Below are 57,671 nucleotides of genomic sequence, written 5' to 3' on the forward strand. Positions count from 1 at the left end.
GATCCTCCTCTGGCCACACTTCAGTCACGATGACCGCAATACAAGTACCGGTCGCCGACTCAAGAAAACGAAGCAAGGCATTCATATAGGGTGTAATATGAGGATCAATCACAGTCGAAACCATCATAATTGCAATAGTGATACAGGCTAAACGCGCATAATTCGGAACCCCGAAGCCTCCACAGACCAGAACGGATGCCACGATAGTGGCACACATGCCAAGCGGATGAAAAGGCAGAAAGGTAAGGTACACCGCGGCGAAAGTCGCCCCGATAAAAGTACCGACCATGCGGAGTAGTGCAGTTTGCCAAGCATCTTTTCGATTAGGCTGGAGAACAATCAAAGTGGAGATCAAAGCCCACAAGCCTCCCACATGAGACACCTCCCCCATTAATGGAATACTCAGATAATAACCACCGTAGTATGCAGGTAAGCAGGTAATAAATCTACGAATCGCAAAACGTAGGGTGCGGTGCTTGTATTGATAGCGAATCACGATGCGGCTCTAATGTCTTAAATCTAAATTTGCGGATTTGAAGCGCATTAGAATTCCCCAGCAAAAACAACGCTAAAGTGCTCCAGGGCAACAAAAGGGCCCTCGAAACTCTACCAGAAAGTGAGCGGCTAAGGCTATGCTGCCCCGGCAATAAAATTGATCCACAAAAGGCTTCACCAGAGTCCCCGGAATTAGTAAGATCGTCATCTGTGATCGTAAAAAATCCGCGGAAGAATCAAGTAATTTGACGGAATAGAAAGACGAACTCGAACTCTCATGTAAATGCTAAACCGATTCAAAGCCAAGTTCCTCACTCTCCTACTCTGCATCAGCGGCCCTACATTTGCCCCCGCGACACCAAGTGATCCGAGCGAGGTCAATCCCCTTGAAGTAGGCAATCGACTACCAGAAGTCGATTTAACAGACACAGCAGGACAGCAACGCTCCCTCAGTCAAATTACAGCAGGCGGAAAGAACATCCTCATTTTTTACCGTGGCAGTTGGTGTCCTTATTGCACACGACACTTAGCTGCGATAGGACAGCATGAGCAGGCCCTACTCGACAGAGGATATCGAATCATCGCGATCTCTCCCGACCAAGCTGAAACTGCACAGGAATATGCCGCAGAATCTGAATTCAACTATAGTATTTACTCAGATCCAGAACTATCAGCGATAAAAGCTTTCGGCTTGGCTTTTAAATGGCAGAACCCGAAAACTGGCCACACTCAAATTCGCCCAGTACCGGCCATCTTCATCACAGACACAGAAGGCCGCATCACTTTCCGGCACTTCGACGCAAATTACAAAGAGCGCCTTAGCCCGGAAGCGCTATTTGAGGCACTTGAGTAATTGAAGACATACCTGTAAAGGATTGCCTGATTGAACTCAGATCACTGATATCGATTCGACCAAAGCCCCGACGTAAATTAGCGAAGAAAACTCGCGCGCCGTAGCAATTCTGTCTTTTATATGCAGATCGATTCTTCACCAAATTCAGCAAACTCCTTTCTATCTGATTCGCGCCACGATTACCAGTGCATCGAAAGCGCTATTGCATACTTGTGTGCCAATCCGTCCAAACGCCTGAGTACTGCAGAGTTATCGGAGATCGTTCATTTAAGTGAACCCCAATTCGAGCGCTTGTTGGCACGATGGTCCGGCATCAGGTCTGAGTGCTTTTTACAATTATTACGCCCAGAATATACGAGCTCGCTGTTGGCACGCTTAACCGAGCAATTCGCAGCGAACCACGACACCAAGCTTTCCGAATCAGCAGCCCAGCATGGTCCATTGGTGAATATTCAGGCACTCACTCGAAATGAGTTTAAGTCAAAAATAAAATCGTTCACAATTCGCTACGGACAACACCCGACGCCTTTTGGGGACTGCTTAGTCGGGATCACAAAGCACGGAATTTGCTCACTGGAATTCATCCCTATGGATGGGGTCGCCCCTCTGCTCAAACAATTAGCGCAGCGATGGCCTGACGCGACTCTACTCGAAGATCGTGATGCTACGGCTCAAGCAGCACAAATAGCCTTCAGTCGTACACAAGCTACAAACGCGCCACTCAATGTATTTGTTCAGGGCACCCACTTTCAGATTCAAGTTTGGAGGGCGCTACTACAGATCCCTTCGGGCCATGTGTGCAGTTATACAAGTATTGCGCAACAGATCGGCCGCCCCCAAGCCGTGCGTGCAGTGGGCTCTGCTATAGCTGCCAATCCGATCGCGTGGCTGATTCCCTGTCATCGGGTATTGCGCAGCGATGGGCGCCTGAGCGGGTATCATTGGGGCGAGACACGCAAGCAAGCCTGCCTAGCCTGGGAGGCCGCAACGATGGCCGGCACCGTATAATTTCAAAACTCGTAACCGTAGCGGCATGGATCTTCCCTCCCAGGGAGAACTACAACTCTTTCTTCTTACTATATTTCTCGCTTTTAGATTTAAGCTCCCGACGGTTGCGACGTCCGATCGTAATCTGATGCTTCTTCTTGCGTTGCTTTAACCGCTCCAGTTCGTAGTCCAATTTCAGGTAGTTAATAAAACGATCTCGACTCAAGCGACCATCGGAAATGGCGGCTTGAACGGCGCAGCCCTTATCCGCTCCATGCTTACAATCGTTGAATTTACACTGCGCCGCAATCGCGTCGAAATCAGCAAAGCTGGCCTTTAAGCTCTTGGCATCGGTCCACATGTGGACCTCACGAATGCCTGGATTGTCAATCAACATGCCACCACGCTGCAGGCAAAGCAGCTCGCGCGCCGTCGTCGTGTGCGTGCCCTTGCCCGTGACCGCATTGACATCTCCAGTCCACAACCAGTCTTGGCCGATTAGCTGATTAATCAAAGACGATTTCCCGACACCACTGGAGCCAATCAAGGCAATCGTGACACCAGCTTGTAAGTAATGTTCAATCGCAGCGACACCGGAACGATCCACCGCAGAGGTGATCACCACCTCAACATCCGGATTCAACGCACGCAAGGCCGCAGCCGCCTTTTGATTCAACTCATCGGGGTGTAAATCTGCCTTATTAATTAAGGCAACCGAACGCGCGCCACTACGCTGCATCACTTCAAAATAACGCTCCATGCGACGCTCATTAAAATCCTGGCCCGCATCAGTCACCACGAAGACCACATCTACATTCGCTGCGATCACTTGCTCCTCCGTGCCCTTGCCAGGCGCTTTACGCGAAAGGCATGTTTGGCGTTCCAGGCGTGCACGGATCACTGCATCATATTCGTTCTCATCCGCGCCCATTTCCAATGCCACCCAATCGCCCACCGAGGGGAGCGCCGCATCTGTTTCGGCAGCATGATATACACTGCCCCCCAACGAAACCTCCAGCTCATCACCGCCTTCAATCACAGCGCCATAAGAGATCTTATTATCGCGAATCAAGCGCGCAGGCACCCAGCCTTTCTGCAAGCAGTCAGCAAATTCCGCCGCGAAGCGATCGTTCCATCCTAGGTCTTCAAGTGTCATTGAGGCAGCATGCTAAGCGCTTCCGTGGGTAGCACAAACTTTCAATTGATAGATCACGCAAGGGAATTTTAATTCAAGCACACGGGGTAAATCAAACTCCCTGCCACCTAGCCTTGAGCCAACACATCCAGTAAAGCGCGCAACTTCATCTCCGTCTCACGCATTTCCTTGTCCGGATCGGACCCCTTCACGATACCTGCACCCGCATAAAGGCGTGCAAGCTTCCCTTCGATAAGAGCCGAGCGGATACCGACGATCATTTCCCCCTCATTGAGGTGATTGAACCAGCCGACCACGCCCGCATAGAGCCCACGCTCCATCTGCTCCAACTCGGCAATACACGGCACTGCCTGCTCACGCGGCGAACCACCCACCGCGGGTGTGGGATGCATCTCCGGTAACATATCCAGCAAATGCACCGACTCGCCCACCTCCGCCTGTATGCGAGTACGCAAGTGCTGCACATTAGCCAATAAAAGTAGCTGCGGATGCGGCTCCGCATGCCCTTGAACCCCCACACGCTCTAAACGCCGCAAAATGGAATCGCGCACACAAACATGCTCATGCAAATCCTTCTCACTTTCCAGCAGTGCTCGCGCATATTTTGCATCTTCGCCCGCAGTCTGCCCACGCGGGGCCGAACCTGCAATCGCCTCCGTCAACAAATGTCCATTGCGAATCTGTAATAAACGCTCTGGCGTAGCGCCGATAAAGCTGCGCGCCTCTCCACCCGCAAACGAAAAGGTAAAACAGCCCGCGAAGCGCTCTCGTAAACGATTTAATGTGTCCAGAGGTTGCCAAGGACGATCCGCTTCCAGCTCGATACCGCGCGCCAGCACGATTTTCTCATAGGCACCCGCCTCGATCGCTTCGAGCGCCCGACACACAGCCGCTGGATAGACGCCGGGCGCCAGCTCTCGCCGCGACTCAACCTTGGGTGACGCGGCCACATCCTCCAAAGCCGCCTCTGGTAAATAATCAAAGGCCCCAAACTTGCGATAGGCGCCCCAGACTCGCATTACCAGGCTATCAATATCGGTATCCGCCTCGACCTTCAAATTCGCCACTGCGCCATACTTTCCATTCGAGCGAGAGACTTGCCAGCGTGGCAAAAACACCGTCGCCGCCGGAAATGCAGCCCCCTCGCTGACCGTATCATCGAAGCTGAAAGCAGTAAAAAAATGCGGCCCGGTAAAAGCCTCACTCAAATCGCCCACCGCAATAGTATGCTCCAATATCTCCTGGGCAAAGGCCTTCACCGAGGCAAATCGATCAGAACCATCAAAGCGCGCTTGCACCACTGCCTCCGCTGCGGCCACCGCCTCATCGTCGCTGGCGCGCTCGATATAGCAGTGTAATTCGTCGGGCTCATAGATGGACTGCAAGACCGCCAGCGGCGCAATGTGCTTCACTGCCAAAGAGATACTCGCTATCTGGAAATGCCCCTTGGCGCGAGCCGCATCACGGCAGCCCTGTAAAAATTGACGCAGTGCACCCTCATCACGCTCGGGCAACATACTGGAGGGAATAATCTGCATTCGAGCGAGAAAAACCAAGATGCCCGAAACCGCAACCAACAAAGCGGAGGCTTTTACTTCGGAACCGATCCCTTAAATTTGAATGCCAATAAATGTGGAGCCACACCCAGCCAGTATTGCAAAATGAAGCGATCATTAGCCTTCAAACATTGCCAATTGCAAATCGGATGTGGCTGATGCATGCCGCACTAAAAGCAGTAAAAGCCCATGCAACTGAACATAAAGCAGTTACAAAGCACCTCTGCATTTAACTCATGTGCTTGGCATAGCCCGTGCACATTCTGTGCGGTCCGCTCACGCCACGCGCGTGATTATATAACCTCAAAGAGTCAGCCACTATGAAGTTAAACCAAAAACCAAATCGCCCCAACCCGCTGTATATCGGAGCACGTCCTCCTTTTGATGGTAAATCAGCTGCTGGAGCAGGCGACGCAAGCGACGAACTAAATCCTCCAGCAGATCATGGAGAACAAAGCTATAAAGGCCACCAGCAATTATCAGGCTGCGTCGCACTAGTCATAGGAGGTGACAGTGGAATCGGCAGAGCCATCGCACTTGCCAATGCACGCGAAGGAGCTGATGTCGCATTCACATACCACAAAAACCAAAGCGATGCAGAGAGCACGCAACAACTCTTACAACAAGAGGCTGGCGTGCGAACCTGCGCCTATCAACTCGACCAAAGTAAAGCCGAACACTGCAAGCAACTGCTACAACAAGTAAACAGTGAATTCGGAAGACTGGACATTCTAGTCAACAACGCAGCGACGCAAACAACCTATCAAACTGCTGATGCAATCGATATAGAAGAATTCGAGAATACCTTTAAAATCAATGCATTCGGAACATTCTATCTGTGCAAATATGCCTTAGATATAATTCGGGAAAGTGGCTGTATTATTAACACAGCATCCATACAAAGCTTTGATCCCTCAGCCTATTTGCTCCCTTACGCAGCTACTAAGGCGGCAATCGCGAGTATGACAAAATCGTTCGCATCATTTGCGATCCATAAAGGGATACGTGTCAACGCCGTGGCACCTGGCCCGGTATGGACACCTCTCATTCCAAATACCATGCCGGAGGATAAAATAGAAAACTTTGGCTCAAACACCCTGCTTGGAAGACCCGCGCAGCCTTCAGAACTAGCGCACGCCTATGTATTTCTAGCGTCGCCGCAGGCCAGTTATATCACAGGAGAAATTTATCCTGTAACCGGGGGCCGCCAACAAATCTAGCGCAGCTGCAACTTGTGCACCTAAATGAGCCCGTCGGCATTGCCGACGGGCTCATTTTCTGTACATTATTTTCCATTTGCGCTGGGCGGGCCCCACTTCACACTTGCCGCTCACACTTCACACTTTCCATGCAAGCACCACTCCCTCCCATCGATTTCAAAGCTGAACTAAACGACGAACAATATGCCGCCGTTACCTCTGAGCCAGGCCCGGCCTTGGTGCTCGCTGGCGCAGGCTCAGGAAAGACCCGCACCCTCACCTATCGAGTGGCTTACTTGCTGCACCAAGGCGTGCAACCCTACGAAATCCTACTGCTCACATTTACCAACAAAGCCTCACGCGAAATGCTGGAACGGGTGGAAGAGCTCACGGGCATCAATGGTCGCCAGCTCTGGGGCGGCACCTTCCACAGCATCGCACAACGCATCCTGCGCGTACACGGTGATCTGGTCGGCCTCCAGCGTAACTATACGATACTTGATCAAGGCGAAGCGGAAGCGATCCTTAAAAACGTCATTCAGACCATCGACTCCAAGTTCATCAAAACCAAGAACAACCCCAAGCCCAAAGTGGTCGCGGACATGATCAGTTACGCGCGCAACACCTGCCGCGAACCACGCGAAGAGGCTGATGAGCGCTACCCCTTCCTCGACGGCATGGCCGACAAGGTCGATAAATTCTACAAGGCCTATAAGCAGGCCAAACTGGATCAACAAGTGGTCGATTACGACGACCTCTTGGAATACTTCCTCAAACTACTGCGCGAGCAAGCCGAGATTCGCGAACAGTATCAAGCGCGCTTTAAACACATCCTGGTCGACGAATTCCAAGACACCAATCGCCTACAGTCTGACATCGTGGATCAACTCGCAGGCCATCACCAAGTAATGGCCGTCGGCGACGACGCACAGTGCATCTACACCTGGCGCGGCGCCGATTTCGATAACATCATGCAGTTCGAAGTACGCCACCCCGGAGCCGAGGTACACAAAATCGAAACCAACTACCGCAGCTCGCCCGAGATCTTGGGCTTTGCCAATGCCGTACTGGCATCACAACCGAGCGGCCTCGGATTCTCCAAAGAGCTGCGCGCCATCAAACCCTCACGCGAACGCCCCTACTTTGTGCCCGTCATGGACACACGCGGTCAGGCTAAATTTATTATCGAACGCATTGAGGGACTGGTCGATGAAGGACGCAACCTCTCCGATATCGCCATCCTCTACCGCGCCCACTTTCAGGCAATGGACCTGCAAATGGAGCTCACACGTCTAAAAATCGATTACCAGATCACAAGTGGCGTGCGCTTCTTCGAACAAGCCCACATCAAAGACTTCACCGCGCAGCTGCGCTTCGCCTCCAACCCGGCCGACGTATCCGCCTTTGCTCGCTTCACCTGCCTACTGCCCAAGGTCGGCCCCAAGACCGCGGAGCGTATCCATAAATTCACTCGCGAGCGCGCAGCCAAACTAGAAAAGAACTTTTGCGATGTACTGGTCTCGCCTGAAGTGCTCAAAAAAGTGCCCGCCGACGCCAAGGAAGAATGGCCCTCACTCGCCGAGACGATTCGCGAAGTATCTGCCGCCCTCACTGAACGCGCACCGGAAGAAATCATTCAACTCGCGCTCGACGGTTGGTATAGCAGCTACATCCGTGAGATCTATCCCAACTGGACTGACCGCGCCGATGACTTGCAGAGCTTGGTCAGTTTCGCCAACCGCTTTGAGACGATGGAGGAATTGCTTGCTCAACTAGTATTACTCGCCTCCGAAAGTAATGAACGCAGCCCGGAAGAACAACAGAACTGCTTGCGATTGACCACGATCCACCAAGCCAAAGGCCTTGAATTTCCCGTGGTTTTTGTGATCGGGCTGGCCGATGGCACCTTCCCACTCAAACGCACCATTGATGCGGGCGACTTGGAAGAAGAGCGTCGCCTCTTCTATGTGGCCGTCACTCGCGCGGAAGAAGAACTCTATATGAGCTACCCCATGCTCAACAATCAAGGCAATCAAGTCATGCGCCTCAACCCCAGTCGCTTCATTCAGGAAATCGATCCCAGCCGCTACGAGACACTTAGAGTCGCCCCCACGCGGCGCTATTAATCCGCCACGCCACGATTATTCGCGCTCTGGTGCTCGCCCCATCACGCTATAAAAAAAGTAGCTGACCATGTTAATAGAATAATTCCAGTCAGAGCCTCTAAGGCTGTCACAAATTTAAGCGCTCCCGTAGGCTCTTCGCTGATACCGAGCGTCGAGTATGTCACGGCTGAATGATAGAAAAAGAGCTGCCACACACATACTTGCAAGCTGCAATAGAACTTTCAAAAACAGCTGCGTTTTGCATGAGACAAAGGGCCTGCATTCTCGTGCCAGATCTCTTTAAATAAAAATCCTCCCAAAAAAAGAGAGAAGGATATCACTGCATAGACAGCTGAAAAACAAGAAGTTATGCAGCATACAAAATCCTCAAAGAGACGAAACCGTGCTCAGGCATCCAGGTAATTCAAGCATGTTGGCATGCTGCCTGTTTAAAGACTATTGATCGCGACACCCACTGGTTCGCGGCCTAAACATAAAAACGAAGGAAATAGACTACTATGAAAAAGACAGTAATCACATACGCTTCCATTCTTGCTATCAGCGCAACTGGCTTCGCCAAATCTCCAGATCTTGGTGAGAATTATAAACTCATCCAAAACGATCGAATCGAAACTAAGGTAACCGTCGAAGATCTCACCGGCACTCCAGTATACGACAAGTATGGCGTCGAAATTGGCAGCGTTAATGACATCCAGGTAAATGCCAAAGACGGCACACTCACCACTGCTTATCTCTCAGTCGGTGGCACATGGGGCTTAGGCGAGAGTCACGTATCTTTGCCCTACGATCAACTGACTCATAATGAAGCCGAAAATCGCTTCACAGTGGACACCACAGAAAGCGAGATTAAGGCCTACATCGACCATCAACGCCAGTCGATGAAGCGCGGCACCGCCCACCAGCAACAGTGGGATCAAGCTGAGAACAAACTCGGCAAGATGTGGCACGATGTAAAATCCAGCCTCAGCGTCGAAGACAATGACCTCGCTGAGGTCGAAGCTGAAATCGAAGACAACACAGTCTACCTCGAAGGCGAAGTTGAAAGCCAAGCACTCAAAAACCAAATCGAAAAAGCCTTCGCAGCCACGACGGATCTACGAATCGTCAACAAAATCCAAGTTGAAATGTAAATCGCCTGCTTGAATTACATTTAAAAAAGAAGGCCGGGTGTTCTATCACCCGGCCTTTTTCTTGTAAGTCCTTTCTCACTAAACCCATGGCGGTAAAAAATAATGCCTCCAATGCCCCAAGCAAGTAACGTCATAATAATACTCCGAAAAGAAAAGAATAGCAGGCACTTTGCGATAGAAGTGAGGAACTCAACCATTCGAACTAATGCCAAGTCTCAGAAAAAATATACATAAGCAGTGCACCCGGAAAAGATCTCGCAAATACATTCTATTTTGGAGTGCGCTCGTTAGCTTCCATATTATTGGTTTCTTTATGTCGCTGAATGCGCTCATGAGTGCCCGTACGCCACAGGGCACCACAGCCTGGGTCTTGGCGCTAAACACCGTACCTTTCATATCCGTGCCGACATACTTGGTTTTCGGAGAAGTCGACTTCGAGGAGTACATTGAAGAAAAGCAAATTTACGCATCACAGATCGAGCCGACAATTCAACGACTGCATGAGACCTTAGAGCAACAAAACTTAATTGCAGAGACGTTCAAAGGCTCCGCAGCGCTCAGAGACACTTTACTCCCATTACCAGCCACTCGAGGCAATGCCGCAGAATTGCTCCCCGATGGCCCCAAAGCCTTTGAATCTATATTTGAGGGAATCTCACAAGCTCAAGATTATGTGCTGATTCAATTTTTCACGATTGCAGATGATGAAGTAGGCTCCGAATTGGCCAGGCGACTCATCGAGCGTTCCCAAGCCGGTGTTGCCTGCTACGTGATCTATGACGACATTGGCACAAAAGTGAGTGACGACTACTTAGCACCCATGCATCAAGCGGGCGTGCAGTCAGTCAGTTTCAATGTCGTGCCTCAGTGGAACAAACTCTTCCGTCTCAATTTCAGAAACCATCGTAAACTAATTGTCGTGGATGGACACTCGGCGTGGATTGGAGGAATGAATGTAAAGGCCGACTACATGAACTGGCGTGATACAATGGCTCGCTTTGATGGCCCGGTCGTACAAACCTTGCAAGTAAGCTTTCTACAGGATTGGGCCTGGTCACGTGATGAAGTGCTCGAAGATTTAAACTGGCAGCCAAAATCGCACAGTGAACAAGGGCAAGATGTAGCGGTGGCCAGCCTGCCCTCTAGCCCAACCGATGGCTTCGAGCGCTATACCCTCTTTTTACTCGATGTCATTCACCACGCGGAAGAGCGACTTTGGATCGCGAGTCCTTACTTCGTACCCGACGACGTGATCGTGCGCGCTCTACAAGCTGCTGCATTAAGAGGGGTTGAAGTCAAAATACTGATCCCCGATGAGACCGACACCCTCATCGCACGATTAGCCCAATTCGCAGCATGGAGCTATATACGTGAGCTAGAAGCTGCCGGGGCAGAAATGTTTCAATATACCAGCCCCTTCATGCATCAAAAAATCATTCTGTCTGATCATGATTATTGCATCATCGGATCGGCAAATTTCGATAATCGCTCATTTAGACTCAACTTCGAATTGAGTGCGGTCGTGAGTGATAGAGCATTCAATCGGCAGGTCACTGAAATGCTGCAGCAAGACTTCAATAATGCGACAGCAATTAAACAAAGTGATCTCGATGGACAAGGCTTCTGGGAACGAGTAAGGGTGCGCGCTTCGCGTCTAGCAGCGCCAGTATTGTAAGCAATCCAGCAAAGATACCGATCAATATCACATTTACCATAGACCGCTTCATCCTCGGCGACAACGGCACTCTCCACACGGCCCATGGCGGCTGCGATCGCACATTCTGCAATACCTGCGATTTCCTCACCATGCCCCACAGCTTCCTCAATATGGTTTAGTTTAGCAGTGGTTGCCTGCTCTAACTCAGGCTGCAGAAGCTCCAATGATTCACTTCCAAGCCGGGTGACATCCCAATGACTGGTATCTCGATCTGCATAGATGTAAATACGCTGACTCGAAGCATTCACCTGTTTGAAATGACCGATGTTACCCGCGACCCCAAAGATAATGAGAGGGTCCTTCTTATCGACTAAGAAGGATTCAATCGCTTGTGCGACTTGTTGAAAAAAGCGCCTCTTGAGATCTTCTTTATAAGTATCGGGCATACCATGTCCGTGAAAACCGGATACAGGCGTAGACCCCGTAGTGTTTGCACGGGAAGTGCGAGTTGCAGAGTGATTCTGTAAAGTCTTCTCTGGATCGTCAAACTCGGTCAAGTCTCCGATTGCCTGAGGCATCGCCTCCACCTCGACAGCTTGCAGCTCGCTGCCGATTCCACGATAGACCCGCACCTCGCCCTGATTCAAAGACAATACTGTATAGACAGGATTTGATTGCAGGATTGGGAGCAGGGGCTTCACAGCAAAACGATCACTCACACAGCACATCGGTGAAACCGCATAGTTCAAATGAATGCGGCGCAAAGAGCAGGCATCCAATAATAGTGCCACTCCCGGTGACGCTTGGCGCAATTGCTCTGGATGCTCGATCAAATCCATGAGCGGTGCTAAGAAACGATCCACCTGACTTTCTTCCATGCCTGCGTGCTGAAGGCCCGAACGAGCCTCATCGACTAAGTCCTTTAAGCGGATCGCGTTCTGGCGAATTTCGACGCCCTGATTGTAAATAGGGAGGAAAACCGATAGCCGAACACCACCGGATTCCTTAATAATGGGATCGATCAATTCAAGCTTCGATTCGATGTCTAGGATGGGTATTTTTTTATCTATCATAATATTTCTGGTTTTAGGTTAACGGTTGCAATTAAGAGTTTTTGAGAGCGAAAGATCACAAAAGCCGAACTAAACGATCAGTAGCGCCAACTAGCCCATCAAACTTGACTCAATCCAACGCCCGAGTCCGTATACGCTGGCTAGCAAAACCAAGGCGACAGCCGAAGCCTTCAGCTTATTTTCGTCCCACATGTTCAATGCGCGCTCTCCATATACTTGCACCAACAAGGCGAGGCCGAAATAGCGAATACCACGAGCCAGTGCAGCGGCCAAAATGAAAGGAAGAAAGGGGTATTCCACAGCGCCCGCTCCCAACATCGCAATTTGAAAAGGTATCGGCGAGATGCCCGCGGCTAGTATCAACCAAAAGCCATGTTCATTTAAAGCCTGCTTCAAAGATTCGAAGCCCTCAGAACTAGAGAAGGTTTCGATCACAGAACGTCCCCAGCCATCCATAGCGAGCCCCCCGACTGCATAAAAAGCACTGGCCCCTAACAGGCAGGCAAGGGTCACTACAGTTGCGGTGCGCCAAAGGCTTTCGCGATGTTTGTGATAATAAGGTATCAGAATCGCTTCCAAGGGAATGGGCACCACAGTAGACTCCAAGAAGGATGCCAAACCCATAAAAGATAACTGGCTGCCTGATGCATTGGCACGCGACTTGACGGTATCTACAATTTTCTGAAACATGGAACTGCGGTGAGCCAATAACGCAAAAGCTGATAGCCGCCCTGCATTTGAAAACGTCTCAAATGAAGAGCGGCTCAATCTACAAATTTAAGCAGCATCTTCGGTGCAACTTGCGACCATCTCATATTTGCGTTCACTCTCGTCTGCAATCTCACACAGAATCAACGCAGATTCTGCTGTAGCCTTGGCGCGCATGGTGATGACCACCAAAGGGCGATCTTCTGACTTTTGAAGCATAATGAGCACCGTATTTGTTTTGAGGAATACACCAATCGTGTTGGCAAACTCTTGAGCTGCTTCGTCATCTTTAAAGCTATAGTATTTCTCCAGATTCAACGAGTTGGCGTCTTGCTCCAAGCTCCAGCCCTGAAGTGAGGCTAACTTTTTTAAGAGCTCCGGAGCTAGCCAATGCTCTGAATGCGCTGCTAGGTCCAAATCATCTGCAATTTGGTGGTTCACGTGGTCACTTGATGTAGGTGCTGTTATTGTATCCATAACGCACACTAACCCATTTTCCGTGCCAAAAAATAATACCACAACGCAAGGCACGATATACCAACAGGATATACCTCACTGTTAGAAAAGCATCAATATCAAGAATGCAATTAGCCCGTTAAAAGCATGTTTAATAACGCATTTTGCAATAATGTCTCATACGGGAAAGGTCGCCAATAGAACATCAAACTTATAAACAATCACTTACGGATACGCCCGCCGCATTGGCATGCCATTTTCTAATTAGACAACGGTGCCTCTTGCACTAGGTCGCATGATCCCATGCAACTGAATAACATCCACAACACTCAAAGAAAGCTTACCATGTACGGATATATACTCACTGCAGTCGCAATGATCTTAGCGATAACTCTCATAATTCTGTTCTTCCTCAAACCAGGGGGATTGGCTCCACACAAGAAAGAGCGAGCTGATGAGAAGAAAGGTCGCACTCGCACAAAACCAAGCGCTGAGCAGGTCCAACCTGCCAGTGAACTCAATAAGTAACCACTGGCGCGCGGAAGGCAAGCAGCGTAGCTAGCATGCCAGAGTCCTCATACTAGAGCGCTCCCCCACTTGCCAAAAATAAAACCTGCTGATGAATTTTTTTTCATCAGCAGGTTTTTTATTACTTAAATGTCGATAAGCTGCGCAAAGCATAGCTGCAGCTAACTTAAACTCAGCACCCCCAGCTTAATCACGAGTCAGTATGATGTAAAGCGCGTGGATGATGCCAGGAATGTACCCCAGCAGCGTTAAGACAATGTTGATCCAAAACTGGAGGCCAATCCCAACTTGAAGAAAGACCCCAACAGGTGGTAAGAGAATCGAGAGAAGAATGCGTATTATATCCATGCCGTCCAATTACGCAAACTCCATGCCGAAACACCGCACCCTCATACGACTTCGTCAAAAAAAGTTAGTAAAAAAACTCTCTAAGCCTGTCTACACGCGTAAAGACCAGCTATAGGTCGCGATCAAGAATCAATCAGGGAAAATAATCTTTCTTCTATAGCCCACATACAAAGGCGCCGCTTGCGTGCGTTTTGCACGACCCACAACTGCAGTCATCTTGCGAGCTGCAATTTGGATAAAAGAATCAATTAAAGCTTACCTTCAAACATCTTGAGCAAAGGTTCTTTTTCGCTGGCTTCGATCTCGGCATCGACGACGGCTTCATAAGCCATCTCAATATCGGTCTTGATCCATTCCTGCACACTGCGATTCAGCGTGTTCTTACGCTTATTATCATCTCCCACCGTGACTGCCCAAATGAAACCCGCTTCCGGATCAGTTTTAGAAATGTTATTCACCAGCGTCTCGACCGATTGATCCCGTGCCGGGCCCTCCTCCAGAGTTGCAATCCACTCCGATGCAGCCATCGGATCATGATTAATGAAGCTGCTCGCCACACCTCGATAGATGTCGGCTTTACGCGCTTCGGCACTTTCAGGCAATTGATCGAGCCAAGATACCGCCGCCTGTGGATCATTACGTGCCCAACTGGTGTAGGCATCACGTAGTACAGAGCCCGAATCGCTATCCTCTAGCGTGCTCACATAAGCTAAAGTTGCCGCGGGGTCAGATTCGATCCAATTATTTAACACAGAGCGCATCGCGGATTTTCGCGCCTGTTCATCCGATAGTGATTCCGACCAAGCCAATGCTCCGGTCTGATCATACTTCGACCACTCACCCGAGATGCGCGAGGCTAATTGACGCTGCACGATTGGGTCCGTATGCGCCCCCACCAATACACTAGCCGACTCGACTCCCTGCTGCGAAAGGCGCCAGCCCATACTTCCAAGCGCGCGTCGCTTTTCGTCCTCATAGGGCAGACTATCCACAAAATCGAAGGCCAACTGTGGATCGATTTCAACTAGTTTACTTCCGATCGCATTCAAGCCGTTCATACGTGCATTACCAGGGCCCATATTAAGCACAAAATCAATCGCACGGTCTGGATCGTTTTGTGTCATCGCCTGTATAATACTACTTACGCGATTATCATAAGTTTGCCCAGTCGCGACTGTGCCGAGCCAATCAAAAACTTCTTGGATCTCCTCATAGCTTTTTTGCCATGCAAAGTTATGAAACTGTAAATTTTCGAGCACTTGGCGTCGCTCCAGAGGATTCTCCACCGAATCAATATACTCTTTAGCCACCTCAATATCCTGATTGAGCAAATTCTGAAAGACTTGTTTGCGCGAACCATAAATCGCGCTGTCCATAGGCAACGAGTCTAGCCAAGCCAGCGCCTCCATCGGATCCTTTGTCATCCAATCGGACATGGCCCCGGCCAGCGCAGCTGACTTTGCGGCGCCCTCCTCTAACTGCAATGCACTCTGCCGCGCCGCGGCTCCATCTTCCTGCGCCCAATTACGATATATGGATTGATACAACCAACGTCCTTGCCCGCTGACCTGATTACCATAATATTCTTGAGCCATATGAATGGCTCGCTGCGGGTCTGTCTCCGCCACGGTATTGACGACCGATTGAATCGCCGCTTGTTGCCAACGCTGAGAATCCAGATTGAGTGCCGCGCTGTAAGCTGCCTGCGGGTCTTGCTTCGACCACGCGGAAAAAACAGTGCTATAAAGACTCCACGAAACAGTGCCTTTTTCTTGCTTCGCATAGTCTAGCATGCCCTGTGGATCGACTTGAGCCCAGCGAGTCGCAATCATGCTGCGCACCTGCCAGTTGACCGCAGAACCGGCATAGCTCCCTAACTTCTTCATCAGCTCAGGAAATTTGGAGACGTCCAGATCCTTTAAACGAGCATGCAAGGCACCAATCTGATCAAAAGTGTCAAGATCGTCCAAAGACTCCAGCCAAGCCTCCGTAATAGACTCGGCGCCGCCCGCGCCCGATGCCCCTGCGCCGCCTGCCGCGGCAGGAGCGCTCCCCTGCCGATCAGCAGCCCGAGCAGCCGCCGCCGAGGCGGTCCCTCCCGTTGGAGCATTGCTGGCGGATGAACCAGTATCCCAGGATGACTCCGCAGAACGAGGTGCCAACAGAAAGCCACCCAACAAACCCGATAATAATGCGACCACAGCTAAAATCCATTTCATAACGGAAAGCTAAACATTCAAAGATGAAGTGCAAGCCTTCGATTTTGCAATGGACCGGCGATGCGGCGCCCTTAGCTGCGGGCGGGCAGCTAAGAGCACACGCACTACAGGATTTCGACTCGGTCGAGCGATTCCATGGTCAGCGCGCCGTCTTCCAATTTAAACAAGACGGTGCTTTGCTCTGCGACGTCGCCGCTAAGCAAGCCACGTGCGAGCTTAGTTTCGATTTGCTTTTGTAAAAAGCGCTTTAGAGGGCGTGCACCATAAACCGGATCGTAGCCTTTTTCACCAATCCATTTGCGAGCGGCGTCATCAAACTCGATGGTGATACCACGCTCCGCTAAGCGCTTATTCAGATCTGCCAGGAGTAAGTCTACAATCTGCGTAATCTCATCCAGTGTCAGCGGTTTGAACAAAACAGTGTCATCGATCCGATTCAGGAACTCTGGGCGGAAACCTTGACGCAGCTCTGCCATGACCGACTCACGCACCGTGTCTGGAATCTCTGTTCCGACCACACCTTCGGTGAGAAAACGACTGCCGACATTGGAGGTCATAATAATCACGGTATTTTTAAAATCTACCGTGTGCCCCTGGGCGTCAGTAATGCGCCCGTCGTCCATGACTTGTAAGAGCACATTGAATACATCGGGGTGCGCCTTCTCAATCTCATCGAAGAGCACCACGCTATAAGGCTTGCGACGCACGGCTTCGGTCAGCTGGCCACCTTCATCATAGCCCACGTATCCGGGAGGCGCGCCGATCAGGCGAGCCACGGCATGCTTTTCCATGTATTCGGACATATCAATACGCACGATATTATCCTCAGTATCGAAGAGTGTTTGCGCAAGGGTGCGCGCCAGCTCGGTCTTACCCACGCCGGTGGGCCCCAAGAAGAGGAAGCTTCCGATCGGCCGACGAGGATCTTTAATGCCGGCGCGGGCTCGTAAAATCGCCTCGGTGACTAATGTGACCGACTCATCTTGCCCCACCACGCGTTCATGCAGCACTTCTTCCAGACGCAAGAGTTTCTCTTTCTCGCCTTCGACGATACGTGTAACAGGCACGCCCGTCCACTTGGCAACGATGTCTGCAATCTCTTCCTGTGAGACCTCTTCTTTCAAGAGAGCCCCCTCTTTAGCCTCAACTGCTTCAAGTTGCTTGAGCTTAGCTTCGAGCTCAGGCATTTTGCCGTGGCGTAGCTGAGCCACTGTATTCAAATCATAATTACGCTCTGCTTTTTCCATCTCGATGCGTGTCGTATCGAGCTCTTCGCGCACTTGACGGATCTGGTCGATCGCGCCCTTTTCGCTCTCCCATTGCGAGCGAAGGGCGGACTCTTTTTCACGAATGTCGGCCAACTCACGTGAGAGTGTCTTGAGACGTTCTTTGGACGCTTCATCCTTCTCGTTTTTCAGTGCGGCTTCTTCAATTTCAAGTCGGAGCGCACGACGCGTCAGCTCATCGAGCTCCTGTGGCATCGAGTCCATTTCAGTGCGTATCATCGCGCAGGCTTCGTCCACAAGATCGATCGCCTTATCGGGCAGGAAGCGCTCGCTGATATAGCGATGCGAGAGCACAGCAGCTTGCACCAGCGCGTTATCCTGAATGCGCACCCCGTGGTGTAACTCGAAGCGCTCGCGAATGCCGCGCAGAATCGAGATGGTGTCCTCGACATTGGGTTGATCGACTTGCACCGTTTGGAAACGGCGCTCTAGCGCGGCGTCCTTTTCGATGTATTTGCGATATTCATCGAGGGTCGTGGCCCCCACACAGTGCAACTCACCTCGTGCCAACATGGGCTTGAGCATATTACCCGCGTCCATCGCACCTTCGGTCTTTCCTGCGCCTACGATGGTGTGCAATTCATCAATGAATAGAAGAATGCGACCTTCGCTATTTTTGACTTCGGCCAGCACGGCCTTAAGGCGTTCTTCAAACTCACCCCGGTATTTGGCACCCGCCACCAAAGAACTCATGTCCAGTGCAAAGATAGTCTTGTCTTGCAAGCCTTCCGGCACATCGCCGCGCACGATGCGCTGCGCGAGACCTTCGACGATGGCCGTCTTACCCACACCAGGTTCACCAATGAGCACTGGGTTGTTTTTAGTCTTACGCGAAAGAATGCGAATCACACGGCGGATCTCAGAGTCGCGACCGATGACAGGGTCCATCTTGCCTTTACGTGCCTGTTCGACCAGATCGATCCCATATTTTTCGAGTGCTTCAAAAGTTGTCTCCGGATTACGAGAGGTCACCTTTTGACCGGCGCGCGCCGTTTCAATTGCTTTGCGCACTTTATCATGATCCAGTTCGAAGGAATCCAACAATTTCCCCAACTTACCCGCAGGACCTTTGAGCAAGCCAAGGAACAAGTGTTCCGTGCTTACAAAGTCATCGCCCAACTTGGCTTTGGCCTTATCCGCCTCAGCGATTGCCTTTTGCAAGGCAGACGAAACATAGACTTGGCTGGCATTGACGCTGCCGGAAGCCTTGGGCAGGGCTTCAATTTCGCGCTTTACCGCTAGTTCGACAGCAGCGGGCGAAACTTGCATGCGCTCTAACAGTCCAGGCACGATGCCACCTTCTTGCTGCACCAATGCCAGTAATAGATGCCAGCTGTCGATCTCTTGCTGCCCATAATGACGGGCTAGATTTTGTGCCTCCTGCACAGCGAAGGCAGACTTTTCGGTAAATGTGTTAAAATCAATATTCATAGCTCATCATTCGCATAAATCATTCCAGCTGAAAACCGAGCCAACAACCAAACATATCTATCTCATATAGAACAACATGTAAACAAACAACAAAAACAGCAAACCGGGCATTTCACAGCTAATTCGGGACAAAGCCGCCAGCATTGCGACAATTTGACACAAGACAAGTAGTCAAATTCAAAGGACACAAATCTCGACAACCCGGCCCAAGATCCTAATTTGGATTCAATGCGTTTCCTATCCAGAAGTCATCAACTGATCGCCACCCTCACAATCCATCTTGCCTGCGCGAGTTTGGGCCATGCATTTGAGCAAAGCAGCTATTTCATTTTTGACATCATCGACTCGGCGACAACGAAGCCAGTCGCAGGCCGTCTGGCAGTAAAAAAAGAAGCCCTCACGACGGTAAAAGCAGAAACCAAGAGCCACACACAGATCAGCTCCGAGCGTGGTGAATTCGAAATCGACTTCAATCAACCGATTCAAGCCAGCGATAGTGGTGCAGCCACTTTTACTTTTGACCAGGTCGTCGATACCCCCGCAAGCACAGAGTCGAGCAGCTTCGGCACCGAATCGTTTGATTTGGGCACCAGTGATTCTATCTTCGGCCAATAGCCGCCTCCCCATCCGAGGCCTCGGCGATCATCCCCGGCTGATCCCTTGCAGGTTACTAGCGGATCCTACGCTTTAAGCGTCTTTTTGGCGCGCTTGCGCTCTGGATATACGGCACGGCAAATCTCGCAGACCGTGCCATCGCAACCACGCGCGGTGCAATACTCACGCCCATAGAAAATAATCTGCAGGTGCAAGTCATTCCAACTGGACTTTGGAAACAAACGCTTCAGATCTCGCTCGGTCTGGGCCACATTTTTCCCAGTGGTAAGCCCCCAGCGCTGCGCAAGCCTATGAATGTGTGTGTCCACAGGGAACGCGGGCACCCCAAAGGCCTGTGCCATCACCACCGAGGCCGTCTTATGTCCCACAGCAGGCAAGGCTTCCAGCGCCGCCATATCGGCGGGCACCTCGCCGCCATGTTGATCCAACAAAATACGTGAAAGCCCCGCGATGCCTTTCGCTTTCATCGGCGACAGACCGCAGGGACGAATAATCGCGCGGATTTCCTCTTCCGGAATCTTCACCATCGCCTGGGGCGTATCGGCCCGCTCGAAGAGTAAGGGCGTGATCTGATTGACCCGCACATCGGTGCACTGGGCCGACAACAACACAGCGATCAACAAAGTATAAGGGTCTTTATGATCCAAGGGCACAGGCGGATCCGGATAGAGCTCCTGTAAGCGATTTTGAATATAAGCGGCGCGTTCTTTTTTAATCATCAGAAAAGGTAGTCTTGTTTCTTGCTCAGGATGCGATCTTAAGCCAAAAACTGAGCTAAGCGCTTCTACACTATTGAGCAATTTCAAAGCATAGATCCACACCAATGAAACTATCCGACTCCCTTCCCGAAGAACTGCGTCAGACACGTGCAGTCGAAGTGCTAGAACGCTCGCTCGCACAAAATCGACTGGGCCATGGCATCCTGCTACACGGCGAGAGTTTGGAAAACCTCGAAACAATTGTGCGCGCAATCGCCGCCCACCTGTTGGAAACGATGCGCAACCCCTTCGAACACCCGGACTGTTTCATCCTACGCCCCAGCGGCAAAGCTCGCTTGATCAAGGTGGGCAAGACAGAAGAAAACAACACCATGCGCAAGCTGGTCATCGACATTGCTAAAAGCTCCAACCAAGGCGGCCGCAAAGTCGGCATCGTCATCGACGCAGACCGCATGAACCCCGCCTCAGCCAACGCCTTTTTAAAGACCCTCGAAGAGCCACCTGCCGGCACCACCTTGTTTTTGCTCACAACCCGTCCTTACGATTTACTCGATACCATTCGCAGTCGCTGCCTCAATTTCCGCATTCCATCGACGCTGGAAACCATTCAACACCCCGACTGGGCATCCTGGGTAGTCTCCTACCGTGAATGGCTCGGACGCCTGATAAAAGGTCCCAACAAGAAGACCATCCCCCACATTATGATGGGAGCCTACGGCCTCAACGCCCGCTTTCAAGCGATCCTCAATGAAATGACCGCGACCGCTTGGAAAACGCAAAAGGAAAGCCTGCCGGAGCATATCACCTCCGATGAAAAAGACGCGATGGAGGTCGGCCTCAGCAAGGGCTACCGCAAACAACTCTTTGGAGAAATCGAAAAAGCCACCGCCGGCTTCGCCCGCGACATCGAAACCCTCAACACCGGTGAACTCCCCGCCAGCGCCCTACACCGCGCCACCGAAGCATTGGAAAAATCCGCGGGCTTGATGGAGATCAACTTCAACCAAGTCGCCGCACTGGAGCTCTTCTTCCTAAGCTCCCTACGCATATGGACAACAGCGAGGTAAGCCGTGCTTCGCACAGAGTGAAAGTTAAAGATTCTATAGGATAGATTGTAATTTAATAGAATAAACTCCCCCTGCCTAGACGGCCCATCCTGGAAATTGACACGCAGTTAGTGCCTCTTCGAGTGGGGGAAGTTCCGGATGCCATTGCTTCTCCCATTCCAGGCTTACGGGGCCGCTAAATTCTGCATCACACAATATTCGAAAGATCGGAATTAGGGGGAATTCGCCGCAACCGGGAATGCAATAGCTCGGCTTGTCGTTGAGACTTTGTGGCTGCGGGCTGTCTTTGAAATGAATATGGCTGACCCATGGGCGGATCGCTCGCCACGTATAATCTGGCTCTTCTCGTCCCTTGAACCATGTGTGATGCGAGTCCCATAGAATTCTCGCGGGCTTTTTCAGAACTCTTTGAAGCTTCTGGATAGTTTTGCTGGTTGTTAATATACTATGCGTTTCAATCATTATATCTACGCGCCAGTTGTTTTTAGCTTTTTGAGCGTTCCACCAGTCGAAGAAAATATTTGCCTCCACTAAATGGCTGTTTGCTGCAGATGCCTGCGATGGTTTGCCATCGAATACTCTTAGCAAGGGGACTTCCAATGCGTCTGCCCATGGAGCTAATTCCAATAGATCTTGCCAGTCTTTGGGAGATTGCCCCAGCATTCGGCAGGATGAGTTTAGGGAGTTGATCTTGACGGGGAGCTTCTTGATTTCAATCTGAGCTTGTTGGGTGGTTCCGAAATGTTGTCGAAGCACTTGTGTTAAATCCATACTCGAAGCAAGTGTTCTCAATTCGATAGATTGTATATTATGCGTTTCCGCCAAATGAATAATTTGGTTAAACGTGGCTTGCGGGCAGCCCAGACTTGAGAATGAGCGATGTAGATTCATGATGTCGGTATCATGTACGATAACAATGATAGTGTTTAAGGGGGATCATTCCATTATTGTGAATCCAGTATCGTTGAGTCTTAGGCCCTCGACATTTTTGAATATGGGGTAGGATTCGTTTGTTTGTTCGGTAATATTAAAGGTGCAATGATTGAAAGAAATGTCTTTGATTATCGCATCTTTTCGTCCAACTACGAGTGGGAATTCTCCGCTGTTGGACGTAATGTTGGAGAAATGAATCTCTTGGATGTAATCTACGAGATTATCCGGATTGATGAAGAGCTTGATTGGTGCACCAGTCACTCGATCAAGTACGATGTTATTAAAGTTTAGATTACGAACCTGTGTATAGTTTTGGCTGAAGTCTGTTGGATTTGAGTGATCGGGCAATTCAATGGTAAGCCCTTGTCTTGAGTCTGTTATAATCAGATCAGAAAAAGTGCAGTTTTGGATGGAACCATCATTACGCCATGCAATTCGAATGGCGTTGTGCATTGAACTCAGAACACATCCTTTCACTGAAATCCGTTCGCAACTACGAGGTGATTTTAGGGTTTTTGTGTTGGCGCGTACGATGATGCTATCATCGCCGGAGTGGATAATGCAGTTGCTGATAGTCACATCACTGGAGCAATTTATATGAATGCCGTCAGCATTCGGATAGTCGGGATTACAGTACATCTTGACCGAATTTGCAGAGACATATTGACAGTTGTTGATCCAGCACCCCCAGCCTCCGGCCATTTCCTTCATAGTGAAATTGCACAAATTTACGTTCTTACTGCTCATGACAAAGATCATGCGGGCCGGTAGTAAGTCAGTATTTCGAACATAACATTGCTTGCCGTTCTCGTCCGTTTTCAAGTCACAGAAGGCACTTCCATTGCAATCAATGATTCCCATGCCAGTGATTGAAACGTTTTCGGCCCCACCAATGTATATCAAGCATCGGTTAGTTGCGCGTGGTGCATCTTTCTTATCGAGTTCGTCGCTGTCGAAATCGGGATAGTCTGCTCCGTCTGTGCTGGCGGCTAGTGTGGCGTTTGCTTCAATCTGAAGTTCGATGTTTGAATATAAGTGGATTGTTCCTGTAATGTATCTTCCATCCGCAACGCAGACGCGTCCGCCGCCAGAGTCTCGGCATGCATTGATCGCTCTTTGAATTGCTTGTGTATTGACGGTTTCGCCGTCACCGACTGCGCCGTAATCTGAAATGTTGTAATGTCTCATTTGATAAAGCTTTCGTTTTCTACCCAGACACCTTCGAATAAGAGACTAGACGGTTTGGCAGGAATGCCCATTTCTCCGCGTCGAATCATCGAAACGAGTAAATCAACGGCAGCGGCACCGATGGCTTCGCCATCTTCATCAATGCCGGACCAAGCTCCTTCGGAATCATTTAATGTGGGGATGGCCAATTTACAGGCTTGTGTCGTATCCACGTTCATTTGTTGAAGAAATTCTGGTAGTCTGTAAGGCACAGTCAGCAGTCCGTCTGGCTTGATTGAATTAAACCATTCCGAAAAACTATTCAGAGAAAAACTGTCTCCCGTAAAGGCCGGCAATGTCGGCAAGTTCGGGTTCTTGGCAAGGTGAGTCATGTATCCCGCAAGGTAGTTGTTATTCGCTCGGTTGTCGTGGAATTGGGGTATCGCAAATCCGATACGCTTACAGCCCACGCGTATCAGGTTTTGCATGCACAGCATGGCTGCATGAAATTGGTGATTATTGACAACGTGAAATCTCGGATTACATAGACTGTAGCCAAAGCTGACGCATGAAAAATTCCGGAAATCGAAGTCATCAATACGGTCGATACCCCGTGGTTGCGGACAAAGTAATATTCCCTTAACTCCACGTGCTATCATGATCTGTCGCAGTCTGCTTCCAGTGATCTTACTCCGATCAAAATCAAATACTTTCAGTTGATAGCCATAGGTCTCGGCTTGCTTGGAGGAGCCGACTAGGTACTGCTTGAAAGGTCGTGCGTTGGGGGATTTTTCTAGCGGATGACGATTTATGAGAAATGCCAGTGTGCCTCGGAAAATACCTTGGCGACCAAGATTCTTATAGGTGGCCAATTGAGACAAGAAGGGGTCTGGTTGATACCCCATTTCTTTCGCAACTTTCAGTATGCGTTCTTTCGTCTTGTCAGCCAAAGTAGGGCTGTTGCTAAGTGCTAAGGAGACCGTAGAAGGGTGGACCTTTGCTGCTGCAGCAATATCCTTTTGAGTGTATTTACGTCCGACTCCCATGGTAATGGATTTATCTAGATAAGAATGTTTGAAGTCAAAGCGGATAGTTGAATTTTTCTACCCTTCCCGCGAGTTGGAGTTAACTATGATTTAGGATCGGTTCCTTTATCTATAGGTTTTTTGCTCCGGTACCCCGCAAAAACAAATAATAATCCCGTAAGGGAAACACTGCCACCAACAAAGAGGATACCTAGTCGGCCATCGATCCCCCAGCCATTGCCAGGGACAAACATGATCAGACAGATGGCAACTCCAATTACTATAGCAAAAAAACCTAGAATACGTTCCTGTGAGCTGTCGTTGGCCTCGCCGACTTCCTGCTCAAAGTCTACTGGAGTATTCATGGTGCGGAAAAAATCATCAACTTGCGCTTTATACTTAGGTGAGGCGTATTTCCAGAACGGCATAGTTAGCATAAAAATTGCAGCGGCTAACCCCAGCTTGAGCAGGATTCCCCAATGCCATTTATGAGGATCATGCATTAGAGGTACATCCTTCACCACATCTTTACCGGAAAAATACATAAATAGACCGACAGGCCAAACCATGATCATGGTAACAAGTGCCGACCAACTTGGTACCTTGCGAATAAAAAGTCCCAATAGCAGTGGAACTTGCGAGGTCGGTATCAACAGGCCAAGTATGAGCATAAAGCGGAAAATTCCTTTACCTTCCTGGCGTGATAAATACAGAGAAATGAATATGATGCCTGCACCGCATAGTAGAGTCCAGACTTGTCCAATGCGCAATTGTCCTTTTGGACTCGGCATTTTGCGACCGCGAAGTCGTAACAAGGGCGGAAGGATGTTTTTGACTAAAGTAGCTGAGTTGCCGTTAAGTCCACTGTCCATACTACTCATCGTTGCTGCGAAGATTGCGACGGCGATTAATCCCGACATCCCGAGTGGAAGTAAGTTAAGGCTGGTTATCGCGTAGGCGGATTCTGCTGGAGAGGCGATATTCATCGCTTCAACTTCCTGGGAAAAACACAGCTTGGCTACAATAGGAGGGATAATCCATATCACGGAGCCTATCGTCATGAGTATGCAAGCCAACCAAGCTGCTTTGCGTGCATCGCGACCATCCTTGGTTGCAAAATAGCGCGGAGCCGAGGAGAGTGAATTGTAGCTAATGACATGTTCCAAAGTGACTGCGATTGCCCAATAGATGGAGAAGTCGATCATTTCGTCGGAGAATTCCACCGTATTGATGAATTTGAAGTGCTCATTAAGCCCCTGTGCCTCGATCATGCCGAACATGCCACTGCCCCACCCCACGTACTTGAGTGATAGAATGGCCACCAAGACTGTAATTGGAATCAGTATCAGGCTTTGTAAAAAGTCGGTCGCCTTGACGGCCCAGCTGCCTCCAATCATTGAGTAAATCACTACTACGACGCCGATAACCAAAATCGTGGACTCGATATCGAATCCGAAAATTGCAGACGTAAAGATTGACAATCCATATAGATGGAGGGCGGCGACATACGCGTAGAAGACGAAGCCCGAGTAAGCCACGTATTGTTCTGTAGTTGGACCGAAGCGTTTGCGCACGACTTCTGCGGATGTGGTCATTCGCAGTTGGCGATATCGCGGAGCTAAATACACCGCGTTGAATAGAAATCCCAAGCTATTGGATAGAAATATGATTGTAACGGTCCATCCAGCATTATAAGAGACGCCAGCTGCACCGGTGAACGTCCACGCGCTGAAGGTGGTCATAAATACGCTGGTTCCAATTAGCCACCAGGTTCCGCGACAGCCATTACGAAAGTAATCATTCGAGTCTTGATTGAATTTTTTAAAAACAAGCGAGACGGTAACCAGCAGGAGTAAATAAGCGGCGATGATGATGAATTCGATTGTTTGTTCCATGTGTGAAAAGATATCTTGGATTAACGAAGGATGCCCGTGGCAGTGAGGGTATGTGGATCGCAGTCGTTCTGATGAGGTGAGAAACATGCACGCTGCACATTTGGGAACTTGGATCAAAGTCGAAGGAATTAATGCGCATGAAATTTGGGCTGATTGCCGTGGGAGATGCAAAAGCTAGAACAAATGTATTGAACTCATCAGAACAAACTCGATCTACCTCCGGAGCGGTCACAAACGCTCCGACATTTGCACTTATTCCCGATGAAGTGAACGAGTTCTTTCCGCCATCTTTACAGGAAAGAGCTCAGACGCATTATCGAGAGAGCGTTTGGTTGAACCCTGGAGCCCCGTCCTATCCGCAGTTGGAATCTGCAACTGTTTTGGTCGGTGCATGGCGATTACGTGATATTCCGATTGATTTCTTAAAAAGCCGCGGTGGAAACCTTGAATATTTGTGCCTACTGGTGGGATCGCCGAAGCGCTCAATAACGAGAAAACATATTGAAGAGGGGCTGCTCGTTACCAATTGGGGGAATGTCTGTAGCCCCAATATTGCGGAAGGAGCCTTGACTTTAATTCTCTCCAGGTTGCGCGTGATTTATCGATATCGCGATGAGTTGGTTCGTCTTGGGAAATGGAATAATATACGTGCTGAAACGGCTACGCTTATGGGGAAGCGAGTATCCATACATGGTTTTGGTAATTTGGCGAGAGCGCTGATCAGGTTGCTGAAGCCCTTTAATGTAAGCATCGCGGTATATGCACCAGGAGTTCCCGTTGAATTGATTCGAGCTGTCGGCGCTGTAGCTGTTGATTCGTTGTTTCATTTGGCTGAGAACTGCGATGTTTTTGTGGAAGCAGAGGCCTTACGTGCGGATAATCACGGTTGCATAAATCAGTGTGTGCTTTCTCGACTTCCTATTGGAAGTGTATTCGTAAACGTGGCTCGTGGTGCTCTCGTTAACGAAGTCGATCTGGTTCAAGTGGCTAAGGATCGGGACTTGAAGGTTGCTTTGGATGTTTATCAGCAGGAACCGCTTCCCTCTGATTCACCACTTTTCAGTATTCCTGATGTGCTGCTATTACCTCACATGTCTGGCCCGACGAAAGACATCAGATGGATCTGCGGTGAACTGGCACTCGATAACCTCAATCTCTATTATGCCGGACAGCAGCCTAAAAATGTAATCGGACTTCAGGAATTTGATCGTATTACCTAATCCCCCGTCGGTGTTAATTGAAATAATATGAAATGCTTATGCAAAATCCCTGTAACAGCTTGTCTGCTTTTGTCATGTATTTATTCATGGGACTTGCAAGGAGCGCAGGCAGTAGACCCGAGAGACCCCAATGGGCTCATGCGTTACGCTAAAGCCAATGCATCTATGCCGTTCCCTGATATTGCTGAACAAAGGGTGATTTTTCTAGGAGATTCCATCACTGATAATTGGAAGTTGGATGAGTATTTCCCAGGCGAAGGTTTTATCAACCGTGGAATAGGAGGGCAAGTTACCGAACAGATGCTGGCTCGATTACGGCAAGATGTTATTGCGCTAAATCCGTCGATTGTATGTTTTTTGGGAGGGACGAATGACATTGCACTCGGTTATTCAAATGAAGCCATACTATCGAATATCCGTAGCATTGCAAAGCAATGTCGTGAGTCTGGTATTCGTCTTATTATAAGTTCAATACTGCCCATATCAAACTACCACAAAGATCGTGAAGCGCGGCGTGAACGCAGTAAACTCAGGCCTCCCGCGCGTATTCTAGCCTTAAACGATGGGCTGCGGGCAATTGCAGTCGAAGAGGATGCTGATTACTTGGATCTTCACACAGTCTTGGTGGATTCATCTGGACAAATGCCTGCCGATTTCTCGAGCGACGGCTTACACCCAAATAGTAAAGCGTATGGCACCATGGCTCCATACATTCTAGACGCGATCGGATCCGTTCGGCGCCAGCGGTTTAACTCATTGTAAGTAAATTTCATCTGCATGAAAAATGTGATCATTGCTAAGTGTATCCGTAGAGATAGGGTTGAAATTAATGTTTAATGTGAGCCCCAGCACATTCGTCCCCAGGAGATGCCAGAGTAGTCAGCCGCAAACTTGTTCGAGTCGGTCTGCCTTTACACTGATTGAATTACTGTGCGTCATTGCTGTTGTCGGAATTCTCGCAACGATATTGCTACCACTGCTTTCTTCTGCACGAGTCCGCGCCAGTTCGGCTGTCAGTTCTAGTAATCTGAGGTCTATTGGTGTGGCTATGCAAATGTACATGCATGAGCACAAGGGATACCTACCCGGGCCAATCACAAATGCGCAGTTTGCATCTTATTCTAGTAGTCTCGATAAGGGCTTAACCTATTTTCTTGGTACTTATCTCGATGCGCCTGAGCCTACGAAGACTAGCCAGGTGTTGAGCTGCTTCACATTTCCTGCGTATCTTGATTATGACCCGAATATGAAGGGGCCAAGCTACTTTGCTACGACCTCGGCAAAGATTAATGGGCGCACTCGAAACCCTTGGGGCTATGCAAGTAGTGATCCCGATAAAGTAGGCAGCCCATCTCAGGTGTTCTACGTTAATGATTTAGATTCAAATGCGACAATGCTGCTAACAGAAATTGATCAGCAATCGCCTCAAGTCAATGGATCCGAGGGGTGGTACACTAAGCTCTCGCCAACTCCGCTACATAAAAGTCACCGGAATCAACTCTTTCTCGACGGCTCAGTCCGATCTGTCGAAACGAAATAACCGTCACACAACCCAAAACAACCAAATACTAATATTATGAAAATAAAATCACTATCTACCGTCGCTGCATCTCTAATGCTATCTGTATTATCAATATCTGCTCAAAGCATCTATTCGGATGATTTTTCATCTGGAGGATTCAGTGGCTACACAGTTAGCTCAAGCGCTAATGCTGATCGTGGTGCTGTGATCGTTGATGAAACAACTACTACACCTACGAATCCTTTTTCTGGTAATGCGGCTCACATCTACGATTTCAAGGATGGCTCAGCGATTCGGGTTCAAAAGGATTATACTCTTACGGCTTCTACGCAATTGGTACAATTAATACAGTTTGATGCTGCGCTGGCAACGGCCGCCGATACAACTGATGGCACGCTTGTATTTCGGGTCGCTAATGCTGGAACTAGCATTAGTAGTCAGAGTAACTCTGCATTTGAGCTTCAATTACGTCAAACGGGGGTTCTAGCTATTTATGGCGCGACCAACAATGGTTTCTCTGATGAAATCAATGTCGCAGGTAGTAGTTTATCAATTTATGCGAATAGTAGCTCCGATACGATTGTAATGTCGGATTTAGCTGATAACGAACTAACGTTACAAGCCAATGAGTTTGCCGTATACTCAAATGGTTCAAAGTTGGGAGTTTGGGGCTTTTTTAGCAACAATTTCTCCTCGTCTGACGGGATTGGCAGTCTGGGATTCGTTAGTAATACAGCCACAAATGGAACAAATGTCATCATTGACAACATTAGTGTAACTGCAATCCCCGAGCCTTCCGCAACGACCTTGCTGATGGGCTCTTCAGTACTTGTGTTCTCACTTAGTCGTCTGGGATATAAAGTAAACCAGAATTAATTGTTACATAAATATCGCAGATTTTTCTCACACTGATTTTTGAGTCTCTCCCACCTACATAGATGAGCCGTTCTACTTCTATACTCGTTCTTGTTGCTTTCGTGCTCGCTGGGGTCAATTGGGGCATCGCATCCGAAATAACCGTCAACTCTGTCGAAACATTAAAAGCTGCCGTTTCCCAGGCCGTCCCGGGCGACATGATTATTGTCTCTTCAGGTGATTACAGCAAGCCGATCGACATTGTCGGGCGAGGTTCAGACGTATCACATATTACGATACGTTCGGAGCAGGGAGCTCCAGTTGTCCTTAATGGGCCGATTTACCTGCGAGGCTCGTATCTCAGTCTGGAAGGGTTTGATTTTGGTCCCAAGGGGCGAGTTGAGTTTGCTGAGGGGCGTGGCCATCGGCTTTGGCGCTGTCGCTTCGATGCTCTCAAGGCAGGGCATTGGGTGCGGTTTCAAGATGAGGCGACTCATTGTGAAATCGGTTATTGTTCATTTACGAATGACGACAACGCGGGGGAAAGCGGGAATCAGCAAATCATACAAATATTGCGGAGCGATGAAACAGGGCCCGATTATCATCACATTCACCACAATTATTTTGCCAACGTAACTCCGGGCGAGGACAGCAATGGTTTTGAAACGATTCAACTTTTCCACGGTGCCGAAGGTGGGCGTGGAAGCTCGCAATCCATTGTCGAATACAATGTGTTTGAGCGCTGTAATGGAGAAGTCGAAATGATTTCCGTTAAGTGCTCCGATAACATTATTCGCTATAACTTGATTAAGGAATGTCGTGGTGGCCTCGTTGTGCGCAAGGGGACTGGAAACCTGATCGAAGGCAATGTTTTCCTGGGTAATAATGTCGAGAAGACATCCGGTATCCGCTTTCAGGGAAATGAGCAAATCGTGGTCAATAATTTCATGTCTAACTTGGCCTACAGCGCAATCTCGCTGCATAATGGTGATCCTGAAAATTACTATGATCCAGTTCAGGGGGCAACCATTGCCTTCAATACCATCATCAATTGTGGTAGGGCTTTTAATATCGGTGTGCGACATCCAAAATTGGATTCTAGCATCTCGCCAGTGGATGTTGTCATTGCCAATAACATTTTGGTGACTTCTGGGACACAAATCTTTGATCCGGATGGTGCGATGGCTAGCTGGAAGGTTGAGGGGAATCTTGCATTCGGTACCACGCCTGAACTTGCAGATCTCTCTGGATTCACTTTCCAAGACCCATTGCTTGTGCCATCATTGGGAGGTATTTTTGTTCCCACCGCAGGGAGTCCCGCCATCACTCAAGCGCAGGGAGAATACCCGGATATTACCAAAGATATTTATGGGACGCCGCGTTCTGTAGAGGGTAAAACCATCGGTGCAGTTGAGTTTACGCTGCCCGAGTTACCAGTGAGTCGTGCGACCGTCGGGCCCGATGCAGCTCCACATGAGGCAACTAGTATCCTTGATTCCTCGGTACTATAATGACACCGAACCCTCTTGAACTAAGTCCTATTGAGCGTAATCAGGTCGTTCAGATTATCGAACAGCTTGAGCCTCGCGAGCGATTGGCTCAACTGATACATCCGATCCTTTGGGCGCACTGGAACCCTGAGTCGCCTGTCGATGCGTTTCATAAAGTAAGTTCACTATCATGTGGCGGAGGATTTCTAGGTGTTGCGAATCTCGCTGAGACGAGTCCATTACTGCGTGATCTGCAACAGCGGTCTAAAGTGCCGTTACTGATTTCTGGTGACCATGAGAGCGGTTGTCGAGCAGTCGGGGCGACTTCATTTGGTTCTCTAATGAATTTGGCTGCAGTTGAACCGATTGAAGATGCAGAGAAATATGCTTATCAGGTGGCTGCGGAAACAGCTCGGCAAGCTCGCAGTATGGGGTGTCATTGGAATTTCGGCCCAGTTGTCGATATTAACTATAATTGGGATAACCCGATCACAAATCACCGCTCTTTTGGGGATAATCCGCATCGGATTGCTCGCTTGGCGCAGGCATATATCCGTGGCATGCAGGAGCATGGAATCGCTGCAACGGCCAAGCATTTCCCAGGTGATGGAATGGATTCCCGTGATCAGCATACTGTGACGAGTGTGAATACACTTCCGCTTAACGAATGGGAGCAGTCGTATGGTCAAACTTTTAAGGCTGCGATAGATGCAGGTGTCATGAGTATTATGACAGGCTGGATTGCGATGCTACACCGTTCCAGTTTACATGTCAGAACAGGTTTGCGATTACCTGCAGTTATAGATCCAGCCGTTCAGATTGATCTGTTACGCTCGGAGATGGGCTTCAAGGGCTTGGTCGTCACTGATGCTTTTAAAATGGGAGGATTGCGCGCAATCTATCCAGATGAAGGAGAGCTTGCAGTGGAGGCATTGCGTGCGGGCGCGGATATGCTGCTTTTTATTCGAAATAGTGTCGAATCAACTGTGGATGCGATTGAGTGTGCCTTGAATGACGGGAGGTTGAATGAGCTTGCAATTAACCGTTCGGTTGAACGCATCATTTCAATGAAAGCCAAACTCGGCTTACTGGAAGCGATGATCCCGCTGCCGGATGAGGATATATTCTCGGCTCGGGTGGATAATCCAAAGACGATTGAACTCTCCAGTCAGGTAGGTGAAAGGTCTGTCACTCTTGTCCGTGATTGGGCTTCCCGTTATCCTTTAAATCTGCCCAAGAAATCACGAATACTTTTAGTCGAGCTGGGATCGGGGCACCTAGGGAAGTCCGGCATCAATGTCGGAGAAAACGATGATAAAACATTGGTTTTGGATACTATCAGTAGGGAACTTGAAGGAGCGGGGTACGAAGTCGACTGCGCTAGGATTCCCGCAGATGTCCAAGACGACATCAGTGCCTATGACGCGGTTTTTTATATTTCAAACATTAGCCCACGACCTCAGACAGGTAGCGTTAGAATATCTTCTCAAGCAAATGCCTGCATTAATTGGGAAGCCATGCAAGCGGGACAGCCAGCTTATTTCGTGTCGTTTGGGAATCCATATTTGATTCGTGAAATCGGAGTTGTTGACAATTATGTATGCTGTTATTCAAGGCAACCCAATGTTGTGATTGCCTATACTAAAGCATTACTCGGGCAAATTCAGTTTAGAGGGAAGTGCCCCGTAGATTTGATGCTTTGGTAGTTAGGGATGCTAAAGTCCACTATGGACACATGAAGCATTGGCCCTTTCCCGAGAGCGTCCAACAAAAACAAAAAATCGGCACCGAAATCATTGCCATTTCATCCAAGACAATTCATACTCTGTCCTCGCAATACCTGTTCATTCCTGCGACTCACCGTTGCCCTCCACTCTCATTTTAACTCGCTCCAAAGGCACGCTCCATGTGCGGACGCTACACACTGCACGTACAAAAACAAAAACTGGCAAAGGCCATCGCGCTAGCACTGCCTGATGCCTATGAACCAGACTATAACATCGGTCCGGGCCGGGAAGTGCTCAGCATTGCAAACCGCGCACGCCAGACACCCTCAGCTGCGATGATGCAATGGGGCCTGCGAACCCCGCAAAATTTCCACATCAACGCTCGTATCGAAACCGCGGACACAAGCCCCCGATTCCGCGACAGTTGGCACGCGCATCGCTGCCTGCTACCAGCCAACGGCTATTACGAATGGTATCAAGACGGCATCACCAAACAGCCCTACTACATCTACCCCGAACAAGGTGAGCTATATTATTTCGCGGGGCTCTGGTTCCCTGCCCCTAAAGATGCCCCCTTCCCGTCGGTAGTCGTGCTCACAACCGCCGCCCACGATTCTCTGCGCGATATCCATGAACGCATGCCGGTCATTTTACCTAATAATTCTAGTGCCGACTGGCTGGACGGCGCGCTCGACAAACGCGACACACTCGCACTCTCGGATAAGGTTTCACTGCAAAAACATCCCGTCTCACGAAGAGTCAACAGCGTGCACAATAAAGACAGTCAATTAATCGAAGCCACCTCGGCACAGTCAGACGATCAAATGATGTTGTTTTAATCTGAATGAAAGTTCAACGGCACTTGTCTTCTGAATAAAACACAGACAGTCTATCCACATGGACCCCTGCAACACCCCAGCCTGCCAATCCGCCCGGGAAATTTTCCACGAATTGGATGATTACTACGATGATCACAACCTCTACTTCCAGACCATTAGCTCGGTGCTGGATGCAGCCAACCTGCTCAAAGTAGACCAACGTCTCAAACTCATCCTCTCACAGCCCAAGAACGAGATCATGGTGCACTGCCCCGTCAAAATGGACGATGGGCGCTGGCGCCTGTTTAAGGGCTACCGCGTGCAACACAATAACGTGCTGGGCCCCTACAAAGGCGGCATCCGCTACCACGGCGAAGTCAAGCTGGACGAGGTCAAGACACTCGCACTGCTCATGACGATGAAATGCGCGCTGGCCCGCCTGCCCTTCGGCGGCGCCAAAGGAGCGCTTAAGATCGATCCACGCTCGGTCAGCCGCAGCGAGCTCGAACGCGTCACTCGCCGCCTGACCGCTGCGCTGGGTAACAATATCGGCCCGGATTACGACATTCCTGCCCCCGACATGGGCACCAATGCACAAATCATGGCATGGATGGCCGATACCTATATCAATTTCGCCGAGTCCTCCACCAAGGTCACCGCACGCGGCGTCGTCACCGGCAAACCCCTCGAATTCGGCGGCTCCGCCGGCCGCGAAAAAGCCACTGGTCAGGGGCTGGTCTATGTGCTCGACGCCCTCCTCCCGGGCATGGACATGGACGTATCGAAGCTCAGTTTCAGCCTGATCGGCTATGGCAATGTCGGCTCATGGACCGCTCGCTTGCTCCAAGCACGCGGCAGTCAACTCAAAGCAGTGATGGACCACACCGGTGCCATCTGCAACGAAGCCGGCATCGACGCCGAAGCACTGGCGCAGCACGTGCAAGCCACTGGCGGCGTGAACGGTTTCACCGGAGCCGACGCAATCGACGCGCCCAATTTCTACAGCACCCCGGTCGACCTCTTCATACCTGCCGCACTGGAGCAGATGGTGGACCTCGAACACGCCGAACGCTTGCAATGTAAAGTGCTGGTCGAAGCGGCCAACGCTCCCACTACCCCACGCGCAGAGCAGCATCTACTCCAAAAAGGCGTGGAAGTGCTGCCCGCGATTCTGTGCAACGCCGGCGGTGTGACCGTGAGTTATTTCGAATGGAAGCAAAATCGACAATCCGAGACCTGGGATGAAGAACTAGTCGACGAGCGTCTGCGTAAAGTGATGACACGCTCCGCCGAGCGCGTGCTGGCCACCGCCAAGCGCCTCGACTGCAGCATGCGCCTTGCCTCCTACGCGGCCGCGATCGCACACATCGATAAAGTCTATGAGATGCGCGGCGTATTTCCGTAAAGGCCCGCTATGATTATCCAGTCTTCAAGCCCTGCTTATAGAAGTGCTTTGAACTGGCGCAAAATCCATCCTCCCGCTTAATGGGCGACTATGACTATAGATGAACGTCTCTCGAAATATCTTGATCAAACTCCGGCCATCGACGATTCGGCCTATGTGGCTGAAGGCGCCGTCGTCATTGGCGCCGTTTCCCTGGGGCTCAATTCCAGCGTGTGGCACAATGCAGTGCTGCGCGGCGACATCAATACCATCGAAATCGGCGAAGGCTCCAATGTGCAAGACGGCACCGTCGTGCATCTAGCCGACGACTACGGTGTAAAAGTCGGCAAATATGTAACCATCGGCCACTCAGCCATGATCCACGCCTGCGAAATTGGCGACGAATGCCTGGTCGGCATGCAGGCCACGATACTTGACGGCGCTGTCATCGGCGAACAATCGATTATCGGTGCAGGCGCACTGGTGACAAAAGGCACGCAAATCCCCGCAGGCTCGCTAGTGCTAGGGGCTCCAGCTAAAGTGGTGCGCGCACTCAGCGATGAGGAACGCGCGGGACTGAAAGGACTCGCCGAAAAATACGTGACCGTCTCGCGTGGCCACAAAAAGCGTTTCAGCTAGTAAGCACGCAAGGCGAGCTTGACTCCAGTCTCACCGCCTCCGTGCGGAGCCTTCACACACCATCCGGCTGCTCCAAACCGCCTCGGCCTGAAAACTGTCACGCCTACGTCACCTGAGGCTTGCAATTCAGTCATAACTCCTTCTCATCAACGAGCGATTGAGACTTATTCTCAGCCGAGACCATTTTACCATGCGACTGAACGAAATCAAAAAAGGCGGACTTTTCCGCGTCAAAAACCTGGATTGCTGCAACGACTGCGTCTCGCGGCTGATGTCTATGGGCTTATTGCCGGACCAGGAGATTCGTCTCGTGCATGAAGCACCGCTGGGCGATCCGATTGCTGTGGAATTCAACGGCTGCCACATTAGTGTACGTCTGGAAGATGCCGCTCACGTGGAGGTGGAAGAGATTTTATGAGCGCCGCAGCAGCCAACCGTCGCATTGCTCTGATCGGGAATCCGAACACGGGCAAAACCTCTCTGTTTAATACGCTGACTGGCATGCGCCAGCGCGTGGGCAACTATTCAGGCGTGACGGTTGAGAAAAAGACGGGCACTTGGCAGATGCCCAATGGTGAGTCCGTCGAGTTAATCGATTTGCCGGGCACGTATAGTCTCAGCGCCAGCTCACTCGACGAGCGGGTGGCAGTCGACGTCATTAGTGGTCACGGCATGGGCGGCAAGGCCCCGGATCTAGTCATCGTCGTGGTCGATGTTGAAAACCTGCGCCGCAACCTCTTCCTGGCGTCGCAAGCCTCTGAGCTGGGCGTGCCTATGGTCATCGCACTGAATTGCTGGGATGTGGCAGAAAAAAAAGGCCTGCAAATCGACAGCAAACTACTGGAACAACGACTCGGCGTGCCGGTGGTGCCTACAGTCGCCAAACGTAAAAGCGGCACCGACGAACTCGCCAAAGCAGTCGAGAAAGCGCTCCTATCGCGTCCGATACTAGTGCGCCCCAAATGGCCCGAGCCCGTGCAAAAAGCGATCGCAAGCCTGCGCGAGGGCCTAATCGATCAACACGGCGAATCCCTCAGCGAAGGCGAGCTACAACGTCTATTATTCGACCGCAAGAGCGCAGTCACCGAACGCCTCAAGACAGCAAGCAGCGAGCACGCTCCGATCATCCAAGCCGCCCGTGATCAACTGTATAAAGACGGCTTTCAACCGGACGCCGCCGAATCGACACTACGCTTCCGCTTTTTGAATCCTCTACTCAACGATGTGCTGGAACGCCAATCGGCGATGAAAAAGCGCAGTAAGTCCGAGAGCATCGATCAACTGCTACTACACAAATTCTGGGGCCTGCTGGTCTTCGTGGGGATGATGTATGTAGTCTTCCAATCCGTTTACACCTGGGCGGGCCCGATCATGGACCTGATCGAAACAATGGTCGGCTGGGTACAAGGGATCGCTTCGGATGCACTCGTGGCCACACCGATGCTACAGAGCTTGATCGCCGACGGAATCATCGGCGGCGTGGGCGCATTCTTGGTCTTTTTACCACAGATCCTCGTGCTGTTTTTCTTTATCTCGCTACTGGAGGCCTCCGGCTACATGGCGCGGGCAGCCTTCCTGATGGACAAGCTATTTCAATGGTGCGGTCTCAACGGAAAAAGCTTCGTGCCCCTACTGACCAGTTTCGCTTGTGCGATCCCCGGCATCATGGCCACCCGCACGATCAACGACAATAAAGCACGCTTAATCACCATTTTGGTGGCACCGTTGATGAGCTGTTCCGCTCGCCTACCGGTTTATTTATTGCTCATTGGCGCCTTCATCGAACCGAAGTATGGCCCCAACGTAGCAGGTGCGACACTCTTTGCGATGCACTTTGTGGGCGCATTTGTGGCTGCACCCTTTGCCTGGGCTCTCAATAAAACGGTCAACAAGGGCCGCAAGCCAGTGCCCTTCGTAATGGAACTGCCCCACTACCGGGTTCCACAAGTTAAACTTGTCTTCCACCGCATGTATGAAAGCGGCAAAGAATTTGTGGTGCGCGCCGGCACCGTGATCTTCGCCATGACCATCATCATCTGGGCACTCCTTTATTTCCCACGTTCCGAGACAATCGAGACCGAGGTGCGGGCTCAATATATGAGTGAGCTCAGTCAAGCCGAGCCCGTCGAAGCCACAGAGTTTGAATGGACCCCAGAAACCGAGGCCGAACTTTCAAAGCGTATCGATGCCACCTATCTGGAACAGAGCTACATGGGGCGCTTTGGTAAACTGGTACAACCCATCTTCGCCCCTGCTGGCTATGACTGGAAAATCACAGTCGGCGTATTGGCCAGTTTCCCCGCGCGTGAAATCATCATTTCAACTCTCGGAATCACTTATGCACTGGGCGGCGAGGTCGACGAAGAGTCGGACGACTTACGTAGCACCTTGAGTAATGCCAAATGGGAATCCGGTCCACGCAAAGGCGAGCCTGTATTTAACATACCAGTCGCACTCTCGATCATGGTGTTTTTCGCACTCTGCATGCAGTGCGGTGCCACACTCGCAGTGATCGCGAAAGAGCTCAATTGGTGGTGGGCTGCAGGTAGCTTTTTTGCACTCACTGCCCTGGCATGGGTCGCCGCAGTCATGGTCTACCAAGTCGGCATGCTATTTATCTAAAGAGCGTGCCCCGCGGTCTATGCACCAAGCCCAAGCCGCCACGACCTAGACAAGTAATCAAGTATAAGAATGAAACACATGGAAATCATCCTCGTCGCAGTCATCATTCTAGGCGCTCTGCTGTATTTGTACAAAACATTTAAGCCCAAAAGCAAAAATGGCGGCGGCTGCGGTTGCGGCACAGTCGACTGCAAAGTCCCGAAGCCAAAACTCCAGCAACCTAAAAAATGAGTGAGTTAGCTCACTCGTAAAGCCCATGCTAGCGCCACCAGCGCGACGCTCAACAGTCCGACCCAATACCGCTGCTGCTCAAGGTAAACGAATGCGCGCTGAAAAATCGCCCCGACCAAGCCCAGGAGTAAACCACACACGAAGCCGCTGATGTGAGCCGCCACATCCACACTTCCGTGCAAAGATCCATCTCCGACCCCGGTTAACCCCAACAAGGTCATGCCACCAAAAACCGGCACAAACCAACGCGGCATCAGCCACGTCTCTTGAGCCTCCGAAATAGCCGCCCACAGTCCAACGCCAGTGAGAAGTCCCAAGGCCCCAAATACCGCAGTCGACGCTCCGATCGAATAGTGCGGCTCGGGAAAATAGACCCAGGCATTTAATACATTGCCCAAGACGCCACTGCTCAAAATCAACAACCAGCCCGCTGCAGCGCCAAAAAAACGAGCCACGAAAAAGGCAAAACCCATCCCCGCCACTAGATTAGAGACCAAGTGCACGATATCTCCATGTAAACACAGCGATGTCAGCGCCCGCGTCCACTCCCCACCCGTGATCATCGCCAGCGAATCCCCACGACCTAAGTCCAGCGGCCAACCTGCCTGCTGCCAGAGAAAACAGCTAAGCAAGATAATCGCATAGAGTACAAAACTCACGTAGCCGAAGCTAAATTCAAGGTAGCGGGTACCCAAAAACCTACGCTGCGTGGAGGCCAAGTCAAAGATCGCAGCCAGCTCCGCCCGCACCAACGAAGCATCCGCAGGCACGACACAGACCACGTATTGCCCCGCATGCAACAAGGTCCAATAAGCCTTCCCCATCGCTAAAATCGCGAGTCCAGCGTCACTGGCAGCAGAAAAATCCGCATACACTGCCACCGGCACCAGACCCTCAGGCGCCTCGAAGCCCTCCAGTGAAAACTCGCTCAAGACTGGATGATTTTTCAAACTCGCCATAGAGCCAACATGCTGTAGAGTGCTTCCTACATCAATCTATTTACATAGACCAATTATGTTCAAAAAATTACTCCTAGGGCTTCTGTTACTCGCTTTGATCGCTGGTGCCGCGATCTATTTCGTCCTTTCAGGCGGACTCAATCAGCAAATTAAAAATGGCGTCGAAACCTACGGCCCCCAAGTCACACAGACGCCAGTGACGCTGGAAAATGTCAATCTCTCCATTTTATCGGGCAGCGGCTCCCTCACCGGGCTCAATGTCGGCAACCCGGACGGATTCAAAAGCGCGAATATCTTCTCACTCGGTCAAATCGACCTAAAAGTCGATACCAGCACCGTGTTCAGCGATAAGATTATCATCGACCACATCATCATCAAGCAGCCCGAAATCAGCTACGAAAAGACCTTAACGTCTTCCAATTTAAAAGAGCTGCTGGAAAACATCGAAGAATTCACTGGTCCAGCAGACACCACCGACACAACAGCCGACCCCGCCGAAGACACCGGTGCGAAGAAGCAAGTCGTCATCAAACAGCTCATCATCGAAGATGGCACCGTTTACGTCGGCGTGATGGGAATTGGCCAAACAGTCAGCCTGCCCCGCATCGAGATGGCCGACATCGGCGAGAGCGGGAAACAGATGACGATGGCCGAAGTCCTCGATCTGGTGCTCAGCAAGGTCCTACAATCCATCGGCCCCGCAATCGCCAACGCGGGTGATTTAGGTAGCGCTGCCGTAGATGCACTCAAAACTCAAGGTTTGGAAAAAGTCGACCAAGCCAGCGAGAAAGTCGGCAAAAGTATCAAAGGTCTCTTCGGCAAATAATCTCAACAGCTTCACAAGGCATGAAAGCGATCATCTGGGGCTCCTGTGGCTCACTTCCCGCTCCAAGCACATCAGCGTCGATCCGCCAAAAGGTTCGCGATGCAATCTGGGCTGCCCGTGAACATCAGTTTGAGAATCTCGCCGCGGTCGACGCCTACCTGGAAACCTTACCACACTGTGCGCGCGGAACCTATAAAGCCAACACCTCCTGTGTTCAAATCAAAGCCAATACTGACGAATACATCTTTTGCGATGCCGGCACTGGATTGCGCGATTTTGCGCTGAGCCTGGGCAAAGACTCCGCCCCTGCCACCTATCATATTTTCATCTCCCATCTACACTGGGATCATATTCAGGGCTTTCCTTTTTTCACGCCCGCCTACCAAGCGGGTAATCGCATTATTTTTCATGGCTTCCATAAAGAAACGGAGCGCGCGCTCCGCGCACAAATGGAAGCCCCCTGCTTTCCCGTGCCCTTCGAGGCCATGCAAGCAGAGATCGAATTCGATATCCAAGAAAACGGCGCCAGTTTCCAAGTCGGCGACATTCAAATTTCAACGATCAAACAACAACACCCCGGCGACTCCTGGGGCTACTGCTTCGAAGAAAACGGGAAACGCATAATCTACTCTTCCGACTCCGAACACGGCCCCGAAGCACGCAAAGAAGGCTACCACTTCGTCGATTTTTTTCAAAACGCGGATGTACTCATCTTCGATGGCCAATATACCTTCGAAGAAGCAACCAACGAAAAACGCTACTGGGGACACTCCGACCACATGACTGCCGTCGAGCTTTCTGCTCGCGCCAAGGTTCGCCAACTCATCGTCTTCCACCACGAACCAGCCTACACAGACACAGAGATCGAAGAAATCCACAAAGATGCCCTCAGCTACAGCGAGGAGTATAATCAACGATTATCTAACAATACTAATAATACAACATACCCACAGCGCATCGAGCTGGCCTTCGACGGCTTGGAAATCGAAGCTTAAATTACCATTACATGTCCGAAACAACTCAAACACCGACCGTCGAAAATCGAAAAATCACTAAAGCCGAGATTAACGAGCTCCCCCTGATCGCTTGGGAGGGCGACATTCAAATACTTGAAAACATCGAAACGATGGAAGCTGCGGTCGCCGAGCTTATGAATGAAGCACACCTCGGCTTCGACACCGAGACGCGCCCAAGCTTTAAAAAAGGTGAATACTATCCACCCGCATTGATTCAACTCGCCACCGCAAACTGCGTCTATCTCTTCCGTATCAGTAAAACCGAGACATTCGCACCATTGCTCCCCATACTGGAATCGCCCGACATCCTAAAAACGGGCGTAGCCATCAAAGACGATGTCAAGGAGCTACGGGCGATGGAGGAATTCACCCCCGCAGGCTTTGTTGAGATCGCCGACATCACACTCAAGCTCGGCTACGAAAATCGCGGTCTACGCGCACTCGCCAGCCTACTCCTTAATGGACGCATCAGCAAAGCAGCACAAGTCTCCAACTGGGCACGCGCTGAACTCGATAATAAGCAAATCCGCTACGCTGCGACAGATGCATGGATCAGCCGCGAAATCTACCGCAAGGCAATCGCCGAACGAGACGCTTAGAGCTAAAAACTTTAATGCTCCCTTATTAATGCTCCCTAATAGAGCATTAAATGCCGATAATAGCTTATAACATACCACGCAGCAATAAGAACCACGATGCTGCCAAGGTGAAGGCTAAGAGCAGCGAACCAATCACCACCATCGTCAATGCAAACTTCGGATACGGTATCGCATTGCTCACACCAAAGAGGTGATTGCAGATGGTATTACGCAGTTCACGTTTTTTTTCTTCTGTGCTCACAATCATGAATATACCAATCACTCCCGGAAGGATGCAGATTGCCATTTTAATTATGAGCATTGCGAAACTAAGATTTAAAAGCTGCATAGGATTCTATTAGGAAATAAGGGTGATGGGGAGATTTCCGGCAAATGCCAACTTTAAAATTTACGTCAATGTTAAGCTGATTTTCAACAAGATTAACAATTGATCTTTTAGAATTCATCCCATTGGCTAGCTGCATGATCCACTGCAAAGTCAAACCACTCATCATACTGGCGTTCGCCTCCTCCGCTCTACTGTCGCGAGCAGACACCACACAAACGCTGCCAACGCTCTACATTGATGCGCAGCAAACAGCGAACACCCGCCCAGTCACCACCTACGAATCTGCAATTTCCAACCTGGAATTCGAACCGCGTGTGGATTTGCAATCACGTAATATGTCGGAGGCGCAAGGCGACGTCACCATTCGTGGTGGCATCTTCGAAAGCACAGGTTTCCGTGTCGGCAGTGCCACTCTAATCGACCCGCAAACTGGACACTACTTCGCCGAGCTACCCATCGCGCCGGAAATGCTCGAACGCGCCGAAGTGCTCACAGGCAACGACAATGCACTTTACGGCTTCAATAGCACAGTGGGCACCATCAACTACGGATGGAGTCAGATCGCTGACGGCGGCAGCTTAACAGTCGGCGGCGGTGACCACGACCTCAACTTTCAACGTATCCACCACGGCATGACAAGCACCCTCGGTGAAAGTGGCGAATGGAGTTGGGGCATCGAGGCGGAAGTCTCTCGCTCCGAAAGCGATGGCACCCTTGAGTTTGGCGACAGCGACTTTGACCGCACCACCGGACGCGTGCAAATACTCGGCCCCAATTCGCAGACCGACTTCTTTGCCGGCTATCAGTCAAAGTTCTTTGGTTGGCCTGAACTCTACGCGGCTTCCTTTGGATCGAATGAAACAGAAAACCTGAAAACTCGCCTCTTCATAGTAAATCATCATCAAAATTATGGCGACGATAGCTATTGGGAAGCCACCGCTTACTCGCGCCGCAATACCGATCATTATATCTATAACCGCTTCGCCCCCAATAAGGCCTTTGTCCACGAAACCGATGTGCACTCACTCGGACTGTCTGGCAAACATGCCTTCGATCAAAGCTTATCCGTCAATTACCAAGCTCAGTTCACCGCAGACCAAATCGAATCCACGACACTGGAGCACAGCTTTACCTCACGCAGCTATTACAAGCTCAGCATTCTTCCCGAATACCAGCTCAAGCTAAGCGCGAATGAAAGCCTCACGCTTCGAGCCGGAGGCACGCTCGACGATACCAGTCGCGACGACGATGAACTCTCTGCGCTCTTCGACATCACCTGGCTACGCAGCTACGAAGACAATAAAAGCGACAGCGTCTACCTAGCCTACGCGGAATCGAGTCAAGTGGCCGGTTACACTGCAATCGGCGGACTCGGTGGACTCTTCCTAAGTAACCCCGATCTAAATCGCGAAACGAGCCAAAACCTGGAGTTCGGCACTCAACTGACACGTCAAAACTGGAGCTTCGAAGCAGCAATCTTTTATCGCTGGGACGATGATCTAGTCGATTGGACCTACTCCAACGGCAGTCCAAACGCCCGCGCGGCCAACAACGTCGACATCGAAACATTCGGCTTCGAGCTCATCGGCACCAAACGCTGGGGCGACGTCGAGGGCATTGCCAGCTACACCTACCTGCATAAAGACGAGGACTACGGCGATGCCAGCATCGACGCCAGCTTCTACGCACTCAACTATGCCAAGCATCGTGTGACCCTAGGCGCTATCTGGAGCCCGAATGATATCATTGAGATTCGTATCGACAACGAATGGCGCGAAAATGAAGCGAACGCGCTACGCAACGGCAGTGATTCCGCACTTTTCACCCACTTCGGCCTCAGCATTTACCCGCCAGCGATCGCAGGCCTGGAGCTTTTCTTCGCAATCGACAACGCTTGGGATGACGGTTTCGAAGACGTGCCTGGCACCCCGGGGCGCGGCGACCAATACAGCGCAGGTGCCACTTTCCGTTGGTAACACAACGGCCTAATGCCCCCAAACAACGAAAGGCTCATCGCGTGTGTGCGGTGAGCCTTTTTATGATCTTTCGCAGAGCATACTCTGCGGAACTATATCAAAAACACGAACGAACTAATACTGCCCATTCTCTTGGCGCTCCAGTTCGGCCAATTCTTCCTGAGCCTTAGCAATGCGCGCTTGCGCTTCTTGAATGCGACGCGCGCGCGCTTGCGACTCTTCGTAAGATTTTTTCTTGGCGGCCAACTCAGCTTCCACTCGTGCGGCTTCACGCTCTGCAGCAGCCACATCGGCCGAAGTGGAATTGCGAGCAATCTCATCACGCACCCGCTTTGCTTCCAAAGCTTTAATGTCCTGTTCTAGCTTCTCCTGCTGCAAGACTTCCTGCTCATACTCATATTGACGTTGCGCCTCAGCTGCCTGCAGCTCTTCTTGACGCTTATCGATCTGATTACCAGCCATGCCACCTAAGGCACCTCCCAGCACCGCGCCGGCCACCACATTGATATCATCGCCATCGCCCATCTGGGCACCCGCGATGCCTCCCAGCACGGCACCCGCAAGTATACCGATATCGCGACCACGATTGGGATTATTCTGACAGCCCGTTGCAAAAATGAGGGCCAAAATTAAGATGGAAGAGGCAAAAAGTTTGTTCATAACGCTATCAATAAGTGCCCTTGCAGAAATTGCAATGCACAGAATAATAAGACCTCCTCTCAATCTAAAGTTCCGAGCTATCTATGAGTCTACGAAATCCTGAACGCGGCCTCTTCTCTGTCAAAGGCCTCATTTTCACCCTCGGTTTGATCGCCTCCTTCATTTTTGTCGGCACTCTCTACGGTCTCATCATACGCCCCGGCGCCAATAAGGCTGATCTGGCTAACAGCTACGGCGTCGATGTCGGCAGCTCTTTTTCCAGCCTATTCGTGATACTCAAAGACTATGAGCAGCAAATTTGTATCTCCCTCTTTCTCTGGGGGCTGATGATCCTGATCTATAAATTCATACTGCTTAACTACGAGGCCAAGACACTCGGCCGCTTCGCTCCCGAGAGCGAGGGCCTGGATACGGAGCCCGAAGTCGATCTACTGGCTGGCGCGCGCAGCATTACACGCGAGCGCGCGGGCGCACTCTCTGCCGAGATTGATAGCAAGAGCCAACAGCACGACTTGCATAATAAGATCCTCCCCTACGTTATGGCGCGTGGACTCGAACGCTATCACATGACCGGCAGCGTGCCCGAAGCCACCGAAACTATCATGGGGCGACTCGAAGTGGCCTCCGAGCAACAAGAAAGCGAGCTCTCCATGCTCCGCTACCTCGTCTGGGCGATCCCTTCCATCGGTTTCATAGGCACCGTGCGCGGGATCGGCGTCGCCCTACAGCGCGCTGACGAAGCGCTACAAGGCGACATTTCCGGCGTCACCAGTGCGCTGGGCGTAGCCTTCAACTCCACCCTGGTGGCCCTCTTCATTAGCATCGTACTAATGCTGCTCATACATCTGCTACAAGGCGGCCAGGAAGGCCTGATTCTGCGTCTACAAACCTTCTGCCGCGAGCAACTCATCGATAAACTCTACGACCGCGAGGAAACCGCTATCCGTGAGCAGCAGACCGAAGATAAAGAGCAGAAGTCCGCCAGCCAAGACGAAGCAAGGAGCGAACGTTAAACCTCAGCCCACCGCCCAAGCACTTAAACTAGAGATTATTTCCCGTGAAACGTCGCCGCGAAACACAGAGCTCCGCGCTCTCTTTTATGGACTGCATATGCTGCGGTTTCGGGGCCGTGCTCTTGCTCTTCATTCTCACGGCAAAGGCGCAAATCACCGATAGCCAGGAACAGGCCACTCAATCGCAAGCGGCAGCCGAAACACTGCAGGCCGCCATTCGCGAAGCTGAAGCGAAGCAAAAGGCACTGGAAAAAGAGATCGAAGCTCTGGATCCGCAACCAGACAGCAACGCGACCAGCGTCGCTCAACTGGCCGCCGAACAAGAACGCCTCGCTAAAGCGATTGAAGCACAGGCCGAAGCCCTCGCAGCACTGGAATCCGAGGCCGAACCCAGCGAAGAGCCCGCGGCACTCGATCGCCCCTCTGCCGACAATAGCTACCTCTCAGGCCTACGCTTACGCGCCCCGCGTGCGGTCATTCTGCTCGAAAGCTCCGGCAGCATGCTGGCAGAAGATGCCAACAGCGCAGTGCAAATCATCCAACAAGGCAGCGGCAGCAACGCCCCCAAATGGCTCCGCAGTAAAGCCGCCGTGCGCGCCGTGCTAGCAGCCATCCCCAAAGGCACCCAAGTGGCGATTTTTGCCATGGCTGAAAATACCCAAGCACTCTCCGGTAGCCCACAAAATCCTTATATCGATCCCTACGATAACAACGCCCTGCTCTCCTGCTTGGATCGCCTCGACAAACTCCAAGCCAGCGGGGGCGCCGACCTCGCCAAAGCCCTGCAAACCGTCAACCAACTCCAGCAACGCGCCAGCAGTTTACTACTGATCGGCGACGGACTCCCCAGCGCTCCGGCGCCCAGCAACGGAGCCCTCAGCGAAGCCGACCGGGTGCAACTCTTCAACCGCGCCATGGCCCAGCAATTTACCTATCCTTTCAACACCATCCTCTTCCCCTTCGAAGGCGATCCCTCCGCCGCAGGCCTATTCTGGAAACTCAGCGGCCGCACCGGAGGCATCACCCTCATCCCCGACAACGACTGGCCCACACTCTGAATGAACGTCGAACATTGAACATCGAACTTCCAACATCGAATAAGCATCCACTCATTCAACATTCAGCGTTGGACGTTGAATGTTCGACGTTCAATCGACTCTCTGCAGCCCCATGATTAAAAGACGCCCCATCGAGGTCTTCAGCCTCTCATTTCTCAACTGCCTCTGCTGTGGCTTCGGGGCGATCCTGCTATTGTTCATCCTCTCGATCGGCTCAGGACCGCACGGCGTCGAAAGTGAAATCGACGTGCCCACCCTCAAGTCCATGCAAGCACAGCTCGCCATGCTGGAAGCCGATGTCGCTGAAAAGGCCGCCTTGCTGGAAGCCGCCATTCATAGCGAACAAACGAGCGCCGAGCGTGAACGCATCCTTTCCCTCATTCAAGAACTGGAGTCCCAACTCGCCGACTTACAACAAGAGTATGACAGCCGCAAGGCCAACCTCAGCACTGCCGCGCAGGCCGCCTCCGAGGCCAATCGCTTACTGCAAAGCTTTAAACACGAAGACCTCCCCCCCATTGGACTGCCAGCCGAAGCCACCCACGTCGCCTTCGTCATCGATACCTCCGGCAGTATGCGCAACCAAATGACCGCTCAATTGCACTACAGCGTGATTGACCAAATCCGAGAACTCTTGGACAGCCTGCCCGAGGTGCGCAGCATCCAGTTCCTCGATTCCAGCGGTAATTATATGATCGGCAACCGCGCAGGCTTTTGGCTGCCCGACACCTCTGGCCTGCGACAACAAGCCTTGAAGCAAATCCTCAATTATCGAGTCGCCAGCGTCAGCGATCCCGAACCCGGCCTACGCCGTGCCATACGCGACCTCAAGCCCAGCCTCAAAGCCGACGATTCCATGAGCATTTATTTCATCGGCGACGACTTTCGCGGCTCGACCCAGAGCCTCCTCATCCAGCTCGACCGTCTCAACCCACGCAATCCCGCCACTGGCAAGCGCCCCGTATCCATCAGCGCCATAGGATTCCCCACTCTCATCAACCCCTTCCGACTCGGCGCCGCACAAGGCAACGAACGCTACGCCAACATCATGCGCGAAATCGCCGAAGCCCACGACGGCGTGCTGATCTTGAAGCCGAGCCTTTAGGAATCCACTTCGGTCAAATCCCCCGTCACGTAGCGGTGCAAGACGCTCGATACCAGCGTTTGATACGGCATACCGTAGCGATTCGCTTTTTTCTGCAAAGCACTCAAGTCGCGCGACGAGATACGAATATTGATCCGTTTATCTTTGTTGTAGGTCTGCTGTGCCGCCTCCTTCAATCGCTCAGCCTCTCGATCATTGGGAGCTCTGGCTGCATCCAAAATACCATCCTCAGCCTCAAGCAGTTCTTTTTCGTAATTATCTTCTTTCATCGCTTTTCCTCCAAGTAATGTTTCGTCGCTTTCCGACTCGGTATAATTGTTTTCAAGAATAAACCCGAGTCATTCTCAACATACGGCACCATATAGACATAGTCATTCATACGGACATACATGATTCTCTGATTCGGATATTTCTCAACATTCGGGTGATCTGAAAGTGCCAAGACATCACCTTGACTAATGTGATAAATAACATCCTGAAAACTCACTCCACGTTCTCGACGAAGTAGAGAATCTTTTTCATCAGACCAATCGAACATCATTATACCTTCGCTAATGTGTGCCTTTTGTCAACACAAGCATCTCAATTGCCCTTAAAATCTAAAAGATCCAAGGCCCACACTTTACAGCATCCCAATTTCGGCCGAATCTGTTTAGGTGGACGTCCTAGAAACAAATTTGACCATACCCGACCTGTGGCAACAACAGGCGGTCAACTTGCTGCGCGCGCAGCACGACGTCATTGTGGATGCCCCCACGGGGGCGGGCAAAACCTTCATTTTCGAACATCTGGTCGAACGCGCCTTTCCCGGCAAAGCGGTCTTCACCGTGCCCACCCGTGCACTGGCCAACGATAAATTCTGTGAGTGGCAAGCCAAGGGCTGGCGCGTCGGGATCGAGACCGGCGACGTCAGCTATCAAAGCGACGCTCCGATCGTCATCGCCACCCTGGAAACGCAAAAACGCGCCCTGATGACCGGGCGTGGTCCGCGCCTACTGGTAATCGACGAATACCAAATGGTGGGCGACCATGCCCGCGGCGTGAACTATGAGCTAGCACTCGCCATGGCCCCGCCTGACACCCAATTACTACTACTCAGCGGCAGCGTGGCCAATCCCCGAGACATCGAAGCTTGGCTACAAGGCTGCGGCCGCACCGTCGCCACCGTGCGCCATCGTGAACGCCCGGTCCCATTGGACGAGATTCACCTCGACGCCCTGCCCGAGCAGCTGCCCAAGAACATCCATGGCCGCTGGCCACGCTATATCGCGCGCGCACTCGCGGCCGGCCTCGGCCCCATCTTGATCTTCGCTCCCCGGCGCAAGGCAGCCGAAAGCCTCGCCCGCAGCCTGGCCGCCGCCCTGCCCGAGCCCGACAGCATTGTGCTCACACCCGAGCAAAAGGCCCTCGCCGGCAACGAGCTGGCTCGCACTCTCAAGCAGCGTATCGCTTTTCACCACAGTGGCATGAGCTACGCACAACGCGCCGCGCTGGTCGAGCCACTCGCCAAGGCCAACCAGTTAAAAGTCATCGTCGCCACCACGGGGCTCGCCGCCGGCATCAACTTTGCCATGCGCTCGGTGCTGGTGCTGGATCGCGAATACCGGGTCGCCGAAGCGCATCGACACCTGCGCCCCGATGAGCTGCTACAAATGTTCGGCCGCGCCGGACGCCGCGGCCTCGACGATCGCGGCAGCGTGCTGTTCACCGGTAATGCCCCTCGACTCAACGAAGCCAAAGCCCTACGCCTGCAGCGCGAAGGCAACGTCGATTGGCCCTCCCTACTCACAGTCATTCAAACCGCAGTCGAAGATGGCAAGCATCCCTTGCAAGCCACCCGCGAGTTAACCGCCCGCCTCTTCGCCCGCGAGCCCATCCAGCTGGGCTTGGACGACTTTCTACACCAGCGTAAAAGCAAAGCCCACGCCACCAGCACCCTCAATCACGAACAATCCCTGTCCGGCGGAGTGATTACAGAATTCAAAAACAGCGAAGGCATTTGGGAACGCAAACGGGCCCCCATCCTGTTCAAACTCAAAGACAGTTGGTACCTCGATCGCGACAGCTGGCGCCCGGGACTCAGCAGCCCCAAAATCGTCGCCAGCCTGCGCATCGGCACCATCTGTAAATTCGGCACCGGCAAAGACCGCCGCTACGGTCTGGAAGTGCCCCTCGCCACCTTCCCCCAAACCCGTGACGACAACCGGCTCACCCTGAGTAAGTGGCTGCGTAAGGCACTGCGCGAACAAGAGCGCCACCAGGGCAAAACACCCAACATTCCCAAGCTCTGGACACTGGAAAAAATCGAGCGCCGCATCGTGCCCAATCTCGCCTCACTCACTCGCGGCGGACGTTCCGTGCAGCTCGGCGAGCGTAACGGCAGCCTCTACGCACAACTCGATTACAGCGAAGGTGAAATCTACGCGCTCAAAGACCTCAGCGGCAAAGGCCTGCTCAATCCCATCGAGCGCAAACGCGAAATCACCGGCAGCCTCCCCAACAATCAACATTCTCCCCACTCCCCACCTTGTCACGGCGTAGCAAAGCGAAGACGGATCTCCACTTCCCAGTCCGCGCAGCGGCCCCACTCCACCCCACGCAGCGTCGCCGAGCAATGGCATGCACTCGGTCTCATCGACCATCGCGCCCACCCCACCCGACGCGGGATTATCTTTTCTTTCTTCAATCACGGCGAAGGCCTCGCGGTGGCCGCCGCCCTCGAAGCCAAGCACTACCCGATCGAAGAACTTGTTTACGATCTCGCCAATTTGCGGGCCGGGCACCGCTTCAACGCACTCGCCCTTGCCGGTCGCCCGCTGACCGCCTTCTGCCAGGAAGCCTACGGCTTGCGCAGCATCCCCGGCTACCTAAGGCGCGGCGTGCCCGAAGACTACGGCGAAGGCGCCAGCGAAATCCTGTATAACATCGAGCACAAAAGCAGCCATGCCGCCGCCTACATCGACGACGAGCTCAGCCAAGGCGACATCGAGCGCGCCCGCCTGGAATGGCGCAGCCTACGCTTGCACATCGCACACGCCCCCGACTACGAATGGGACCGCTGGCGCGCACTCAAAGCCAAGTGTATCGAATCCTTGGATACCGAACGCATGCGACTCCCTTTTGAGAACTTCCCCCCACTCACTCGGCAACAACAATACTCCCGCTCACCTCGCAGATTGTGATCGCAGCAGCCCGATGACAGTCGAGACGAGCCCCGCGAGCTTAAATAGTTTCAAACGACCTCGATTCGCTAAACCGCGCTGGATCAGCCCAAAGGTGATGGGCCGTATCGCTGGAGCCAGCTGCTTGGCCGCCAAAGCAAATATTCCAATACGCACACATTTCTTAACCAAAGGCGCGAAATAACTCACCCCGACCACAAGTTGCGCACGCTCGACTTCAGAACGTGTTTTGAGCTCATTTATTCGCCTGATTTCACGACGGTTCCCAAACATGCAAAATCCTTTCTAAGTTCCTCGCGCGTGTGCTCAAATGGAGCCGCCCCTCTGCGTAAAGCATACAGAAGCAGTGCCACACACACAGCTGCCAGCATCGCATTCAGCAACATCCAGACGCCGGCCACATGCACGCGATACTCAACAGGGGCGAGCAAGATTAGAAAGATGCCTGCAAAGGTCACCCCCAATAAAGCAAAACCAGCCGAAAGCATCACTGCAGCAAGCAGACAAGCTGCGCGGCGCTTCTCAATGACAGTCTCTAAGGAGAACATTTCCAGGCGAGACTCAACGATCCCGCCCAGCGCCCGCAACGCGGACTCAGCTGCATTCAATGCGTCCATTCAGCGCTTATTTATGACGACTCGTTAAACGGTCGATCACGATACCCGCAACAACTGCAATCCCGATCGACTTCCATGGATTCTTGCGAATGCAAGATTCCACCTCATCCGTCTTCTCAACTGCGACTTCCTTAACCTTTTCGCCCTCCGCTTTAAGCTTTTCCATGGTTTCCGCGAGTTGCTGACGCAAGTCCTCGGCCTTGTCCGAAAGAAACTCCTTAGACTCATCGCTCGCAGACTCCGTCAGCGATTTAGCATCCGCGACCAAGAGCTTCAGGTCGGCGACCAACTTATCGCGATCCGACTGTAGATCATTCGCTTGGCTGGTAGTCGATTTGGTACTTGTTGATTTCTGTGGCATAATCGTTCCTTGGTTTGATTTTTAATTTTCAGTGAACCCCTAACACAACAGCCCCCGTGCCAACCACGACACGCAGAACGTAAGACACTGACAAAAAGCCAGTTAAAAACCACACACGAAAAGCGCCGCACAGCCCACAATGCAAAGCGCATGCCGACAAACAGCTGCGAGTATGCAGAATGCAAGGCACAGCCTAAGCAAACAGAGAAAGCAGCGACGCCGTAAGAGTGCCAAGTGCGCACCCACAATTCATCGAACAGCAATAACGATTACAAAATACAGCGATGCTTGACCTAAAGTAAACTTTTGTTCAGTATTTAATTTCAACAATACGACAAAGAAGAAGCTAGGGGAAAGAACGGCACAACCTACCATTTTATATGGCGAGATGAAGCAGAGACAAAATTGTATACTACAGGACAGCTTGACATTAGGTATTAATTAATACCTTCTAAGCATGCTTATGAAACAAAATCTTTTCGATCATGGCACTTCAACCCATCCCCAAAGCATGGCTGCGACAAGTTTCCGCAGTGCTCCGCACCGGGACTTCGCGAGAAATTCAGCGCACGGGGGATTTTTCACAAAGACTACAACACGACTTCCCAAGTTTATTTGATAGCCGTGTGATCACTGCATTCCTTCGCTTTCTAGAGAGCTCGAATCCACATGGCTGCCCTGTCACTATGGATTATCCTGCGGGTGAAACCTGGGAGTTCTGGTTCACCTTGGACGGAAAGCGCACCTACGGTAAAATACTAGTAAGAACTGACAAAAAGCGCATCTTATTACTTTCTGCGCACTTGCCTGAGAAACAATGGCTCCGCTGCGAAGAACACAACTAAACGTCATGAAAATTGAAAACCGCACATTTGATGTCTCCATCCCGACCGCTGACGGTGAACGCATTGCCGAACTCATCACCATTGAGATCCCAATGGAATGGGACGAAGAAGTCCACGAATGGTTGATGACCGATGCAGGTTTGCAAAAAGTTGAAGAAACCAAAGCACGCCACATGGGCTTGATGCAACCCGCTGAAATTCGCGCTCTGCGTGAACGGTTGAAATTAACCCAGAAAGAGATCAGCGAGGCGCTTCAGATTGGAGAAAAGACATGGAGCCCATGGGAGAACGGTCGCAATCGCCCCAGCCGTAGCATCAATCTACTGCTGCGCGCATTGGACGATGGCAAAATCACGATCGACTACTTAAAAACGGTAGCGAGGCCGCCCGCCGCTTGGATACAGGATGCGCACTACATGTCATTTGAAAATGATCCAATCTTCACAGCGAGACCCGCACAGCCGATTTGCCACACGCAATCGGAAGCGGACTCCGAAGAACTTCTAGAGACATTTGCAGCATGAAATCACCACTTGAACTAGAGCGTTATTTTGTAAGCGACCAAGCGGTTACGGCTCGCAATGTGTTTTCCTCAGAAAAGGAAATCGAAACACTGATTGAAGAATACTCTGTCAGTAATGAAGCCATTCGACTGCCTGCAGTTAAGGATCACCCCGAAAAGTGGCAAGTCACGGTGCACATCAAGCATCAACCCTCGCCAGATACGAATTTCCCCTACGATTTTCGCCTGACGATCGTTGGGATTTTCCGCTGCACGACAGAAAAGGCAGAGCCTTCCCACATCGAACGATTAATGAAGATCAACGGCTCTTCGATCCTCTACGGCATGGCACGTGAGATCATTCGCGCCAACACTGAGCGTGGCCCATGGAGTGGCATCGTCATCCCAACCTACTCCTTCTACGAGCCAAAGCCTAACAATGAAACTCCGCCTAAAGAATCAACGACAGTTTGATTTAGGAAGTCAACGGACGATGCCCGAGCCCCGCAACTGTCTGATCTCCAATATCTGCTTCAAAGCCGGCTATATCTATTCCTGGGGCCGCGGCATCGAAAAGATCATCAACGCCTGCACCCAATACGGCTGCGCCCCCCCCATCTTCGAAAGCAATCCCGCTAGTATCCAAGTCACCCTACTGCCCAAATTCAAGATGCCCCCGCAAGTAAGCCAGCAGGAACCCCCTCAAGTAGGCGCCAGTCAACAGACGCATGAGGTCAGGGGGTCGAATCCCTCCACCCACGGCAGAATACCTATTGACAATGAAACGGTTCTATCGGAAATTATTAACAACAAACCCGCCAAGCCTCTCAACGATGCGCAACTTGGTGGGTATTTTTTTGCCTGAATCACAGGCTAGGGATTAAAACTCAGTTCCTCCAAGACGAAGTTCACCAGTTCGGTCATCCAAGGCTCGGTCAAACGTGACAAGGTTGACTGGATCAAAGGAGAGACATCTAACCGAAATCTTCAGAAGCATCTTTTTTTAATACACAACTTCGGTCTGTCACATCCAAACTCTGGCAGTTTGATTCGGGCGATTTCAGTATATCATCGAAGAATTGAAAAGATAAAGGGCCCGTTGAGCAATGCCGTGCCTATGGTTGCAATTCTTGTCGATATTGCTTTCCAGAATCCCAAAACTTATCCTCTGGTTGCTGCAATCCTAAGCAAGCTACTAACTCTACTTGATGATTCAAAGCAGAAGGCAAAGCTATTTGAGAAGATCAGAAAACGTTTCGACCGGGTGCCGAACACTGGACACCTCCAAATCTGGTTGCAGCGGGTTTCTCAATCCTTTGACGATGCGCTCACCTACGAGGAACCACTTTGCAAGTTGGTGTGCGACGAGGACGTTTCAATCTGGAATTCGACTTGGATCAATTCAGCTCAACTCAAAGCAGCCCTCCTTCCAAAGAAGATCATCAACAAGAAAGCCATAAAGCAACTAGTGCCAGTAATCCCTCCAAGTGAAGTTGAGCTTTTTGACTACTAGACAATGTCGGCCTGAAAAGGGGAGGCACAGGCTTCAATGGGGTCAGCCGCACCGTGAACATAGCTTTTGAGTTCCTGATTGTTCATGCCCCCGTATAGAGAGCGGCCCCAAAAGTGCACGTAGATTACGTTCCGGCGGCGCGTAATGCCCTTGCGAAGGATAAACGGCAAATTCCGCATCAGCAGGGCGGCTCTTCTACGAGCTCAGACTGCTCCCCCCCTTACTCCCGCTCAATCTGCCCGCGAATCTCGCTCAGCGTGTAGCGTTGGCCTTGGAGCTCGCGGATCTCAGCGACTCTCTCGATCATAATGGGATGATAAAGCTGGTAACCGGCATCCGTGAAATCGGCGATTTGTAATACCACTTCTAATAATATATGATCTATAAGCTTGGGCTTTGCGTAGCCTCGAAACTTTGTTTCGGGGGCGATCGGCATCGCCCCGGTTCCGAGAACCGAGGTTACAAAAGACACATCTATTAGGGCCAAACTTTTTTCGAATAGGTATAAGAGACCTTCCTTAGTCCAACAACGAATCGTCTCGTTGCTCTCGCCTGCCTTGCGGGCTAACTGGCCGATGCGAAGCAGACCTGGCTTTTTATCCGTATCCTGCTCGGCAACCTCGCCTGCAGCCGCTTTAAGATAAATCTCTAAGAGCGATCGACTGCCGCTTCGATTACTTTGTGGAAGCCATCCTTTGCCCCGCCTAACTGAGCCTTTTCCAAACCACCGATATATTTCAATCGGTCGCGTGTTCGGATAATGGCGGACGGATAGCCGTTCTACATCAAAATAAAATTAACATACAAACCATAAAGCGTCACTTCACGGTTTGTCGATACTCCAAGAAAACGACGCCTTCGCTCTGCTCGTAAAGCTACATGTTCATCTGATTCGCAGTGATCACTGCCGTCGTTCATGGTACCCAGCCAGACAAGAGGAGGTCATCGTTCCAAAGCGACAAGACCGGGCGCGAAGCAAACCGGCCCCTATTCAATTTCGAACGCAAAAGTCTTATTTAATATTAAACCTTGGGCCTTCTCTAAATTCTAGCAGTGCGGTATCCTCGGTTCTCTGAACCGGGGCGGCGGCGGGAGGATCGCTGAACCGGGGCCGACCTGTAGTGTCGCGGAACAAGAGTGTCCCGCCTCCAGTTCTCTGTATGTCTGAATTCAGAGCTGTGGTCTTTGTCTACAGATGAGTATAAAGCGCTGAAGCACTCACTCTTACCTAGTATAGAATCAGGTTTCAATCATTCAAGTTTGGACGTTGAACGTTCCCTCCCCTTTCGTCAATTCGAACAGCCAATTGTCCATCTGATTGGAGGTGATGACACCGTCCCGGGTGCCTACAAGCAAGCCGGACTTAAGAACTGCTCATTTTCGGTCATCTTTAAACAAGTGCTTCAACTCATCGAAAATCCCTGTGTATTTGCGATTGCGGCCGGCGTAATGCTCCAAGACATAAAAAAGGAAGTAATAAAACCGACAGGTGCTCCAGGCAAAGATCAGCAGCAAGCACACGGTTTCCCAGTGCATACTTTTAAGCAGCAAACCTGCACCCGCGAGTAAGGTAAGTAAAGCAAAGAGCAGACCTTTCACGATCAGCAGTTTTCTGCGTTTGATATCTCCCCAAAAGGTTCATTACGACGAGTAAAATACACATCGTCTTAAGACCGTTGCAAGCAACGACGCCACGATGTTTCAGGAATCAACTACTCTTGATTAATCTGTCCGCGAATCTCGCTCAGCGTGTAGCGTTGGCCTTGTAGCTCGCGGATCTTCGCGACTCTCTCGATCATACTGGGATGATACAGCTGGTAACCGGCATCCGTGGAATCGGCGACCTGTAAGAGACCTTCCTTGGTCCAATAACGAATCGTCGCGTTGCTCTCGCCTGTCTCACGGGCCAACTGACCGATGCGAAGCAGATCCGGCTCTTGATCTGTATCCTGTTCGGCAACCTCGCCTGCAGCC

At 51.2% G+C, this 57,671-nt stretch carries 56 protein-coding genes and 2 pseudogenes (2 of these 58 running past the window's edge); 34 read left to right on the forward strand and 24 right to left on the reverse strand.

Annotation, left to right across the window (positions count from 1 at the left end; translation table 11 throughout):
- Positions 1-496: the 5' portion of an FUSC family protein gene (locus SH580_RS08860; RefSeq protein ID WP_319834642.1), read on the reverse strand. The gene continues 80 nt to the left of window position 1, outside the view; 496 of the gene's 576 nt are visible here — the first part of the coding sequence; it begins with the start codon at positions 494-496; its stop codon lies beyond the left edge, outside the window.
- A 282-nt stretch (positions 497-778) separates the two neighbouring features.
- Here SH580_RS08860 and SH580_RS08865 point away from each other — a divergent pair, with 282 nt between their 5' ends.
- Both SH580_RS08865 and SH580_RS08870 read left to right on the forward strand, forming a co-directional pair.
- Positions 779-1,348 (forward strand): peroxiredoxin-like family protein, encoded by a 570-nt coding sequence (locus SH580_RS08865; protein WP_319834643.1) that lies wholly within the window; start codon positions 779-781, stop codon positions 1,346-1,348.
- A gap of 366 nt (positions 1,349-1,714) precedes the next feature.
- Positions 1,715-2,356, forward strand: a complete 642-nt coding sequence (locus SH580_RS08870) for a methylated-DNA--[protein]-cysteine S-methyltransferase (RefSeq protein WP_319834644.1) — start codon at positions 1,715-1,717, stop codon at positions 2,354-2,356.
- A gap of 49 nt (positions 2,357-2,405) precedes the next feature.
- On the opposite strand, the gene rsgA is transcribed toward SH580_RS08870, so the two are convergent.
- A complete protein-coding gene (gene rsgA, locus SH580_RS08875; protein WP_319834645.1) occupies positions 2,406-3,491 on the reverse strand; it encodes a ribosome small subunit-dependent GTPase A in 1,086 nt (361 codons plus the stop codon).
- A gap of 107 nt (positions 3,492-3,598) precedes the next feature.
- Positions 3,599-5,029 carry an isochorismate synthase gene (locus tag SH580_RS08880; protein ID WP_319834646.1) on the reverse strand — a complete coding sequence of 477 codons (1,431 nt, stop codon included), beginning with the start codon at positions 5,027-5,029 and terminating at the stop codon, positions 3,599-3,601.
- A gap of 338 nt (positions 5,030-5,367) precedes the next feature.
- Here SH580_RS08880 and SH580_RS08885 point away from each other — a divergent pair, with 338 nt between their 5' ends.
- From SH580_RS08885 to cls, 4 genes are all read left to right on the forward strand, one after another.
- Positions 5,368-6,267: an SDR family oxidoreductase gene (locus tag SH580_RS08885; RefSeq protein ID WP_319834647.1), complete on the forward strand. Its 900-nt coding sequence runs from the start codon at positions 5,368-5,370 to the stop codon at positions 6,265-6,267.
- A gap of 128 nt (positions 6,268-6,395) precedes the next feature.
- Positions 6,396-8,372 carry an ATP-dependent helicase gene (locus SH580_RS08890; protein ID WP_319834648.1) on the forward strand — a complete coding sequence of 659 codons (1,977 nt, stop codon included), beginning with the start codon at positions 6,396-6,398 and terminating at the stop codon, positions 8,370-8,372.
- A gap of 497 nt (positions 8,373-8,869) precedes the next feature.
- Complete coding sequence (locus SH580_RS08895; protein ID WP_319834649.1) at positions 8,870-9,502, forward strand: PRC-barrel domain-containing protein; 633 nt, start codon at positions 8,870-8,872, stop codon at positions 9,500-9,502.
- A 313-nt stretch (positions 9,503-9,815) separates the two neighbouring features.
- Complete coding sequence (gene cls / locus SH580_RS08900) at positions 9,816-11,177, forward strand: cardiolipin synthase (RefSeq protein WP_319835001.1); 1,362 nt, start codon at positions 9,816-9,818, stop codon at positions 11,175-11,177.
- A gap of 89 nt (positions 11,178-11,266) precedes the next feature.
- Here the strand turns inward: cls and SH580_RS08905 are convergent.
- From SH580_RS08905 to clpB, 6 genes and pseudogenes are all read right to left on the reverse strand, one after another.
- Positions 11,267-12,232, reverse strand: a pseudogene (locus SH580_RS08905) (baeRF3 domain-containing protein); the annotation flags it as partial.
- 90 nt (positions 12,233-12,322) lie between these two features.
- Entirely contained in the window at positions 12,323-12,922 is a 600-nt protein-coding gene (locus SH580_RS08910) for a YqaA family protein (RefSeq protein ID WP_319834650.1), read from the reverse strand.
- 87 nt (positions 12,923-13,009) lie between these two features.
- Positions 13,010-13,381: a hypothetical protein gene (locus tag SH580_RS08915; RefSeq protein ID WP_319834651.1), complete on the reverse strand. Its 372-nt coding sequence runs from the start codon at positions 13,379-13,381 to the stop codon at positions 13,010-13,012.
- A 729-nt stretch (positions 13,382-14,110) separates the two neighbouring features.
- The gene (locus SH580_RS08920; RefSeq protein WP_308949889.1) at positions 14,111-14,272 is read right to left on the reverse strand and encodes a YqaE/Pmp3 family membrane protein; all 162 of its coding nucleotides are present in this window, start codon (positions 14,270-14,272) and stop codon (positions 14,111-14,113) included.
- A gap of 248 nt (positions 14,273-14,520) precedes the next feature.
- A complete protein-coding gene (locus SH580_RS08925) occupies positions 14,521-16,491 on the reverse strand; it encodes a hypothetical protein (RefSeq protein ID WP_319834652.1) in 1,971 nt (656 codons plus the stop codon).
- Positions 16,492-16,595: 104 nt separating this feature from the next.
- On the reverse strand, positions 16,596-19,208 hold the full coding sequence (gene clpB / locus SH580_RS08930) for an ATP-dependent chaperone ClpB (RefSeq protein ID WP_319834653.1): 2,613 nt from the start codon (positions 19,206-19,208) through the stop codon (positions 16,596-16,598).
- 228 nt (positions 19,209-19,436) lie between these two features.
- On the opposite strand from clpB, the gene SH580_RS08935 reads away from it, so the two are divergent.
- Positions 19,437-19,823: a hypothetical protein gene (locus SH580_RS08935; protein ID WP_319834654.1), complete on the forward strand. Its 387-nt coding sequence runs from the start codon at positions 19,437-19,439 to the stop codon at positions 19,821-19,823.
- A gap of 65 nt (positions 19,824-19,888) precedes the next feature.
- Here the strand turns inward: SH580_RS08935 and nth are convergent, their stop codons facing one another.
- The gene (gene nth / locus SH580_RS08940) at positions 19,889-20,542 is read right to left on the reverse strand and encodes an endonuclease III (RefSeq protein ID WP_319834655.1); all 654 of its coding nucleotides are present in this window, start codon (positions 20,540-20,542) and stop codon (positions 19,889-19,891) included.
- Positions 20,543-20,646: 104 nt separating this feature from the next.
- On the opposite strand from nth, the gene SH580_RS08945 reads away from it, so the two are divergent.
- Positions 20,647-21,609: a DNA polymerase III delta subunit-related protein gene (locus SH580_RS08945; protein ID WP_319834656.1), complete on the forward strand. Its 963-nt coding sequence runs from the start codon at positions 20,647-20,649 to the stop codon at positions 21,607-21,609.
- A gap of 75 nt (positions 21,610-21,684) precedes the next feature.
- Here the strand turns inward: SH580_RS08945 and SH580_RS08950 are convergent, their stop codons facing one another.
- The 4 genes from SH580_RS08950 to SH580_RS08965 form a co-directional block, all read right to left on the reverse strand.
- On the reverse strand, positions 21,685-22,380 hold the full coding sequence (locus SH580_RS08950) for a sugar phosphate isomerase/epimerase family protein (protein WP_319834657.1): 696 nt from the start codon (positions 22,378-22,380) through the stop codon (positions 21,685-21,687).
- A gap of 165 nt (positions 22,381-22,545) precedes the next feature.
- Positions 22,546-23,730, reverse strand: a complete 1,185-nt coding sequence (locus tag SH580_RS08955) for a glycoside hydrolase family 28 protein (RefSeq protein WP_319834658.1) — start codon at positions 23,728-23,730, stop codon at positions 22,546-22,548.
- Positions 23,727-24,755 (reverse strand): LacI family DNA-binding transcriptional regulator, encoded by a 1,029-nt coding sequence (locus SH580_RS08960; RefSeq protein WP_319834659.1) that lies wholly within the window; start codon positions 24,753-24,755, stop codon positions 23,727-23,729. The genes SH580_RS08955 and SH580_RS08960 overlap by 4 nt, the downstream gene beginning before the upstream one ends.
- A gap of 83 nt (positions 24,756-24,838) precedes the next feature.
- Positions 24,839-26,629 carry a sodium:solute symporter family transporter gene (locus tag SH580_RS08965; RefSeq protein ID WP_319834660.1) on the reverse strand — a complete coding sequence of 597 codons (1,791 nt, stop codon included), beginning with the start codon at positions 26,627-26,629 and terminating at the stop codon, positions 24,839-24,841.
- 137 nt (positions 26,630-26,766) lie between these two features.
- Between SH580_RS08965 and SH580_RS08970 the strand changes: the two genes are divergently transcribed.
- The 12 genes from SH580_RS08970 (at position 26,767) to SH580_RS22290 (ending at position 39,137) form a co-directional block, all read left to right on the forward strand.
- Complete coding sequence (locus tag SH580_RS08970; protein WP_319834661.1) at positions 26,767-27,849, forward strand: NAD(P)-dependent oxidoreductase; 1,083 nt, start codon at positions 26,767-26,769, stop codon at positions 27,847-27,849.
- 138 nt (positions 27,850-27,987) lie between these two features.
- Positions 27,988-28,611, forward strand: a complete 624-nt coding sequence (locus SH580_RS08975; RefSeq protein WP_319834662.1) for a GDSL-type esterase/lipase family protein — start codon at positions 27,988-27,990, stop codon at positions 28,609-28,611.
- Positions 28,612-28,678: 67 nt separating this feature from the next.
- The gene (locus tag SH580_RS22175) at positions 28,679-29,389 is read left to right on the forward strand and encodes a type II secretion system protein (protein ID WP_425607157.1); all 711 of its coding nucleotides are present in this window, start codon (positions 28,679-28,681) and stop codon (positions 29,387-29,389) included.
- Between the two features lie 36 nt (positions 29,390-29,425).
- Entirely contained in the window at positions 29,426-30,247 is an 822-nt protein-coding gene (locus SH580_RS08980) for a hypothetical protein (RefSeq protein ID WP_319834663.1), read from the forward strand.
- Between the two features lie 62 nt (positions 30,248-30,309).
- Positions 30,310-31,737 carry a polysaccharide lyase 6 family protein gene (locus SH580_RS08985; RefSeq protein WP_319834664.1) on the forward strand — a complete coding sequence of 476 codons (1,428 nt, stop codon included), beginning with the start codon at positions 30,310-30,312 and terminating at the stop codon, positions 31,735-31,737.
- Positions 31,737-33,422: a glycoside hydrolase family 3 protein gene (locus SH580_RS08990; RefSeq protein ID WP_319834665.1), complete on the forward strand. Its 1,686-nt coding sequence runs from the start codon at positions 31,737-31,739 to the stop codon at positions 33,420-33,422. Before SH580_RS08985 ends, SH580_RS08990 begins: the two co-directional genes overlap by 1 nt.
- A 200-nt stretch (positions 33,423-33,622) precedes the next feature.
- Positions 33,623-34,282, forward strand: coding sequence for an SOS response-associated peptidase (locus SH580_RS08995; RefSeq protein WP_319834666.1), 660 nt, complete (start codon positions 33,623-33,625; stop codon positions 34,280-34,282).
- 58 nt (positions 34,283-34,340) lie between these two features.
- On the forward strand, positions 34,341-35,666 hold the full coding sequence (locus SH580_RS09000) for a Glu/Leu/Phe/Val family dehydrogenase (RefSeq protein WP_319834667.1): 1,326 nt from the start codon (positions 34,341-34,343) through the stop codon (positions 35,664-35,666).
- 90 nt (positions 35,667-35,756) lie between these two features.
- Positions 35,757-36,284 (forward strand): gamma carbonic anhydrase family protein, encoded by a 528-nt coding sequence (locus SH580_RS09005; protein ID WP_308983615.1) that lies wholly within the window; start codon positions 35,757-35,759, stop codon positions 36,282-36,284.
- Between the two features lie 190 nt (positions 36,285-36,474).
- Complete coding sequence (locus tag SH580_RS09010) at positions 36,475-36,702, forward strand: FeoA family protein (RefSeq protein ID WP_319834668.1); 228 nt, start codon at positions 36,475-36,477, stop codon at positions 36,700-36,702.
- Positions 36,699-38,906 carry a ferrous iron transport protein B gene (feoB, locus tag SH580_RS09015; RefSeq protein ID WP_319834669.1) on the forward strand — a complete coding sequence of 736 codons (2,208 nt, stop codon included), beginning with the start codon at positions 36,699-36,701 and terminating at the stop codon, positions 38,904-38,906. The genes SH580_RS09010 and feoB overlap by 4 nt, the downstream gene beginning before the upstream one ends.
- A 78-nt stretch (positions 38,907-38,984) precedes the next feature.
- Complete coding sequence (locus tag SH580_RS22290) at positions 38,985-39,137, forward strand: FeoB-associated Cys-rich membrane protein (RefSeq protein ID WP_486599292.1); 153 nt, start codon at positions 38,985-38,987, stop codon at positions 39,135-39,137.
- Between the two features lie 5 nt (positions 39,138-39,142).
- Here SH580_RS22290 and SH580_RS09020 read toward each other — a convergent pair whose 3' ends face one another.
- Positions 39,143-40,096: a rhomboid family intramembrane serine protease gene (locus SH580_RS09020; RefSeq protein WP_319834670.1), complete on the reverse strand. Its 954-nt coding sequence runs from the start codon at positions 40,094-40,096 to the stop codon at positions 39,143-39,145.
- 55 nt (positions 40,097-40,151) lie between these two features.
- Here SH580_RS09020 and SH580_RS09025 point away from each other — a divergent pair, with 55 nt between their 5' ends.
- The 3 genes from SH580_RS09025 to SH580_RS09035 are packed head-to-tail and all read left to right on the forward strand — an operon-like array spanning position 40,152 to position 42,537.
- Positions 40,152-40,922 (forward strand): hypothetical protein, encoded by a 771-nt coding sequence (locus SH580_RS09025; protein ID WP_319834671.1) that lies wholly within the window; start codon positions 40,152-40,154, stop codon positions 40,920-40,922.
- A gap of 20 nt (positions 40,923-40,942) precedes the next feature.
- On the forward strand, positions 40,943-41,917 hold the full coding sequence (locus tag SH580_RS09030; RefSeq protein ID WP_319834672.1) for an MBL fold metallo-hydrolase: 975 nt from the start codon (positions 40,943-40,945) through the stop codon (positions 41,915-41,917).
- Between the two features lie 11 nt (positions 41,918-41,928).
- A complete protein-coding gene (locus SH580_RS09035) occupies positions 41,929-42,537 on the forward strand; it encodes a 3'-5' exonuclease (RefSeq protein WP_319834673.1) in 609 nt (202 codons plus the stop codon).
- A gap of 64 nt (positions 42,538-42,601) precedes the next feature.
- Here SH580_RS09035 and SH580_RS09040 read toward each other — a convergent pair whose 3' ends face one another.
- Complete coding sequence (locus SH580_RS09040) at positions 42,602-42,838, reverse strand: hypothetical protein (RefSeq protein WP_319834674.1); 237 nt, start codon at positions 42,836-42,838, stop codon at positions 42,602-42,604.
- A gap of 161 nt (positions 42,839-42,999) precedes the next feature.
- Here SH580_RS09040 and SH580_RS09045 point away from each other — a divergent pair, with 161 nt between their 5' ends.
- Positions 43,000-44,841, forward strand: coding sequence for a TonB-dependent receptor plug domain-containing protein (locus tag SH580_RS09045; protein ID WP_319834675.1), 1,842 nt, complete (start codon positions 43,000-43,002; stop codon positions 44,839-44,841).
- Between the two features lie 114 nt (positions 44,842-44,955).
- Here the strand turns inward: SH580_RS09045 and SH580_RS09050 are convergent, their stop codons facing one another.
- Complete coding sequence (locus tag SH580_RS09050; protein WP_319834676.1) at positions 44,956-45,501, reverse strand: YMGG-like glycine zipper-containing protein; 546 nt, start codon at positions 45,499-45,501, stop codon at positions 44,956-44,958.
- A gap of 83 nt (positions 45,502-45,584) precedes the next feature.
- On the opposite strand from SH580_RS09050, the gene SH580_RS09055 reads away from it, so the two are divergent.
- From SH580_RS09055 to SH580_RS09065, 3 genes are all read left to right on the forward strand, one after another.
- Positions 45,585-46,514, forward strand: a complete 930-nt coding sequence (locus SH580_RS09055) for a MotA/TolQ/ExbB proton channel family protein (protein WP_319834677.1) — start codon at positions 45,585-45,587, stop codon at positions 46,512-46,514.
- 44 nt (positions 46,515-46,558) lie between these two features.
- Positions 46,559-47,572: a VWA domain-containing protein gene (locus tag SH580_RS09060; protein WP_319834678.1), complete on the forward strand. Its 1,014-nt coding sequence runs from the start codon at positions 46,559-46,561 to the stop codon at positions 47,570-47,572.
- Positions 47,573-47,684: 112 nt separating this feature from the next.
- The gene (locus SH580_RS09065) at positions 47,685-48,677 is read left to right on the forward strand and encodes a vWA domain-containing protein (RefSeq protein WP_319834679.1); all 993 of its coding nucleotides are present in this window, start codon (positions 47,685-47,687) and stop codon (positions 48,675-48,677) included.
- Here SH580_RS09065 and SH580_RS09070 read toward each other — a convergent pair.
- Positions 48,674-48,946, reverse strand: coding sequence for a hypothetical protein (locus tag SH580_RS09070; protein WP_308949858.1), 273 nt, complete (start codon positions 48,944-48,946; stop codon positions 48,674-48,676). The two genes, SH580_RS09065 and SH580_RS09070, sit on opposite strands and share 4 nt — an antisense overlap.
- Before the next feature lie 408 nt (positions 48,947-49,354).
- Between SH580_RS09070 and SH580_RS09075 the strand changes: the two genes are divergently transcribed.
- A complete protein-coding gene (locus SH580_RS09075) occupies positions 49,355-51,859 on the forward strand; it encodes a DEAD/DEAH box helicase (RefSeq protein ID WP_319834680.1) in 2,505 nt (834 codons plus the stop codon).
- Here SH580_RS09075 and SH580_RS09080 read toward each other — a convergent pair.
- Genes SH580_RS09080 through SH580_RS09090 form a run of 3 tightly spaced genes read right to left on the reverse strand, consistent with a single transcriptional unit; the run spans position 51,842 to position 52,837 of the window.
- Positions 51,842-52,132 carry a hypothetical protein gene (locus SH580_RS09080; RefSeq protein WP_319835042.1) on the reverse strand — a complete coding sequence of 97 codons (291 nt, stop codon included), beginning with the start codon at positions 52,130-52,132 and terminating at the stop codon, positions 51,842-51,844. The two genes, SH580_RS09075 and SH580_RS09080, sit on opposite strands and share 18 nt — an antisense overlap.
- Positions 52,099-52,476 carry a phage holin family protein gene (locus tag SH580_RS09085; RefSeq protein WP_319834681.1) on the reverse strand — a complete coding sequence of 126 codons (378 nt, stop codon included), beginning with the start codon at positions 52,474-52,476 and terminating at the stop codon, positions 52,099-52,101. Before SH580_RS09085 ends, SH580_RS09080 begins: the two co-directional genes overlap by 34 nt.
- Before the next feature lie 7 nt (positions 52,477-52,483).
- The gene (locus tag SH580_RS09090; protein ID WP_308947882.1) at positions 52,484-52,837 is read right to left on the reverse strand and encodes an ElaB/YgaM/YqjD family protein; all 354 of its coding nucleotides are present in this window, start codon (positions 52,835-52,837) and stop codon (positions 52,484-52,486) included.
- Positions 52,838-53,322: 485 nt separating this feature from the next.
- Here SH580_RS09090 and SH580_RS09095 point away from each other — a divergent pair, with 485 nt between their 5' ends.
- The 5 genes from SH580_RS09095 to SH580_RS09115 all read left to right on the forward strand — a co-directional run bounded on the left by SH580_RS09095 (position 53,323) and on the right by SH580_RS09115 (position 55,697).
- Complete coding sequence (locus tag SH580_RS09095; RefSeq protein ID WP_319834682.1) at positions 53,323-53,682, forward strand: hypothetical protein; 360 nt, start codon at positions 53,323-53,325, stop codon at positions 53,680-53,682.
- A 5-nt stretch (positions 53,683-53,687) separates the two neighbouring features.
- Positions 53,688-54,206, forward strand: coding sequence for a helix-turn-helix domain-containing protein (locus SH580_RS09100; protein ID WP_319834683.1), 519 nt, complete (start codon positions 53,688-53,690; stop codon positions 54,204-54,206).
- Positions 54,203-54,658 (forward strand): hypothetical protein, encoded by a 456-nt coding sequence (locus tag SH580_RS09105; protein WP_319834684.1) that lies wholly within the window; start codon positions 54,203-54,205, stop codon positions 54,656-54,658. The genes SH580_RS09100 and SH580_RS09105 overlap by 4 nt, the downstream gene beginning before the upstream one ends.
- A complete protein-coding gene (locus tag SH580_RS09110) occupies positions 54,624-55,049 on the forward strand; it encodes an ATP-binding protein (protein WP_319834685.1) in 426 nt (141 codons plus the stop codon). The genes SH580_RS09105 and SH580_RS09110 overlap by 35 nt, the downstream gene beginning before the upstream one ends.
- A gap of 180 nt (positions 55,050-55,229) precedes the next feature.
- On the forward strand, positions 55,230-55,697 hold the full coding sequence (locus SH580_RS09115) for a hypothetical protein (RefSeq protein ID WP_319834686.1): 468 nt from the start codon (positions 55,230-55,232) through the stop codon (positions 55,695-55,697).
- 220 nt (positions 55,698-55,917) lie between these two features.
- On the opposite strand, the gene SH580_RS09120 is transcribed toward SH580_RS09115, so the two are convergent.
- Entirely contained in the window at positions 55,918-56,169 is a 252-nt protein-coding gene (locus SH580_RS09120) for a MerR family transcriptional regulator (protein WP_319834687.1), read from the reverse strand.
- Between the two features lie 713 nt (positions 56,170-56,882).
- Here SH580_RS09120 and SH580_RS09125 point away from each other — a divergent pair.
- Complete coding sequence (locus SH580_RS09125) at positions 56,883-57,266, forward strand: hypothetical protein (protein WP_319834688.1); 384 nt, start codon at positions 56,883-56,885, stop codon at positions 57,264-57,266.
- 143 nt (positions 57,267-57,409) lie between these two features.
- Here the strand turns inward: SH580_RS09125 and SH580_RS22180 are convergent, their stop codons facing one another.
- Together SH580_RS22180 and SH580_RS09130 are read right to left on the reverse strand one after the other, a co-directional pair.
- On the reverse strand, positions 57,410-57,607 hold the full coding sequence (locus tag SH580_RS22180; RefSeq protein ID WP_425607158.1) for a helix-turn-helix domain-containing protein: 198 nt from the start codon (positions 57,605-57,607) through the stop codon (positions 57,410-57,412).
- Between the two features lie 60 nt (positions 57,608-57,667).
- Positions 57,668-57,671 (reverse strand): annotated as a pseudogene (locus SH580_RS09130) (Fic family protein) (its annotated part continues 725 nt past the right edge of the window); the annotation flags it as partial.

The sequence above is a fragment of the Coraliomargarita algicola genome (assembly GCF_033878955.1).
GTDB classification, from domain to species: Bacteria; Verrucomicrobiota; Verrucomicrobiia; order Opitutales; family Coraliomargaritaceae; genus Thalassobacterium; species Thalassobacterium algicola.

Excerpts from the sequence above, each read along its gene's own strand:
- SH580_RS08865 (WP_319834643.1), top strand. The coding sequence starts at position 779 with ATGCTAAACCGATTCAAAGCCAAGTTCCTCACTCTCCTACTCTGCATC.
- rsgA (WP_319834645.1), bottom strand. The coding sequence starts at position 3,491 with ATGACACTTGAAGACCTAGGATGGAACGATCGCTTCGCGGCGGAATTT.
- SH580_RS08880 (WP_319834646.1), bottom strand. The coding sequence starts at position 5,029 with ATGCAGATTATTCCCTCCAGTATGTTGCCCGAGCGTGATGAGGGTGCA.
- SH580_RS08885 (WP_319834647.1), top strand. The coding sequence starts at position 5,368 with ATGAAGTTAAACCAAAAACCAAATCGCCCCAACCCGCTGTATATCGGA.
- SH580_RS08890 (WP_319834648.1), top strand. The coding sequence starts at position 6,396 with ATGCAAGCACCACTCCCTCCCATCGATTTCAAAGCTGAACTAAACGAC.
- SH580_RS08895 (WP_319834649.1), top strand. The coding sequence starts at position 8,870 with ATGAAAAAGACAGTAATCACATACGCTTCCATTCTTGCTATCAGCGCA.
- cls (WP_319835001.1), top strand. The coding sequence starts at position 9,816 with ATGTCGCTGAATGCGCTCATGAGTGCCCGTACGCCACAGGGCACCACA.
- SH580_RS08910 (WP_319834650.1), bottom strand. The coding sequence starts at position 12,922 with ATGTTTCAGAAAATTGTAGATACCGTCAAGTCGCGTGCCAATGCATCA.
- SH580_RS08920 (WP_308949889.1), bottom strand. The coding sequence starts at position 14,272 with ATGGATATAATACGCATTCTTCTCTCGATTCTCTTACCACCTGTTGGG.
- SH580_RS08925 (WP_319834652.1), bottom strand. The coding sequence starts at position 16,491 with ATGAAATGGATTTTAGCTGTGGTCGCATTATTATCGGGTTTGTTGGGT.
- clpB (WP_319834653.1), bottom strand. The coding sequence starts at position 19,208 with ATGAATATTGATTTTAACACATTTACCGAAAAGTCTGCCTTCGCTGTG.
- SH580_RS08935 (WP_319834654.1), top strand. The coding sequence starts at position 19,437 with ATGCGTTTCCTATCCAGAAGTCATCAACTGATCGCCACCCTCACAATC.
- nth (WP_319834655.1), bottom strand. The coding sequence starts at position 20,542 with ATGATTAAAAAAGAACGCGCCGCTTATATTCAAAATCGCTTACAGGAG.
- SH580_RS08945 (WP_319834656.1), top strand. The coding sequence starts at position 20,647 with ATGAAACTATCCGACTCCCTTCCCGAAGAACTGCGTCAGACACGTGCA.
- SH580_RS08950 (WP_319834657.1), bottom strand. The coding sequence starts at position 22,380 with ATGGATTTAACACAAGTGCTTCGACAACATTTCGGAACCACCCAACAA.
- SH580_RS08955 (WP_319834658.1), bottom strand. The coding sequence starts at position 23,730 with ATGAGACATTACAACATTTCAGATTACGGCGCAGTCGGTGACGGCGAA.
- SH580_RS08960 (WP_319834659.1), bottom strand. The coding sequence starts at position 24,755 with ATGGGAGTCGGACGTAAATACACTCAAAAGGATATTGCTGCAGCAGCA.
- SH580_RS08965 (WP_319834660.1), bottom strand. The coding sequence starts at position 26,629 with ATGGAACAAACAATCGAATTCATCATCATCGCCGCTTATTTACTCCTG.
- SH580_RS08970 (WP_319834661.1), top strand. The coding sequence starts at position 26,767 with ATGAAATTTGGGCTGATTGCCGTGGGAGATGCAAAAGCTAGAACAAAT.
- SH580_RS08975 (WP_319834662.1), top strand. The coding sequence starts at position 27,988 with ATGCGTTACGCTAAAGCCAATGCATCTATGCCGTTCCCTGATATTGCT.
- SH580_RS22175 (WP_425607157.1), top strand. The coding sequence starts at position 28,679 with ATGTTTAATGTGAGCCCCAGCACATTCGTCCCCAGGAGATGCCAGAGT.
- SH580_RS08980 (WP_319834663.1), top strand. The coding sequence starts at position 29,426 with ATGAAAATAAAATCACTATCTACCGTCGCTGCATCTCTAATGCTATCT.
- SH580_RS08985 (WP_319834664.1), top strand. The coding sequence starts at position 30,310 with ATGAGCCGTTCTACTTCTATACTCGTTCTTGTTGCTTTCGTGCTCGCT.
- SH580_RS08990 (WP_319834665.1), top strand. The coding sequence starts at position 31,737 with ATGACACCGAACCCTCTTGAACTAAGTCCTATTGAGCGTAATCAGGTC.
- SH580_RS08995 (WP_319834666.1), top strand. The coding sequence starts at position 33,623 with ATGTGCGGACGCTACACACTGCACGTACAAAAACAAAAACTGGCAAAG.
- SH580_RS09000 (WP_319834667.1), top strand. The coding sequence starts at position 34,341 with ATGGACCCCTGCAACACCCCAGCCTGCCAATCCGCCCGGGAAATTTTC.
- SH580_RS09005 (WP_308983615.1), top strand. The coding sequence starts at position 35,757 with ATGACTATAGATGAACGTCTCTCGAAATATCTTGATCAAACTCCGGCC.
- SH580_RS09010 (WP_319834668.1), top strand. The coding sequence starts at position 36,475 with ATGCGACTGAACGAAATCAAAAAAGGCGGACTTTTCCGCGTCAAAAAC.
- feoB (WP_319834669.1), top strand. The coding sequence starts at position 36,699 with ATGAGCGCCGCAGCAGCCAACCGTCGCATTGCTCTGATCGGGAATCCG.
- SH580_RS22290 (WP_486599292.1), top strand. The coding sequence starts at position 38,985 with ATGGAAATCATCCTCGTCGCAGTCATCATTCTAGGCGCTCTGCTGTAT.
- SH580_RS09020 (WP_319834670.1), bottom strand. The coding sequence starts at position 40,096 with ATGGCGAGTTTGAAAAATCATCCAGTCTTGAGCGAGTTTTCACTGGAG.
- SH580_RS09025 (WP_319834671.1), top strand. The coding sequence starts at position 40,152 with ATGTTCAAAAAATTACTCCTAGGGCTTCTGTTACTCGCTTTGATCGCT.
- SH580_RS09030 (WP_319834672.1), top strand. The coding sequence starts at position 40,943 with ATGAAAGCGATCATCTGGGGCTCCTGTGGCTCACTTCCCGCTCCAAGC.
- SH580_RS09035 (WP_319834673.1), top strand. The coding sequence starts at position 41,929 with ATGTCCGAAACAACTCAAACACCGACCGTCGAAAATCGAAAAATCACT.
- SH580_RS09040 (WP_319834674.1), bottom strand. The coding sequence starts at position 42,838 with ATGCTCATAATTAAAATGGCAATCTGCATCCTTCCGGGAGTGATTGGT.
- SH580_RS09045 (WP_319834675.1), top strand. The coding sequence starts at position 43,000 with ATGATCCACTGCAAAGTCAAACCACTCATCATACTGGCGTTCGCCTCC.
- SH580_RS09050 (WP_319834676.1), bottom strand. The coding sequence starts at position 45,501 with ATGAACAAACTTTTTGCCTCTTCCATCTTAATTTTGGCCCTCATTTTT.
- SH580_RS09055 (WP_319834677.1), top strand. The coding sequence starts at position 45,585 with ATGAGTCTACGAAATCCTGAACGCGGCCTCTTCTCTGTCAAAGGCCTC.
- SH580_RS09065 (WP_319834679.1), top strand. The coding sequence starts at position 47,685 with ATGATTAAAAGACGCCCCATCGAGGTCTTCAGCCTCTCATTTCTCAAC.
- SH580_RS09070 (WP_308949858.1), bottom strand. The coding sequence starts at position 48,946 with ATGAAAGAAGATAATTACGAAAAAGAACTGCTTGAGGCTGAGGATGGT.
- SH580_RS09080 (WP_319835042.1), bottom strand. The coding sequence starts at position 52,132 with ATGTTTGGGAACCGTCGTGAAATCAGGCGAATAAATGAGCTCAAAACA.
- SH580_RS09085 (WP_319834681.1), bottom strand. The coding sequence starts at position 52,476 with ATGGACGCATTGAATGCAGCTGAGTCCGCGTTGCGGGCGCTGGGCGGG.
- SH580_RS09090 (WP_308947882.1), bottom strand. The coding sequence starts at position 52,837 with ATGCCACAGAAATCAACAAGTACCAAATCGACTACCAGCCAAGCGAAT.
- SH580_RS09095 (WP_319834682.1), top strand. The coding sequence starts at position 53,323 with ATGGCACTTCAACCCATCCCCAAAGCATGGCTGCGACAAGTTTCCGCA.
- SH580_RS09100 (WP_319834683.1), top strand. The coding sequence starts at position 53,688 with ATGAAAATTGAAAACCGCACATTTGATGTCTCCATCCCGACCGCTGAC.
- SH580_RS09105 (WP_319834684.1), top strand. The coding sequence starts at position 54,203 with ATGAAATCACCACTTGAACTAGAGCGTTATTTTGTAAGCGACCAAGCG.
- SH580_RS09110 (WP_319834685.1), top strand. The coding sequence starts at position 54,624 with ATGAAACTCCGCCTAAAGAATCAACGACAGTTTGATTTAGGAAGTCAA.